Origin of the sequence: Tropicimonas aquimaris, from assembly GCF_042676185.1 — a bacterium.
Lineage (GTDB): Bacteria > Pseudomonadota > Alphaproteobacteria > Rhodobacterales > Rhodobacteraceae > Tropicimonas > Tropicimonas aquimaris.
In genome coordinates this window covers 110311-164034 of the sequence record NZ_JBHTJT010000007.1, presented here as the reverse complement: position 1 = coordinate 164034, position 53724 = coordinate 110311, and the positions used below count along the sequence as shown (strand labels likewise).

63 protein-coding genes (2 of these 63 cut by a window edge) are annotated in these 53724 nt (G+C 67.6%); 39 read left to right on the top strand and 24 right to left on the bottom strand.

Translation table 11 applies throughout. The features are described 5' to 3' along the window. The 4 genes in view from ACFQ2S_RS04505 to ACFQ2S_RS04490 are tightly spaced (each overlapping or abutting the next) and all read right to left on the bottom strand, a layout consistent with a single transcriptional unit that may run on beyond the window. Positions 1-1534 carry the 5' portion of a hypothetical protein gene (locus ACFQ2S_RS04505; RefSeq protein ID WP_386073062.1) on the bottom strand. It extends 554 nt beyond the left edge of the window, so 1534 of the gene's 2088 nt are visible here — the first part of the coding sequence; the start codon lies at positions 1532-1534; its stop codon lies beyond the left edge, outside the window. Further along, positions 1531-4299 (bottom strand): DUF4159 domain-containing protein, encoded by a 2769-nt coding sequence (locus ACFQ2S_RS04500; protein WP_386073061.1) that lies wholly within the window; start codon positions 4297-4299, stop codon positions 1531-1533. Before ACFQ2S_RS04500 ends, ACFQ2S_RS04505 begins: the two co-directional genes overlap by 4 nt. After that, on the bottom strand, positions 4299-5204 hold the full coding sequence (locus ACFQ2S_RS04495) for a DUF58 domain-containing protein (protein WP_386073059.1): 906 nt from the start codon (positions 5202-5204) through the stop codon (positions 4299-4301). The genes ACFQ2S_RS04500 and ACFQ2S_RS04495 overlap by 1 nt, the downstream gene beginning before the upstream one ends. Further along, the gene (locus ACFQ2S_RS04490; protein ID WP_386073057.1) at positions 5201-6208 is read right to left on the bottom strand and encodes an AAA family ATPase; all 1008 of its coding nucleotides are present in this window, start codon (positions 6206-6208) and stop codon (positions 5201-5203) included. The genes ACFQ2S_RS04495 and ACFQ2S_RS04490 overlap by 4 nt, the downstream gene beginning before the upstream one ends. A gap of 59 nt (positions 6209-6267) precedes the next feature. On the opposite strand from ACFQ2S_RS04490, the gene ACFQ2S_RS04485 reads away from it, so the two are divergent. Both ACFQ2S_RS04485 and ACFQ2S_RS04480 read left to right on the top strand, forming a co-directional pair. Then, on the top strand, positions 6268-6870 hold the full coding sequence (locus tag ACFQ2S_RS04485) for a DUF1285 domain-containing protein (RefSeq protein WP_386073055.1): 603 nt from the start codon (positions 6268-6270) through the stop codon (positions 6868-6870). Between the two features lie 112 nt (positions 6871-6982). Beyond that, the gene (locus ACFQ2S_RS04480; RefSeq protein WP_386073054.1) at positions 6983-7222 is read left to right on the top strand and encodes a DUF2798 domain-containing protein; all 240 of its coding nucleotides are present in this window, start codon (positions 6983-6985) and stop codon (positions 7220-7222) included. Between the two features lie 112 nt (positions 7223-7334). Here the strand turns inward: ACFQ2S_RS04480 and ACFQ2S_RS04475 are convergent, their stop codons facing one another. Beyond that, positions 7335-8138 carry a crotonase/enoyl-CoA hydratase family protein gene (locus ACFQ2S_RS04475; RefSeq protein WP_386073052.1) on the bottom strand — a complete coding sequence of 268 codons (804 nt, stop codon included), beginning with the start codon at positions 8136-8138 and terminating at the stop codon, positions 7335-7337. Positions 8139-8567: 429 nt separating this feature from the next. On the opposite strand from ACFQ2S_RS04475, the gene ACFQ2S_RS24790 reads away from it, so the two are divergent. Then, positions 8568-9053: a CBU_0592 family membrane protein gene (locus ACFQ2S_RS24790; RefSeq protein WP_449369411.1), complete on the top strand. Its 486-nt coding sequence runs from the start codon at positions 8568-8570 to the stop codon at positions 9051-9053. Here the strand turns inward: ACFQ2S_RS24790 and polA are convergent. Further along, on the bottom strand, positions 8941-11736 hold the full coding sequence (gene polA / locus ACFQ2S_RS04470) for a DNA polymerase I (protein WP_386073050.1): 2796 nt from the start codon (positions 11734-11736) through the stop codon (positions 8941-8943). The genes ACFQ2S_RS24790 and polA overlap by 113 nt on opposite strands. 161 nt (positions 11737-11897) lie before the next feature. Here polA and ACFQ2S_RS04465 point away from each other — a divergent pair, with 161 nt between their 5' ends. Beyond that, positions 11898-12836, top strand: a complete 939-nt coding sequence (locus ACFQ2S_RS04465) for a calcium/sodium antiporter (RefSeq protein WP_386073048.1) — start codon at positions 11898-11900, stop codon at positions 12834-12836. Between the two features lie 9 nt (positions 12837-12845). Here ACFQ2S_RS04465 and ACFQ2S_RS04460 read toward each other — a convergent pair whose 3' ends face one another. Next, positions 12846-13022, bottom strand: a complete 177-nt coding sequence (locus ACFQ2S_RS04460) for a zinc-finger domain-containing protein (RefSeq protein WP_386073630.1) — start codon at positions 13020-13022, stop codon at positions 12846-12848. A 121-nt stretch (positions 13023-13143) separates the two neighbouring features. On the opposite strand from ACFQ2S_RS04460, the gene ACFQ2S_RS04455 reads away from it, so the two are divergent. Both ACFQ2S_RS04455 and ACFQ2S_RS04450 read left to right on the top strand, forming a co-directional pair. Then, on the top strand, positions 13144-14088 hold the full coding sequence (locus ACFQ2S_RS04455; RefSeq protein ID WP_386073046.1) for an ABC transporter ATP-binding protein: 945 nt from the start codon (positions 13144-13146) through the stop codon (positions 14086-14088). Continuing rightward, positions 14089-15129 carry an ATP-binding protein gene (locus tag ACFQ2S_RS04450; RefSeq protein ID WP_386073044.1) on the top strand — a complete coding sequence of 347 codons (1041 nt, stop codon included), beginning with the start codon at positions 14089-14091 and terminating at the stop codon, positions 15127-15129. It abuts the gene before it with no gap. An 89-nt stretch (positions 15130-15218) separates the two neighbouring features. Here the strand turns inward: ACFQ2S_RS04450 and ACFQ2S_RS04445 are convergent, their stop codons facing one another. Then, positions 15219-15602 (bottom strand): HIT domain-containing protein, encoded by a 384-nt coding sequence (locus tag ACFQ2S_RS04445; protein ID WP_386073042.1) that lies wholly within the window; start codon positions 15600-15602, stop codon positions 15219-15221. Positions 15603-15623: 21 nt separating this feature from the next. Next, entirely contained in the window at positions 15624-17201 is a 1578-nt protein-coding gene (locus ACFQ2S_RS04440; protein ID WP_386073040.1) for a DUF5928 domain-containing protein, read from the bottom strand. Positions 17202-17339: 138 nt separating this feature from the next. Between ACFQ2S_RS04440 and ACFQ2S_RS04435 the strand changes: the two genes are divergently transcribed. Then, positions 17340-18158: a sulfotransferase family protein gene (locus ACFQ2S_RS04435; protein ID WP_386073038.1), complete on the top strand. Its 819-nt coding sequence runs from the start codon at positions 17340-17342 to the stop codon at positions 18156-18158. A 238-nt stretch (positions 18159-18396) separates the two neighbouring features. Here ACFQ2S_RS04435 and ACFQ2S_RS04430 read toward each other — a convergent pair whose 3' ends face one another. The 3 genes from ACFQ2S_RS04430 to nth form a co-directional block, all read right to left on the bottom strand. Further along, complete coding sequence (locus ACFQ2S_RS04430) at positions 18397-18621, bottom strand: helix-turn-helix domain-containing protein (protein ID WP_386073037.1); 225 nt, start codon at positions 18619-18621, stop codon at positions 18397-18399. Positions 18622-18746: 125 nt separating this feature from the next. Then, complete coding sequence (locus tag ACFQ2S_RS04425; protein WP_386073035.1) at positions 18747-19739, bottom strand: adenosine kinase; 993 nt, start codon at positions 19737-19739, stop codon at positions 18747-18749. After that, the gene (gene nth / locus ACFQ2S_RS04420; protein ID WP_386073033.1) at positions 19736-20377 is read right to left on the bottom strand and encodes an endonuclease III; all 642 of its coding nucleotides are present in this window, start codon (positions 20375-20377) and stop codon (positions 19736-19738) included. The genes ACFQ2S_RS04425 and nth overlap by 4 nt, the downstream gene beginning before the upstream one ends. 125 nt (positions 20378-20502) lie before the next feature. On the opposite strand from nth, the gene ACFQ2S_RS04415 reads away from it, so the two are divergent. The 4 genes from ACFQ2S_RS04415 to ACFQ2S_RS04400 all read left to right on the top strand — a co-directional run bounded on the left by ACFQ2S_RS04415 (position 20503) and on the right by ACFQ2S_RS04400 (position 23385). Next, positions 20503-21351: a bifunctional helix-turn-helix domain-containing protein/methylated-DNA--[protein]-cysteine S-methyltransferase gene (locus ACFQ2S_RS04415; protein ID WP_386073031.1), complete on the top strand. Its 849-nt coding sequence runs from the start codon at positions 20503-20505 to the stop codon at positions 21349-21351. Between the two features lie 126 nt (positions 21352-21477). Continuing rightward, a complete protein-coding gene (locus tag ACFQ2S_RS04410; protein WP_386073029.1) occupies positions 21478-22131 on the top strand; it encodes an OmpA family protein in 654 nt (217 codons plus the stop codon). A gap of 101 nt (positions 22132-22232) precedes the next feature. Further along, positions 22233-23000 (top strand): FadR/GntR family transcriptional regulator, encoded by a 768-nt coding sequence (locus ACFQ2S_RS04405; RefSeq protein ID WP_386073027.1) that lies wholly within the window; start codon positions 22233-22235, stop codon positions 22998-23000. 97 nt (positions 23001-23097) lie between these two features. Continuing rightward, entirely contained in the window at positions 23098-23385 is a 288-nt protein-coding gene (locus tag ACFQ2S_RS04400; protein WP_386073025.1) for a hypothetical protein, read from the top strand. A 263-nt stretch (positions 23386-23648) separates the two neighbouring features. On the opposite strand, the gene ACFQ2S_RS04395 is transcribed toward ACFQ2S_RS04400, so the two are convergent. From ACFQ2S_RS04395 to ACFQ2S_RS04370, 6 genes are all read right to left on the bottom strand, one after another. Then, positions 23649-24209 carry a F0F1 ATP synthase subunit B gene (locus ACFQ2S_RS04395; protein WP_386073023.1) on the bottom strand — a complete coding sequence of 187 codons (561 nt, stop codon included), beginning with the start codon at positions 24207-24209 and terminating at the stop codon, positions 23649-23651. Beyond that, positions 24209-24793, bottom strand: coding sequence for a F0F1 ATP synthase subunit B' (locus ACFQ2S_RS04390; RefSeq protein ID WP_386073021.1), 585 nt, complete (start codon positions 24791-24793; stop codon positions 24209-24211). Before ACFQ2S_RS04390 ends, ACFQ2S_RS04395 begins: the two co-directional genes overlap by 1 nt. 84 nt (positions 24794-24877) lie before the next feature. Then, on the bottom strand, positions 24878-25114 hold the full coding sequence (locus ACFQ2S_RS04385) for a F0F1 ATP synthase subunit C (RefSeq protein WP_089230816.1): 237 nt from the start codon (positions 25112-25114) through the stop codon (positions 24878-24880). Between the two features lie 69 nt (positions 25115-25183). After that, positions 25184-25933, bottom strand: a complete 750-nt coding sequence (locus ACFQ2S_RS04380; protein ID WP_386073019.1) for a F0F1 ATP synthase subunit A — start codon at positions 25931-25933, stop codon at positions 25184-25186. Between the two features lie 3 nt (positions 25934-25936). Then, positions 25937-26266, bottom strand: coding sequence for an AtpZ/AtpI family protein (locus tag ACFQ2S_RS04375; protein WP_386073017.1), 330 nt, complete (start codon positions 26264-26266; stop codon positions 25937-25939). 236 nt (positions 26267-26502) lie between these two features. Further along, positions 26503-27393, bottom strand: coding sequence for a DMT family transporter (locus tag ACFQ2S_RS04370; protein WP_386073015.1), 891 nt, complete (start codon positions 27391-27393; stop codon positions 26503-26505). A gap of 247 nt (positions 27394-27640) precedes the next feature. On the opposite strand from ACFQ2S_RS04370, the gene ACFQ2S_RS04365 reads away from it, so the two are divergent. The 3 genes from ACFQ2S_RS04365 to ACFQ2S_RS04355 all read left to right on the top strand — a co-directional run bounded on the left by ACFQ2S_RS04365 (position 27641) and on the right by ACFQ2S_RS04355 (position 28775). After that, positions 27641-27832 carry an RSP_7527 family protein gene (locus ACFQ2S_RS04365; RefSeq protein WP_386073013.1) on the top strand — a complete coding sequence of 64 codons (192 nt, stop codon included), beginning with the start codon at positions 27641-27643 and terminating at the stop codon, positions 27830-27832. 298 nt (positions 27833-28130) lie between these two features. Next, the gene (locus ACFQ2S_RS04360; RefSeq protein WP_386073011.1) at positions 28131-28328 is read left to right on the top strand and encodes a hypothetical protein; all 198 of its coding nucleotides are present in this window, start codon (positions 28131-28133) and stop codon (positions 28326-28328) included. A gap of 81 nt (positions 28329-28409) precedes the next feature. Beyond that, on the top strand, positions 28410-28775 hold the full coding sequence (locus ACFQ2S_RS04355; RefSeq protein ID WP_386073010.1) for an ArsR/SmtB family transcription factor: 366 nt from the start codon (positions 28410-28412) through the stop codon (positions 28773-28775). A gap of 9 nt (positions 28776-28784) precedes the next feature. Here the strand turns inward: ACFQ2S_RS04355 and ACFQ2S_RS04350 are convergent, their stop codons facing one another. Next, positions 28785-29693, bottom strand: a complete 909-nt coding sequence (locus tag ACFQ2S_RS04350; RefSeq protein WP_386073009.1) for a DMT family transporter — start codon at positions 29691-29693, stop codon at positions 28785-28787. After that, entirely contained in the window at positions 29678-30562 is an 885-nt protein-coding gene (locus tag ACFQ2S_RS04345; RefSeq protein WP_386073008.1) for a LysR family transcriptional regulator, read from the bottom strand. The genes ACFQ2S_RS04350 and ACFQ2S_RS04345 overlap by 16 nt, the downstream gene beginning before the upstream one ends. A 214-nt stretch (positions 30563-30776) precedes the next feature. On the opposite strand from ACFQ2S_RS04345, the gene ACFQ2S_RS04340 reads away from it, so the two are divergent. Both ACFQ2S_RS04340 and ACFQ2S_RS04335 read left to right on the top strand, forming a co-directional pair. Continuing rightward, on the top strand, positions 30777-31649 hold the full coding sequence (locus tag ACFQ2S_RS04340; RefSeq protein WP_386073007.1) for a hypothetical protein: 873 nt from the start codon (positions 30777-30779) through the stop codon (positions 31647-31649). 185 nt (positions 31650-31834) lie between these two features. After that, positions 31835-32425: an FMN-dependent NADH-azoreductase gene (locus ACFQ2S_RS04335; RefSeq protein WP_386073005.1), complete on the top strand. Its 591-nt coding sequence runs from the start codon at positions 31835-31837 to the stop codon at positions 32423-32425. Positions 32426-32434: 9 nt separating this feature from the next. On the opposite strand, the gene ACFQ2S_RS04330 is transcribed toward ACFQ2S_RS04335, so the two are convergent. Then, a complete protein-coding gene (locus ACFQ2S_RS04330) occupies positions 32435-33121 on the bottom strand; it encodes a lysozyme inhibitor LprI family protein (RefSeq protein WP_386073003.1) in 687 nt (228 codons plus the stop codon). A 285-nt stretch (positions 33122-33406) separates the two neighbouring features. On the opposite strand from ACFQ2S_RS04330, the gene ffh reads away from it, so the two are divergent. The 11 genes from ffh (at position 33407) to trmD (ending at position 40927) form a co-directional block, all read left to right on the top strand. Continuing rightward, the gene (ffh, locus tag ACFQ2S_RS04325) at positions 33407-34912 is read left to right on the top strand and encodes a signal recognition particle protein (protein ID WP_386073002.1); all 1506 of its coding nucleotides are present in this window, start codon (positions 33407-33409) and stop codon (positions 34910-34912) included. 4 nt (positions 34913-34916) lie between these two features. After that, positions 34917-35453, top strand: coding sequence for a GNAT family N-acetyltransferase (locus ACFQ2S_RS04320; protein WP_386073001.1), 537 nt, complete (start codon positions 34917-34919; stop codon positions 35451-35453). A 100-nt stretch (positions 35454-35553) separates the two neighbouring features. Beyond that, positions 35554-36636: a GNAT family N-acetyltransferase gene (locus ACFQ2S_RS04315; RefSeq protein WP_386072999.1), complete on the top strand. Its 1083-nt coding sequence runs from the start codon at positions 35554-35556 to the stop codon at positions 36634-36636. Beyond that, positions 36633-37181 carry a GNAT family N-acetyltransferase gene (locus tag ACFQ2S_RS04310; protein WP_386072998.1) on the top strand — a complete coding sequence of 183 codons (549 nt, stop codon included), beginning with the start codon at positions 36633-36635 and terminating at the stop codon, positions 37179-37181. The genes ACFQ2S_RS04315 and ACFQ2S_RS04310 overlap by 4 nt, the downstream gene beginning before the upstream one ends. Beyond that, on the top strand, positions 37181-37786 hold the full coding sequence (locus ACFQ2S_RS04305; protein ID WP_386072996.1) for a GNAT family N-acetyltransferase: 606 nt from the start codon (positions 37181-37183) through the stop codon (positions 37784-37786). Before ACFQ2S_RS04310 ends, ACFQ2S_RS04305 begins: the two co-directional genes overlap by 1 nt. Then, a complete protein-coding gene (locus ACFQ2S_RS04300; RefSeq protein WP_089230802.1) occupies positions 37773-38075 on the top strand; it encodes a chorismate mutase in 303 nt (100 codons plus the stop codon). Before ACFQ2S_RS04305 ends, ACFQ2S_RS04300 begins: the two co-directional genes overlap by 14 nt. 46 nt (positions 38076-38121) lie before the next feature. Beyond that, the gene (rpsP, locus tag ACFQ2S_RS04295; RefSeq protein WP_386072994.1) at positions 38122-38520 is read left to right on the top strand and encodes a 30S ribosomal protein S16; all 399 of its coding nucleotides are present in this window, start codon (positions 38122-38124) and stop codon (positions 38518-38520) included. Between the two features lie 24 nt (positions 38521-38544). Then, positions 38545-38697 carry a hypothetical protein gene (locus tag ACFQ2S_RS04290; RefSeq protein WP_176442737.1) on the top strand — a complete coding sequence of 51 codons (153 nt, stop codon included), beginning with the start codon at positions 38545-38547 and terminating at the stop codon, positions 38695-38697. Beyond that, positions 38690-39193, top strand: coding sequence for a ribosome maturation factor RimM (gene rimM, locus ACFQ2S_RS04285; RefSeq protein ID WP_386072992.1), 504 nt, complete (start codon positions 38690-38692; stop codon positions 39191-39193). The genes ACFQ2S_RS04290 and rimM overlap by 8 nt, the downstream gene beginning before the upstream one ends. Beyond that, the gene (locus ACFQ2S_RS04280; protein ID WP_386072990.1) at positions 39193-40125 is read left to right on the top strand and encodes a hypothetical protein; all 933 of its coding nucleotides are present in this window, start codon (positions 39193-39195) and stop codon (positions 40123-40125) included. Before rimM ends, ACFQ2S_RS04280 begins: the two co-directional genes overlap by 1 nt. Further along, positions 40118-40927: a tRNA (guanosine(37)-N1)-methyltransferase TrmD gene (gene trmD / locus ACFQ2S_RS04275; protein WP_386072988.1), complete on the top strand. Its 810-nt coding sequence runs from the start codon at positions 40118-40120 to the stop codon at positions 40925-40927. The genes ACFQ2S_RS04280 and trmD overlap by 8 nt, the downstream gene beginning before the upstream one ends. Before the next feature lie 30 nt (positions 40928-40957). On the opposite strand, the gene ACFQ2S_RS04270 is transcribed toward trmD, so the two are convergent. Further along, entirely contained in the window at positions 40958-42457 is a 1500-nt protein-coding gene (locus tag ACFQ2S_RS04270) for a pilus assembly protein TadG-related protein (protein ID WP_386072986.1), read from the bottom strand. Between the two features lie 19 nt (positions 42458-42476). After that, entirely contained in the window at positions 42477-42887 is a 411-nt protein-coding gene (locus tag ACFQ2S_RS04265; protein WP_386072984.1) for a TadE/TadG family type IV pilus assembly protein, read from the bottom strand. Between the two features lie 477 nt (positions 42888-43364). Between ACFQ2S_RS04265 and rplS the strand changes: the two genes are divergently transcribed. The 9 genes from rplS to ACFQ2S_RS04220 all read left to right on the top strand — a co-directional run bounded on the left by rplS (position 43365) and on the right by ACFQ2S_RS04220 (position 51090). Continuing rightward, positions 43365-43736: a 50S ribosomal protein L19 gene (rplS, locus tag ACFQ2S_RS04260; protein WP_386072983.1), complete on the top strand. Its 372-nt coding sequence runs from the start codon at positions 43365-43367 to the stop codon at positions 43734-43736. An 11-nt stretch (positions 43737-43747) separates the two neighbouring features. After that, positions 43748-43969, top strand: coding sequence for a 50S ribosomal protein L31 (gene rpmE, locus ACFQ2S_RS04255; protein ID WP_386072981.1), 222 nt, complete (start codon positions 43748-43750; stop codon positions 43967-43969). Between the two features lie 227 nt (positions 43970-44196). Then, positions 44197-45240, top strand: a complete 1044-nt coding sequence (locus ACFQ2S_RS04250) for a M42 family metallopeptidase (RefSeq protein ID WP_386072979.1) — start codon at positions 44197-44199, stop codon at positions 45238-45240. 198 nt (positions 45241-45438) lie between these two features. After that, positions 45439-45648 (top strand): hypothetical protein, encoded by a 210-nt coding sequence (locus ACFQ2S_RS04245; RefSeq protein ID WP_386072977.1) that lies wholly within the window; start codon positions 45439-45441, stop codon positions 45646-45648. Next, positions 45648-46541, top strand: a complete 894-nt coding sequence (locus ACFQ2S_RS04240; protein ID WP_386072976.1) for a 5-bromo-4-chloroindolyl phosphate hydrolysis family protein — start codon at positions 45648-45650, stop codon at positions 46539-46541. Before ACFQ2S_RS04245 ends, ACFQ2S_RS04240 begins: the two co-directional genes overlap by 1 nt. Before the next feature lie 25 nt (positions 46542-46566). Continuing rightward, positions 46567-47766: a toxic anion resistance protein gene (locus tag ACFQ2S_RS04235; RefSeq protein ID WP_386072974.1), complete on the top strand. Its 1200-nt coding sequence runs from the start codon at positions 46567-46569 to the stop codon at positions 47764-47766. 41 nt (positions 47767-47807) lie between these two features. Next, positions 47808-48734 carry a DUF2927 domain-containing protein gene (locus ACFQ2S_RS04230; RefSeq protein WP_386073629.1) on the top strand — a complete coding sequence of 309 codons (927 nt, stop codon included), beginning with the start codon at positions 47808-47810 and terminating at the stop codon, positions 48732-48734. A 27-nt stretch (positions 48735-48761) separates the two neighbouring features. After that, complete coding sequence (locus ACFQ2S_RS04225) at positions 48762-49901, top strand: SPFH domain-containing protein (protein ID WP_386072972.1); 1140 nt, start codon at positions 48762-48764, stop codon at positions 49899-49901. A gap of 13 nt (positions 49902-49914) precedes the next feature. Next, positions 49915-51090 carry a TFIIB-type zinc finger domain-containing protein gene (locus ACFQ2S_RS04220; RefSeq protein ID WP_386072970.1) on the top strand — a complete coding sequence of 392 codons (1176 nt, stop codon included), beginning with the start codon at positions 49915-49917 and terminating at the stop codon, positions 51088-51090. Positions 51091-51096: 6 nt separating this feature from the next. On the opposite strand, the gene ACFQ2S_RS04215 is transcribed toward ACFQ2S_RS04220, so the two are convergent. Beyond that, complete coding sequence (locus tag ACFQ2S_RS04215; RefSeq protein WP_386072969.1) at positions 51097-51513, bottom strand: Hsp20/alpha crystallin family protein; 417 nt, start codon at positions 51511-51513, stop codon at positions 51097-51099. A 155-nt stretch (positions 51514-51668) separates the two neighbouring features. On the opposite strand from ACFQ2S_RS04215, the gene ACFQ2S_RS04210 reads away from it, so the two are divergent. From ACFQ2S_RS04210 to ACFQ2S_RS04200, 3 genes are all read left to right on the top strand, one after another. Continuing rightward, a complete protein-coding gene (locus tag ACFQ2S_RS04210; RefSeq protein ID WP_386072968.1) occupies positions 51669-52601 on the top strand; it encodes a carbohydrate kinase family protein in 933 nt (310 codons plus the stop codon). Next, on the top strand, positions 52598-53050 hold the full coding sequence (gene dtd / locus ACFQ2S_RS04205; protein ID WP_386072967.1) for a D-aminoacyl-tRNA deacylase: 453 nt from the start codon (positions 52598-52600) through the stop codon (positions 53048-53050). Before ACFQ2S_RS04210 ends, dtd begins: the two co-directional genes overlap by 4 nt. A 135-nt stretch (positions 53051-53185) precedes the next feature. Further along, positions 53186-53724, top strand: partial view of a circularly permuted type 2 ATP-grasp protein gene (locus tag ACFQ2S_RS04200; RefSeq protein ID WP_386072966.1) — the start only. It continues 889 nt past the right edge of the window; the window shows 539 of its 1428 coding nt (coding positions 1-539); the start codon lies at positions 53186-53188; the stop codon falls past the right edge of the window.

Here is a 53724-nt window from a genome sequence, read left to right as displayed (position 1 = left end):
GCAACAGTTCGAGCTGCGGGCCGCCCCCCTCGAAGCCGCGCGACCAGAGCCAGGCGTGATCGGAGGCGAGCAAGGCCACCCTGCCCTCGCCGACCCGGTCGAGGATCAGCAGCGGGCGGTCGTCGGGGCCGCTCATCACGGTCTGGCCGCTCTCGGGCAGCAGGTCGACGAGCCGGAACCAGCGGCCCCAGCCGGGGCCTTCGGCGCCGTCCTCGGGCGGCGGGGCGAGCGCCTCGAGCCCTTCGGTGACGGGGTGTTTGTGGCCGGTCTCGGTGATCTGCGGGCGGTAGCCCTGTTCGAGCACGCGGGCGGTCGGTTCGCCGGGCAGGATCTCGGACAGGGGCGAGCGGTAGATGCTCTCGGCCCCGGCGAAATCGGGCCCCGCGGCGACCAGCACGGCGCCGCCGCGCTCGACATAGGAGACGACGTTCTCGAGGTAGAGCATCGGCAGGATGCCGCGGCGCTTGTAGCGGTCGAAGATGATCAGGTCGAACTCGTCGACCTTTTCGAGGAACAGCTCGCGGGTCGGGAAGGCGATCAGCGAGAGCTCGGTCACCGGCACGCCATCCTGCTTCTCGGGCGGACGCAGGATGGTGAAGTGGACCAGATCGACCGAGCTGTCGGATTTCAGCAGGTTGCGCCAGGTGCGCTCGCCGGCATGGGGTTCGCCGGAGACCAGCAGCACCCGCAGCCGGTCGCGCACGCCGTTGATCTGCACCACGGCAGCGTTGTTGCGCTCGGTCAGCTCGCCCTCGGTGGCGGCGACCTCGATCTGGACCACGTTCATGCCGCCGTGGGGCAGCGTCAGCGGCAGTTCGAGATCCTGGCCCACCGGCACGGTGAAGGGCATCGGCTCACCGCCGTCGATGGCGATGGCGATCCGGGCGAGGCCGGACTGCGCGACCTCTTCCGGCACCGCGCCGCTGTCCTCGATCCGCAGGGTGAGCGTGAGCTGTTCTCCGACGATGGCGAAGGAGGGCGCGTTGCGGACCATCAGCCGGCGGTCCCAGTCGGTGTCGTGGCCGGTCAGCAGCAGGTGCAGCGGCGCCGGCAGGTCGGGCGCGCGCTCGACATCGTGGACCTGGCCGTCGCTCACCAGGATCGCGCCGGCGATGCGGCCGCGGGGCTCCTCGGCCAGCAGCTCGGAGAGCGCGGTCATCGCCAGCGAACCGGCGTTGTCGGCGCCGTCGCGCAAGGTGACGGTGCGCAGCTCGGTGTCGGGCAGGGCCGCGACGGCGGCGGTGATGCGCTCCACGGCGGCGTCGGTCTGCTCGGCACGGTCGGCGATCTGCTGGCTGGCGGTGCGGTCGACCACCAGCAGCACGATGTCGGTGAGCGGTGCGCGGTCCTCGACCTGGAAGGACGGGTTGGCGATGGCGACAAGCAGCGCCGCGGCGGCGAGCGCCCGGAGCCACCAGCCGCGCAGGCCGCGCCAGAGGCCGAGCGCCAGGAAGGCGAGCGACAGCGCGCAGGCGGCCCAGACGGCGGGCCAGGGCAGGAGCGGGTCGAAGAGGATGTCGGATGCGCCGTTCATTGGCCGAGCCTGTCGAGCAGTGCGGGCACGTGGACCTGGTCGGATTTGTAGTTGCCGGTCAGCACATGCATCACGAGGTTGACGCCGAAGCGCAGGGCAAGCTCGCGCTGCCGCTCACCGGCGAAGCCGCGGCCCACCGGGTAGAGCGGCATGCCCGAGGCGTCCACCGCCCAGGCCGAGGCCCAGTCGTTGCCGCCGATCACCACCGGGGTCACGCCGTCGTTGAGGTTGCGGAAGGGCATGCCCTCGACCTTCTCGGCGTCGGCCGGCGCGGCCTCGACCCAGACATCGCGGGAGGTGTAGCGGCCGGGGAAGTCCTGCAGCAGGTAGAAGGTGCGGGTGAGCACGTGGTCCTGCGGCAGCGGCTCCAGCGGCGGAATGTCGAGCGGGCCGGCGAGCTGCTGCAGCTTGCGCCCGGTGGGTGTGGCCGAGCCGAAGCCGCCGATATCGCCGTCGCGGGTGTCGAACAGGATCATGCCGCCCGAGCGCAGGTAGCGGTTGAGCCGGGAATAGGCCTCGGCGGAGGGGATCGGCTGGCCCTCGGTCACCGGCCAGTAGAGGAACGGGTAGAAAGCGAGTTCGTCGGTCTCGAGATTGACCGCCATCGGCTGCGCGGGTTCGACCGAGGTGCGGGTGTAGAGCGCTTCTCCGAGCCCGGTGAGCCCGGCCTGCGCGAGGCGGTCGATGCTCTGGTCGCCGGTCACAACGTGGGCGAGCACGACCTCGGTCGTGGCCAGCAGGGCGCGGGCCTCGTCGGCCTCCTGCGCGCTGGCCGGGGGCGCGGGGGCCATGAGCGCCAGCGCCAGCAGCGCGACCGCTCCGCCCTGCCCGCCGCGCAACCGTCCGGACAGCCAGAGCGAGGCGACGAGGTCGGCCGCGAGCAGGAGCAGCGCCAGCGCCAGGACCGGGCCGGCAAGGCGGGTCTCGCGGGCGATGGCAAGGCCCTCGACCGGGATGCGGGCCGGCCATGCGGCGGGCTCGAGCACGTCGTCGGCGGCGAGCACGTTGAGCGCGATGCGGCGGTCGCCGCCGGTGTAGAGGCCCGGCGGCATGTCGGGGCCGAAGGCGCGGGAGGCGAGGCGTTCGCCGGGCACGCCGGGCAACGTCTCGGCCGGCTGCAGCTCGCCGAAGCCGTCGAGCACCGCGTCGGCGGTCCAGGTGGTGCCGGCGAGATCCTCGGCCGAGGGGCTGGCCTGGCGGGTGGAGACGGCGAGACGTTCGAGCATCTGCACGAAGAGGCCGGAGAGCGGCAGGGTCGACCATTCGGCATTGGCGGTGACGTGGAACAGCACCACCTGCCCCGCCCCGATCCCGCGGCGGGTGACCAGCGGCGTGCCGTCGGCCAGCGCGGCGATCACCCGCTCGCCGAGTTCCGGGTCCGGCTGGGCCATGACCTGCGATTGAACGGTGACCTCTTGCGGCACCTCCAGCCCGTAGAAGGGCGAGCCCTCCGCGAAGGGGCGCAGGGTGCGCGGCTCGCCCCAGCTCATGGCGCCGCCGACGCTGCGGCCGCCTTCGCGCAGGCGCACCGGCATCAGCGGGTCGAGCTCGGTACGGCTGACCTCGGAGGATGCGAGCCGCGGGCCGGCGAAGCGCACCAGCAGGCCGCCCTCCTCGACCCATTCGGTCAGCGCCGCCTGCTCGGCCGGGGCGAGCTGGGCGACATCGGCGAGGATGATGGCGTCGGGATTGGCCGGCAGGATGTCGGTCAACCCGCCGTGCAGCAGCTCGGCGGTGGGGGCCAGCGCCTGTTCGAGGTAGTGCAGCGGCGAGAGCAGTTCCAGCCCCTCGCGGTCGTCACGCCCGGCGATCAGCGCGACCTCGCGGCGGCGCAGGCTGTCGTCGGTGAGGCTGACGGCGGCGGCGGAGCGATGGCCGGCGATCTCGAACCGGGTCACCCGGTTGCGCAGCTCGTGCGGCAGGGCCAGCGCGGTCTCGGCGCCGGCCGCGCCGGGCTCGAAGGTCAGCGTGGCGGCCGCGAGCGCGCGCTCGGTGCCGGCGGGGTCGAGGCCGATGGCGGAGACGGCGACATCCGCCTCGCTGGCGGTGATCGCGCGCAGGCCCGAGAGCTTCACCTCGCCGTCCTCGTAGAGCACCGGGGCGAGGCCGAGCGCCGGGCGGCCGCCCTCGATCACCCGGACGTCGCCGCGCGCCTCCAGCGCCTCCAGCAGCGGAGCGCGGCTGCCGCGGGCCAGCCCGTCGGAGAGCCAGACGGTGTCGAACCGCGCTTCGCCGAGGCCCGTGAGCCAGGCTTCCTGCGCCTCGGGGTCGGGCTGCCAGGGCTGCGGCGCGAGGCCGGCGATGCGGCTGACCCAGCGGTCGGCGGAGAGGAACTCGGGCGGGCCTGGCGGCAGGTCGGTCAGCTGCACCAGCGCCACCGGACGGCCGGAGCGCCCGGCCTCCTCGAAGAGCGCGGCGAGCCGCTCCTGCCGGCGCGACCAGTCCGGCGCGTCGGCCCAGGTGGCATCGACCACCGCGAGCAGCGGGCCGCTGCCCGTCTCCTCGACCTGCGGGTTCAGCACCGGGCCGGCGAAGCCGACGATCACCGCGGCGGCGGCCAGCATCCGGAGCAGCAGCAGCCACCAGGGCGTGCGGTCGGTCTGGGTCTCGTCGTCGGTCAGGCCGAGCAGCAGCGCCACGCCGGGAAAGCGGCGGCGGATCGGCGCCGGCGGCACCGCCCGCAGGATGATCCAGAGGACCGGCAGCGCGATCAGCCCCAGCAGCAGCAGGGGCGCGGTGAATCCGATGGGGCCGAGCATCCACATCAGCGGGAGCGCTCCAGGGCAGCGTAGAGCCAGAGCAGCGCCGATTGCGCGCTGTCTCCGGTGTGATGGCAATCGTAGAGCCAGCCGGTGACGCGGGCCAGATGTTCCAGCCGGTCCTTGCGCTCGGCGAGGCGCTGCAGGTAGCGCTCCTTGAGCTCGCCGGCCTTCAGGGTTTCGTGGCTGAGGGTGCCGCCCATGCTCTCGAAGATGGTGCGGCCGTCAAACGGGAACGTCTCCTCGACCGGATCGAGGATCTGGAAGAGCGCGCCGCGCACGCCGCGGTCGGCGGCCTTGGCGAGCGCGGCCTCGACACCGGCGATATCGCCCATGAAATCGGAGAGAAAGACCGCGCGGGCATGGGCCGGAAGGCCCGGCGTCTCGGGCGTGCCGTAGTCGTCGGCGGACAGCTCGCCGGTCAGCGCCTCGGCGAGCCGCACGAGCTGGAGCTGTCCGCCGCGCGGCGGCGCGCCGGTGTTCGCCAGCCCGACCCGCTCGCCCGCGCGCACCAGCAGCACCGAGAGCGCCAGCGCCAGCAGCCGGGCGCGGTCGGACTTGGCGGCGCGGTTGCGGTCGCCGGAGAAGCCCATGGAGCGCGAGCCGTCGACCCAGATCACCACGCTCTGCGCGGCCTGCCATTCTTTCTGGCGGATGAAATGCACGTCCGAGCGGGCCGAGCGGCGCCAGTCGATCTCGCGGGCCTCGTCGCCCTGCGAAAGCGGACGGTATTGCCAGAACTCGTCGCCCATGCCGGAGCGCCGCCGGCCGTGCGAGCCGAGCAGCACCGTGGAGGCGAGGTGCTCGGCCTGCGCCAGCAACGGCGGCAGCGCGGCGGCGAGCCCCTCGGCCCGGGTCCGAAGCTGCGGGCCGGCCTGCGCGGACTGAGCTGAGGCGGGAGGCTGGCTCACGCCGCGGCCTCGCTCCGGCTCACCTGCGCCGCCACTTCATGGATCAGGTCGCCGAGGTTCTCGCCGCGGGCGCGGGCGGCGAAGGTCAGCGCCATGCGGTGCAGCAGCACCGGCTCGGCCATCTGCACCACGTCTTCGGTCGAGGGCGCGAGGCGGCCGTCGAGCAGGGCGCGGGCGCGCACCGTGAGCATCAGCGCCTGCGCGGCGCGCGGCCCCGGGCCCCAGCTCACGTTCCGCGCGACGGCCTCGGGTACGCCGGGCTCGCCGGGTCGGAAGGCGCGCACGAGGTCGAGGATCAGCTCCACAACCTTCTCGCCCACCGGCATCCGCCGCAGAACGACCTGCGCGGCCAGAAGCTCCTCGGGGGTAAAGACGGCGTGGGCCTTGTCCTCCTCGATGCCGGTGGTGGCGAGCAGGATGTCATGCTCGGTCTTGCGGTCCGGGTAGGGCACGTCGATCTGCACCAGGAAGCGGTCGAGCTGGGCCTCGGGCAGCGGATAGGTGCCCTCCTGCTCGATCGGGTTCTGGGTCGCCAGAACGTGGAACGGGCTGCCGAGCGGGCGATGTTCGCCGGCGATGGTGACTTCCTTTTCCTGCATCGCCTGCAGCAGCGCCGACTGGGTCCGGGGGCTGGCGCGGTTGATCTCGTCGGCCATCAGGAGCTGGCAGAAGATCGGCCCCTCGATGAAGCGGAAGTCGCGCCGGCCGCTCTCGCCGGTCTCGAGCACCTCGGAGCCGAGGATGTCGGCGGGCATGAGGTCGGGCGTGAACTGGATCCGGTTCGTGCCGAGCCCCATCACCGTTCCGAGCGTATCGACCAGCCGGGTCTTGCCGAGGCCGGGCAGACCGATCAGCAGCCCGTGCCCGCCACACAGCAGCGCCGACAGCACCAGGTCCACCACCCGTTCCTGCCCGATGAACCGCCGGGTGATCGAGGCTCGGGCCTCGGCCAACTTGTGCCCGAGGGCTTCGATTTCGGCGACGAGTTCGGTAGGATCGGACATGACGGAAACCTCGGGCTTTTCTCTCGGGACCAGTAAGGCAGATATTCCGGACGGAACAAATGACAAAAACGGGATCGGGGACAGGGCGGGCCACCGCCACGGCCGAAAGCCTTGCGGCCGCTGCGGGAAAGGCCGCGAAAAGCGGCGGTCTGCCGCCGGTGCACCTGTGGGATCCGCCTTTCTGCGGCGATCTGGACATGGAAATCCGGCGCGACGGCACCTGGTTCTACAACGGAACGCCGATCGGCAGGGCGCCGCTGGTGCGACTCTTTTCGACGATCCTGCGCAAGGACGGAGACGCCTATTTTCTGGTCACACCGGTGGAGAAGGTCGGGATCCGCGTCGAGGACGCGCCCTTCGTGGCGGTCGACGCCAACGCCGCCGGCGACGGCGACAGCCAGGTGATCAGCTTCACCACGAACGTGGGCGACAGTGTGACCGCGGGGCCGGAGCACCCGATCCGGGTCGAGCGCGATCCCGCCACCGGCGAGCCGGCACCCTATGTGCTGGTGCGGGTCAATCTCGAGGCGCTGATCGACCGGAAGACCTTCTACCGGCTGGTCGACCTCGGCGTGCGACATCCGCACAAGGGCGAGGAATGGTTCGGCCTATGGTCTGGCGGCGTGTTCTTTCCGATGATTCCCGCGGCCGAACTGCCCTGATCCGGCAAGAGCCCGCATGGTCCCGGCAAGGGTGCACAGCGGGCCTGCGCGGATGCGGCTTCCCGGACGCGCGGTTTCGGCGTAACGGTCGGGCGGAGCAAACGAGGCCCGAATGATTCCCGCACGTTACGAACATTACCTGTTCTCGCTCGTCCTTTCGGGGATGATGTCGCTGATCGTCTCCGGCGTGTCGACGCTGCGCGCCATCGGACTGGTACAGGGCTTCCTGCCGATCTGGCTGTCGAGCTGGATCGCCGCCTGGGCGATCGCCTTTCCGGTGGTGATCTTCGTGGCCCCGCTGGCGCGGCGGATCGTGCACCGGATGGTAAGACCCGCGCCGCGCCCGGAATAGCTCCGAAGGTTGCGCAGGGGCGGAGAGGCTCCCGCGCGTCGTCACGGCATCGAAGATGCCGCTCCTCCCCTTGGGCCGGGCCGCGCGCAGGCGCGCGGCTGCCCGGCAGTCTTCATTGATAGGACGGGCGGCGGTTCTGCAGGTTGGCCATCACCGCCTCGAGCTGGTTGGGGGTGCCCATCAGACCGGCCTGCAACTCGGCCTCCAGCCGCAGCTCCTGCTCGGCATCGCCCTGGTACATCCGGTCGACCAGCCGCTTGGCGGCGCGCAGCGCATCGGGCGAGCGGGTAGCCAGCGCCTCAGCGAAAGCGCGCGCCTCGGTCAGCGGGTCGTCCGACAGTCGCGTCACCAGCCCAATGCCCTGCGCCTCTGCGCCCGTGAGCACCCGCGCCGTCATCACCAGTTCCTTGGCGCGGTCCGCGCGCAGCAGCCGGGGCAGGCTCTGCGAGATGCCCATGTCGGGGATCAGACCCCACTTGCCCTCCATGATCGACAGCCGGCTGTCGGGCCGCGCGATGCGGAAATCGGCGCCCAGCGCGATCTGCAGCCCGGCCCCGAGACAGACGCCGTCCAGCGCCGCGATGACCGGCGCAGGAACCTCCGACCAGATGGTCGCCGGAAGCTGGAACCGGTTGGCGGCGGAGCCGTCGGGCGGCGCCAGCATCTCGGCCTTCACGGCATCGAGCTTGCCCGCCATCGCAGCGAGGACCCCGGTGTCGAGACCGGCGGAGAAATCCCCGCCCTCGCCCGCGAGGATCACCGCCCGCACGCCGGGCGCCGCGGCCAGCTCTCGGCCGACCTCGACCAGTCGGTCGAGCATTTCCAGCGTCAGGGCGTTCTTCTTGTCGGGTCTGGCCAGCCAGACCTCGGCCACCGGCCCTGACGGGCCGACAACACGAACGTGGTGTTGGGACATTTATCTCTCCTCCGGGTTCCGCCGAGGAAACGCCACGCTTGCCCCGCACGTCAAGCATGACCGAGGGTCGCGGGCCTGGTGGCGCGGAGTTCGGCGTTGCGGCGCGGCTGTACCGGTTGCGAGCCGGCCCGCGGAACGTGGGAAAAAGCCCCGAAGGTCTGGAATTCCATACCTGCCGCGATGCAAGGTTTACGTTAGGTTAGAGCATGTGAATTGACGAAGATGACACTCTCCTGACCGGCCAACGCCCGAAATTCATGCGGGCAGGATCGGAAGCCCACAGCCCGGGCCTCTCCGGAGGCCCGACATACGAGACGGACCCGACCCACCGGTCGAGACCGCCGGAAAGGTATTGCGACGACGCGCTCATTCCCGGGCCCCGACCCATCGTTTCGGGCGAGGCCAGACATCGATTATCGGACGACCATTATGATTGACCATTTTTCCCTGCCCGCCCATGTGCCGCTCCTTTTGCAGATCTGCGGCGTCATCGGTTCCGTCATTTACGTTGGCGGCTTCGCCCTGGTGCAATGCGAGCATGTCTGCGGCAATGGAACGGGCTATGCCGTTTCCAAGATCATTGCCGCGATGCTCGTCCTTTTGAGCCTGATCGACGCGTTTAACCTCGGCTCATTCCTGATCCAGATCGGGTTCATCACCTTCGGGTACTGGGGGCTGACCCGGCGACGGCCCGGCACGGCCGAGATAGCTGCCGCAGAGAGCGACGCGGTCGCGGGGGAGACCGAAGCGGGGCGCGCGCCCTTGCCGGTCGCGACGCCGCGCCGGGCGGGCACGCCTGGCGTCAGTGAGCTTCGGCCCAGTTTGCCCCCTGCCCTGCATCGACGACCAGCGGCACATCGAGCTTCACCGCCGGCTCGGATGCGCTTTCCATCACCGTCCGAACCCGTTCAATGACTTGATCCACCGCGCCTTCGTCCACCTCGAAGATCAGTTCGTCGTGGACCTGAAGCAGCATCGTCGCGGGCAGCCCGGCGATGGCGTCCTCCATCCGGATCATGGCCCGGCGGATCACGTCGGCGGCCGTCCCCTGGATCGGCGCGTTGATCGCTGCGCGCTTGGCGAAGCCCGCGCCCGGCCCCTTGGCGTTGATCTCCGGCGTGTGGATCTTGCGGCCGAACAGGGTCTGGACGTAGCCGTGCTCCTTCGCGAAGGCGACGGTGCCGTCCATGTAGTCTCGGATGCCTGGAAAGCGTTCGAAGTAGCGGTCGATGAAGCCCTGCGCCTCCGCCCGCGGAATGCGCAGGTTGCGCGCGAGCCCGAAGCCGGAGATGCCGTAGATCACCCCGAAGTTGATCGCCTTGGCCTGGCGGCGAATGTCGGGCGTCATCTGCTCCATCGGCACGTCGAACATCTCGGACGCGGTCATGGCGTGGATGTCCTGCCCCTCGCGGAAGGCCTGCTTCAGCGCGTCGATCCCGGCGACATGGGCGAGGATGCGCAGTTCGATCTGGGAATAGTCGAGGCTGACCAGCACCCGGCCCGGCTCTGCCACGAAAGCCTCGCGGATGCGCCGGCCCTCCTCGGAGCGGACGGGGATGTTCTGCAGGTTCGGATCGGTCGAGGCGAGCCGGCCGGTGTTGGCGCCGGACTGGATGTAGGAGGTGTGGACCCGCCCGGTGTCGGGATTGATGTGGTCCTGAAGCGCGTCGGTATAGGTCGACTTGAGCTTCGAGAGCTGCCGCCAGTCGAGCACGCGGGCGGGCAGTTCATGCTCTGTGGCGAGGTCCTCCAGCACGTCGGCGGGGGTGGAATACTTGCCGGTCTTGCCCTTCTTGCCGCCTTCGAGGCCCATCTTCTCGAACAGGATCTCGCCGACCTGGCTCGGTGAGCCGACGTTGAAGCTCTCGCCGGCAAGCTCGTGGATCTCCGCCTCCAGCGCCGCCATCTTCTGGGCGAAGGCGTTGGACATGCGGCTCAGCGTGTCGCGGTCGACCTTGACGCCGGCCATCTCCATCCGCGCCAGCACCGGCACCAGCGGCCGTTCCAGCGTCTCGTAGACGGTGGTGACCCGGGCCCGGTGGAGCTGCGGCCGGAAGGTTTCCCACAGGCGCAGGGTGATATCGGCATCCTCGGCGGCGTATTTCGCGGCCGTGGCGATCTCCACCTTGTCGAAGGTGATCTGGCTCTTGCCGGAGCCGATGAGTTCCTTGATCGGGATCGGCACGTGGCCGAGGTAGCGCTCCGACAGCGCGTCCATGCCGTGGCCGTGCAGGCCCGCGTGCATGGCGTAGGACATCAGCATGGTATCGTCGAAGGGCGCCACGTGGATGCCGTGGCGGGCAAGGATCTTGGCGTCGTATTTCATGTTCTGGCCGATCTTGAGGACGGCCTCGTCCTCCAGCACCGGCTTGAGCAGCGCCAGCGCCTCGTCCATCGGCATCTGCCCTTCGGCCAGCGCCTCGTCGGCGAAGAGCCCGTCGCCGCCTCCGGCCTTGTGGGCGAGCGGGACGTAGGCCGCCTGCCCGGCCTCGACGCTCAGGCAGATCCCCACCAGCCCGGCGGTCATCTCGTCGAGCCCGGTGGTCTCGGTGTCCACGGCGACATGGCCGCGGGCGTTGATCCGGTCGATCCAGACCTGCAGCGCGGCGGCGTCGCGGACGATCTCGTAGGCGTCATGGTCGAAGGGCCTGGCCTCCGGTGCCTCGGCCGTCTCGGCGGCGGGCGCGGTCTCGGTGATCGCCGGGGCCTCGACGCCGAGCTGGTCGGCGATGCGCTTGGAGAGGGTGCGGAATTCCATCTCGGCGAGAAAGCCCAGCAGCGTCTCCGGGTCGGGTTCCCTGACCTCGAGATCGTCGAGCGTGAAGCCCAGCGGCGTGTTGCAGTCGAGCTGAACCAGCCGCTTCGACAGCTCGATCTGGTCGCGTTTCTCGATCAGGGTCTGGCGACGCTTGGGCTGCTTGATCTCCTCGGCGCGGTCGAGCAGAGATTCGAGATCTCCATATTCCTGAATGAGTTGCGCGGCGGTCTTGATGCCGATTCCGGGGGCGCCGGGCACGTTGTCGACCGAGTCGCCGGCCAGCGCCTGCACGTCGACCACCCGGTCGGGGCCGACGCCGAACTTCTCCTCGACCTGCTCGATCCCGATGCGCCGGTTCTTCATCGCGTCGAGCATCTCCACCCCGTCGCCAACGAGCTGCATCAGGTCCTTGTCCGAGCTGATGATGGTCACCCGGCCGCCGGCGTCGCGGGCCTGGCAGGCGAGTGTGGCGATGATGTCGTCGGCCTCGAATCCCTCGATCTCCTCGCAGGCCACGTTGAAGGCGCGGGTCGCCTCTCGGGTCAGCGGGAACTGCGGCACCAGGTCTTCCGGCGCCGGCGGGCGGTTGGCCTTGTAGAGGTCGTAGATCTCGTTGCGGAAGGACTTGCCCGAATAGTCGAAGATTACCGCCGCATGGGTCGGCGCGTCGGGGCCAGTGTTGCCCTCGATATAGCGGTGCAGCATGTTGCAGAAGCCCGCCACGGCACCGATCGGCAGACCGTCGGACTTGCGCGTCAGCGGCGGCAGGGCGTGATAGGCGCGGAAAATGAAGGCCGAGCCGTCGATCAGGTGCAGGTGATGTCCCTTGCCGAATGCCATTGCTGCGCGCTCCCTCGTGACTGCCCGACAGACCTACCTCGGCTTTCCGCGACGGTCCAGCGGAAGGCACTTGCGGAGCGGCGATGGCGCGCCCATCTGAGCGGTGCCGCACCCGGGGGCCCGACGGGCGGCACGCAACAACCGGGCCCTCGGACAGACAGATGGATCTACTTCTCGTCGCGGCCGGCCTTGCCGCGCTCTTCTTCGGTGGCGACCGGCTGGTTTCCGGCGCCGTGGCCCTTGCCGGACGCGCGGGCCTGCCGCCGCTGGTGATCGGGCTGACCATCGTCGGCTTCGGCACCTCGATGCCGGAGCTGGTGACCAGCGTGCAGGCCGCCCTGCAGGATGCGCCCGGCATCGCGGTCGGCAACGTCGTGGGCTCCAACATCGCCAACATCCTGCTGATCCTCGGCGCGGCGGCGCTGGTGGCGCCGATAGCCGTGGCGCCTGATGCCCTTCGGCGGGACGGCACGGCGCTCGCCGTCGTCACCCTGCTGGCCGCGGCGCTTCTGCTGCCCGGCAGCCTCGGGCGCGCCGGTGGCGCCCTGCTGGTAGCGGGGCTCGGCGCCTACCTGCTGCTGGCGCTGCGGGGCGCGAGAGCCGAACCGGAGCCTGCCTATCCGGTCGAGATGGAGCTGGCGCCGCAGACGATGTCGCGCGCGGCGCTGGAGTTCGGCTTCGGCCTGCTGCTGACGCTGGCCGGCGCGCACCTGCTGGTGCGCGGGGCGGTATCGCTGGCCGCCGGGCTCGGTGTGCCGGACGCGGTCATCGGGCTCAGCATCGTTGCCATCGGCACCTCGCTGCCCGAGCTGGTGACCTCGGTCACCGCGGCGCGGCGCGGCCATTCCGATGTCGCCCTCGGCAACGTGATCGGCAGCAACATCTTCAACCTGCTGGGCATTCTCGGCACGACCGCACTGGTGCGGCCGATCGCAGGGCTGCGCCCCGAATCCGTGATCGACCTCGGCGTGATGATCGGCGCCACCGCGATTCTGCTGCTCGTCGCCTTCACCGGGCGCAAGGTCACGCGCACCGAGGGCGCGGTGCTCTGCGGCCTGTATGCGGCCTATCTCGGCTGGCTGGCGGTGCAGACGCTCTGACCCGCCGGGTCAGTGCGCCTTGGCGTCCCTGGCCAGCACGAATTTCTTGTCGCAATAGGGGCACTCGACCTCGCCGTTCTCGCCAAGGCTGAGCCAGACCCGCGGATGGCCCAGCGCGCCTTCGCCGCCGTCGCAGGCGACGCGGTTCGTAGTGACCACTTCGGTTTCGGGCGGCTCGGGAATCACGCTCATGAACAAGGCTCCTGCGGAACTTTCGGGCGGCCGGCTTGTCGCGCCGGCCGGCGCGTCTTAGGTTCCCGGCATCATAGGGAACGCCCGGTCGCGGGCAAGTGCCGGAGCGCCACATATGAGCCAGTTCGCCATCGAGATCGAGGGTCTCACCAAGACCTACGCCGGCCAGCGTGGCGTGGCCCCCAAGACGGCGCTCGACGGGGTGGACCTCAAGGTGCCGCAGGGCAGCATCTTCGGCCTGCTGGGGCCGAACGGCGCGGGCAAGTCGACGCTGATCAACATCCTCGCCGGGCTGGTCCGCAAATCCGCCGGCACGGTGCGAATCTGGGGATTCGACCAGGACGTGAACCCGCGCCAGAGCCGGGCGGCCATCGGGGTCATGCCGCAGGAGCTGAACATGGACCCGTTCTTCACGCCGCGCGCCTCGCTCGACGTGCAGGCCGGGCTCTACGGCGTACCAAAGGCGCAGCGCCGGACCGACGAGATCCTCGCGATGATCGGGCTGAGCGACAAGGCCGATGCCTATTCGCGCACCCTGTCCGGCGGGATGCGGCGGCGGCTGCTGCTGGGCAAGGCGCTGGTGCATGGCCCGCAGGTGCTGGTGCTCGACGAACCCACCGCCGGCGTCGACATCGAATTGCGCCAGATGCTGTGGCAGAACGTGCGGCGGCTGAATGCCGAAGGCATGACGATCATCCTGACCACCCACTACCTCGAAGAGGCCGAAGAGATGTGCGACGAGATCGCCATCATCCACCAGGGCCGCAAGATCGCCCATGACAAGACCTCCCGCCTGATCGGCCGGCTTGACGCAAAGACGCTCGTGATCCAGCCCGCCGAGCCCGCGCCAGAGGCCCTGCCCCTGCCCGAGGGTGTCGAGCTGGATCGCCGCGCCGACGGGGCGCTGGCGCTCTCCTATCGTCGGGGCCGGACCTCGGCCGAGGATGTGCTCGACGCGGTGCGCGCCGCCGGCATCCGCATCCAGGACGTCGCCACCGAGGAGCCGAACCTTGAGGACGTGTTCCTCGCGCTGACCCGCAGCGAGACCGAGGCGGCCTGAATGCGGCTCGCTCCGCTCGACGCCGCCCGGGCCGGCGCCGTCCCCTACCTGCGCGCCCTGTCTGAAGCCGCCGAGGCGCTCGGCGGGCGGCTCGAGCTGGAGACGGAGCATGCCTTCATCGGCCGCTACACTCCGCCCGGCCGCTCGCCGCGCCCGATCTTGGGCCGGTCCCTCGGGCTCAATGCCGATGCCCCCGCCGCGCTGGCCGGGGACAAGGATTACACCGCGCGCTGGCTGGCCGCCGCAGGGCTACCCACACCCGAGGGGCTGCTGATCTTCTCGCCCGCATTCCGCGGCCGGATGGCGCTCAAGAACGCCGCCGTGGCCGAACACCTGCCCGGCCTGGAGGCCGCGCGGGCCTTCGCGGCGGCCCATGGCTTCCCGGTGGTGCTCAAGCCCAATGATGGTGCGCAGGGGCGTGGGGTCCGGGTCGCCGCCGATGCCGAGGAGCTTGAGCAGGACATCGCCGCCGGCTGGGCCGAGGACGACAGGCTCCGCCTCGAGGCGCATGTGCGCGGGCGCGATTACCGCCTTCTGGTGCTGGAGGACCGCGTGCCGATCGCCTACGAACGGCTGCCGCTGTCGATCACCGGCGACGGACGGCGCAATGTCTCCGCGCTGATCGCCGACACGCTCGCCAGGATCGCCGCGAGCCACCGCGGCGCCAAGGTCGCCGCCGACGATTCTCGCCTGCTGCGCCGCCTCGCCGCCGAAGGGCTGGAGGGGGCGAGCATCCTAGCCGAGGGCCGGTGCCTGCCACTCCTGTCCAGCGCCAACCTCTCCACGGGTGGCCGGCTCCGCGACTTGAGCGGACAGCTTCCCGAGGCGGCCGAAGCTCTCGCCGTCGCCGCCGTGCAGAGTCTCGGCCTGACCTTCGCCGGGGTCGACATCCTTGCCCCCGATCTCGAAGCCGGTACGGAAGGTGCGGTGATCCTCGAGGTCAACGCCTCTCCGGGGCTCGACTTCTACGCCGCCGAGGGCCCCGAGCACTTCGCCCGCACCCGGGACGTGCTGCACGCCGCGCTGTCGCGCCTCGGCTGAGCCGGGCGCCCATCGCCCGAAGGGCTCAGGAGGAATGCGCCGCAGGCGCGCAATCTGACAACCGGCCCGCCTTCAATGTAGGACAAGCCCTATTCGGCCGGTGCCAGCATCCGGCCGAGCATCCGTCCTCCCAGAATGTGCACATGCAGATGCGGCACCTCCTGCACGCCGTGGACACCCGCATTGGCGATCAGCCGGCAGCCGTCGCCCGCCGCGTCGGCCTGCACACCGAGCATCTTGCAGATCTTGCCGACCGCGCGGGTGAAATCGAGGATCTCCGCGTCGGAAGCGTCGAGCGCGAAATGGTCGTAGCAGACATAATGGCCTTTCGGGATCACCAGCACATGCACCGGCGCCTGTGGCGCGATGTCATGGAAGGCCAGCGAATGCTCGGTCTCCAGCACCGTCCTGTTGGGGATCTCCCCGCGCAGGATCTTCGCGAAAACGTTCTGGTCGTCATAGACATAGGCCATGGGAGCCCCCCTTCGATCTGGTCAATCCGCAAACAGGTCCTCGGCAGAGGCGATCTCGCGTGCCGTTTCCATCGATATAGACAGGAATTGCGCCAGCCGCATCGCGTTCTCGTCCACCGAGGCGCTTTGCCGTATCCGCAGGTGGCGCGAGAAGCCCGCCGCCTGCATCCTCTCGGCCTCGTGACGGATCGAGTTGCGCACCGCCGGCAACACCTGCTCCATCGCCTCCCGCGGCGCCGACTGGCCCAGCAGCCCGACCCGGCGGGCGTGTCCGAGCAGATAATCGTCATCGAAATCGCAGTCGATCTCGAGGATGCGGGTGGTCGAGGGGTCGGCGTCGAAATCCTGCATCATGTCGAGCATCGCCGGATCGAGGCAGAGCGCCAGCCGCTGTGTGTCCAGCGTGCCGAACAGCATGTTGACCAGCACGCGCCGGTGCCGCATCCGCTTTTCCAGCCCCCGCTCGATGCCGCCGAGATCCGGCAGCGGCGTGCTCTCCTCGTTGAACAGGTATTCGATGCCCGGCAGGCCGGTTTGGTGCCGGATCAGCCCGAGCAGCCGCTTGGCGACGTGCCATTTCTTGCAGACCACGAGCAGCAGTTCCTTGTCGCGTCCGAGGCTGCCCTCGCTCTCCCAGAACCGCGGGGCGAAGCGCTGCCCTTCCCGCCCCCGTCCGGTGAGGAAGGCGAAGAGGTTCCGCCCCTCGTCGGAGATCTCGAAGCTCCGGCCGGTCTCGGCATAGAGCCGCCCCAGCCGCTGCCGCAACTCCGTGGCCTCCGGGCTGATCTTGCGGGCAAAGAGCGCGTCCTGCCGGAGCAGCAGGTCGTAATGGTCATTGTAGAAGGTCACCGGCATTCCGTAGTCGGTGAACATTAGGAAGGTCAGGGTGCGCGAGCGGATCTCCTCGCGGCGCACGAGGTGGCGCACGAGGGTCTGGAAAAAGGTCTCGTCCGGGATCCAGGTGGTGGAGAAGAAGCGCAGCACGTCGGGCCGCTCGGTACAGAAGGCCAGAACCGCCTCGATGGTCGACCGGCGCAGGCACCACCATTGTGAGCCGATCATCACCTGCAGATCCGGGGGCACCTCCCGGGTCAGCCCAAGACGCTTCTGCAGTTCCAGCGAGGCATAGAAGAGCCGCTTGCGCTTGCGCTCGTTGAACAGGTGGCGATAGATCAGCCGCTCCTCCCGGAAGCCTGTCTTGATCCAGCCACCGTCGTGAAAGTCGACGGATTCGATGTAGTCCACGTCCTCGGCGGCAAGAAAGGCATGGGCGTATTCCGCCGACTTGACCGGCAGGCAATCCCCCGAGAGCATGTAGAAATGGCTGGCTTGCGGAAAGGCCGCGACGGCCGCGCGGACGGCCTCGAGCGTCGCGGCCACCAGCGACCATTCTCCCCATCCGCACTTGAAGCGCCGCGCGGCGAAGGTGACATTGGGATTGTCGTCGAGCTCCGTTCGGATCGCCGCATCGAGCGCGCGTGGCGCCCGCGCGTCGAAATGGATCGAGACGCAATCGCCCGCCGCCGTGAGCCGCCGCGCCTGCGCGACAACCGCGTCGGGGTCCTTGTGACAGAGCAGGATATAGGCGATCTGGACCATTGGGTTCTAGTTCGTTGTAGTTCTGTCGCTGGTTCAAGGGGATATCTTGATCGGCGATTGAATTGACAGGGTTTGTTTGCTTTTTTGTGCGCATTTCCGCGCCGAGCGCGGACCGGCGCGAGGGGAAGGACGCACGCGATGGGATTTCCCGGGATCTGGATGACCGAGAGCGAGAGCATGGTCTATCGCGTGGTGCCGAAATGCGCCTGCTCCACGATCGGGCAGATCATGTATTTCTCCGATCACGGCCGCTTCTACGAGGGCGACATCCACGACGCGCAGGAGGGGCTGCACAAATGGGCCCGCGAGGAGAGCCAGGGTCCGATCGAGGCCAACGTGCAAGCGCATCGCTCTCTCGCATTCACCTGCGTGCGCAACCCCTACGCGCGGATCCTGTCGTCGTTCTTCGACAAGATCTGCGGCATCCAGCGCAACGGCCGTAGGTATCGCGGCAACCTGGTGCCGCTGCTGATCCAGAAGTACGGGATCGAGGTGGGCGACCCGGAGCGCGGCTTCGAGTTCGACCAGGTGCGCAGCTTCCGCCGGTTCCTGCTGTTCGCCCGCGACACCATCCGTTACCGCCGCCCGATGGATCCCGACATCCACTGGTCGGCCATGTCCGGCCACATCTCCACCTTCATCTGCAACGGCGGCCGCTACGACCGGATCTTCTGGACCGAGCGGTTCAACGACGGAATGCAGTCGGTGCTCGACTCGGTGGAAACACCGCACCCGGTGGTGCTGTCTGAGATCCCGAGGTTCAACGAGAGCGAGGGGCACGGACCGAAGCGCGCCCACCCAGTGAGCGCCTATTTCGACGACCTGTCGATGCATCTGGTCTACGAGATCTACAAGCAGGATTTCGAGCTGTTCCGGTATGATTTCGACAATCCCGACAACAAGATGCCGACTGGCGAGATCGACCTCGACGAGGTCCACGCCAAGCTCGGCGACTGAGCGATGCCCAAGCGCCGGCCAGCGGCCGGCGCCAACCCCAACGCCCGGCAAGCGCGTCAGCGCGCAGACCCGGGGGGCGGGAGGCTCCCGCCGCTCGTTGCGGCATCGGGGATGCCGCTCCTCCTGTTGGGCCGGGCCGCGCGTTCCGCGCGGTGCGATCTTTCGGCCGAAAGATCGTGCCTCCGGCGGGGATACTTTCGGACAGGTGAAGACGCGGGCCGGCACACGCCCGGGCGGGTCAGTCCTTGCCCTTGGAGTCGAGACGGACAGTGAGTTCGTAGCCACCGTCGGTTTCGCGCCAGGTCGCCCCGTGCCTGGCAAGGGCGCGTTCCAGCGCACGGACTGTGGAATACCCTGCCCCGGCGCCCCCTTCGAGGCGCTTGAGGGTCTGGACATGGACACCGGCCGCGGCGGCCAGTTCCTTCTGCTTCAATCCAGCGGCACGACGTGCGCGGGATATCACCTCGCCAATCTTCATTGCGGCCGAATGGCACCTCAAGGTGCGAAAATCAATCGCAAAGCCCGATAACGCTACGCAAGGTACAGGATATGTTTCCTCGCGCCCGCCCGTCGCGGCGGGTGCCCGCGTCAGACGAGGCCGGCCTGGCGAAACAGGTCGTAGGTATCGGTCTCGGGGCGCGGGCCCATGTGGCCGATCACCTCGCCGGCGCAGATCACGCCCATGCGCCCGCAGGTTTCAAGGTCGCGCCCGGTGCTGAGGCCGTAGAGGAAGCCCGCTGCGAACTGGTCGCCCGCGCCCGTGGCATCGACCGGGGTCACCCGGTGGACCGGCACTTCGACCCGCTCCTCGCCGCGGATCAGGATCACGTCGTCCCCCGACCGGGTGCAGACCACGAGCCCGCAATCGGCCGCGGCGTGGGCCAGGGCGGCCTCGAGGTCCTCGGTCTGGTAGAGCGAGGTCCATTCGTGGACGTTGCCGATGACATAATCCATCTGCTCGGCCACCAGCCTGCGGAAGTCGTCGCGATGGCGGTCGACGCAGAACGGGTCGGATAGCGCGATGCCCGCCTGCCCGCCCGCGGCCTTGCAGAGCTGCGCCGCCTTGAGGAAGGCGTCCTTGCCCTTGTCCTTGTCGAAGAGATAGCCCTCGAGGAACAGGGTCTCGGCGCCGGAGGCGACCGTGTCGGGCACGTCGTCGGGCCCCAGCTCGGCTGAGATTCCGAGGTAGGTGTTCATCGACCGCTCGCCGTCGGGCGAGACGAAGATCATCGAGCGCGAGGTCGGCAGTTCGCCGTCCGGCACCGGCGCGTTGACGAAATCGGTGCCGCCGGCGGCCAGCGCATCGGCGTAATAGCGGCCAAGCGCGTCGTCGTGCACGCGCCCCATGAAGGCGGTCTTCAGCCCGAGATGCCCGAGCCCCGCGAGCGTGTTGGCCACCGAGCCGCCCGGCGCCTGCTTGCGGTCGTTCATCGCGGCATAGAGGATCTCGGCCCGCTCGCGCTCCACGAGCTGCATGATCCCCTTCCCGATGCCCATGATGTCGAGGAAGCTGTCGTCGGAATGCGCCAGCACGTCGACGATGGCGTTGCCGATACCGGCGACCTTGTAACTCGGGCTCATTCGACACCTTCCTTCGGGCAGAGATCGGCGATCACGCAGACCGCGCAATTGGGCTTTCGGGCCTTGCATACGTAGCGGCCGTGCAGGATCAACCAGTGATGCGCGTGGCGGGCGAAATCGGCCGGGACGTTGTCCTCGATGGCGCGTTCCACGGCGATCACGTCCTTGCCGGGCGCGATCCCGGTCCGGTTGGCGACGCGGAAGATGTGGGTGTCGACGGCCTGGGTCGGCATCCCCCACCACATGTTCAGCACCACGTTGGCCGTCTTGCGGCCCACCCCAGGCAGGCTTTCCAGCGCGGCGCGGGAATTGGGCACCTCGCCGCCGAACTCCTCCACGAGGATGCGGGAGAGCTTCATCACGTTCTTCGCCTTGTTGCGGAACAGCCCGATGGTCTTGATGTGCTCTATCAGGGCCTCCTCGCCCAGTTCCAGCATCTGCTGCGGGGTCGAGACTTTCTCGAAGAGCGGCCGTGTGGCGCGGTTCACGCCCTTGTCGGTCGCCTGCGCCGAGAGCGCGACGGCCACCAGCAGCGTGTAGGCATTGGTGTGCTCCAGCTCGCCCTTCGGTTCGGGCTCGCTCTCGCGAAACCGTTCGAAGACCTGCCGCATCGCGGAATAGGGAAGTTGCCGGACCATCTGAGCCTCCGCTGCCACCGCACCGGTTTAGCCCGATCGACGGCAGATGCAACGCAAGGCGCAGGAAACGGGTCGCGCACGGCGTCGGGGCGGCCTAGGTTTCGGTCCAGCGGGAAGGAACCGAGATGAACGTCCCTAGCAACAACTACCATTTCCAGGTCATGCGCCGGGCGCTCGACGAGATCGACGCGGCGGCGGAGGCCGGCGAGGCGCTGTCGCTCGAAGCACTGGCTGCGCGGATGCAGATGAGCCCCGCGCATTTCCAGCGGCTGTTCAGCAGCTGGGTCGGGGTTTCGCCCAAGCGTTATCAGCAATACCTAGCACTCGGACAGGCCAAGGCCATGCTGCGCGAGCGGTTCACCACACTGGAGGCGGCGGACGCGGTGGGGCTGTCGGGCAGCAGCCGGCTGCACGACATGTTCCTGCGGTGGGAGGCGATGACGCCCGGGGAATATGCCAAGAGCGGCGCGGGGCTGGAGATCTTCTGGGGCTGGTTCGAGAGCCCCTTCGGCCCGGCGCTGGTGATGGCGACCGAAAAGGGGATCTGCGGCATTGGCTTTGCCGCCGAGACCGGCGCGGAGGCGGCCATGGAGGACATGCTCTCGCGCTGGCCCGAGGCCAGCTTTACCGAGGACCCGATGGCGATCCGCCCCTGGGTGCAGGCGGCCTTTGGCGAGACGACCGGCGAGGCTCGGCTGTTCCTGATCGGCGCGCCGTTCCAGATCAAGGTCTGGGAAGCGCTGCTGGCGATCCCCACGGGCCATGTGACCACCTATTCCGAAATCGCGGACGCCATCGGCAACCCGCGGGCGGTTCGCGCGGTCGGCACGGCGGTGGGACGCAACCCGATCTCCTGGCTAATCCCCTGCCACCGGGCGATCCGCAAGTCCGGCGCGCTTGGCGGCTACCACTGGGGGCTGCCGGTCAAGCGCGCACTGCTGGCGTGGGAGTCGGCGCGGGCCGACGCCCGCTGACCGGAACGTCTGCCGCGCCGCGACCCGGTGCGCGAATCCTCGCTCTCTCGGCGATAAATGGCTGCAATTGCAGGTCGCGTGGCATAGAATCGGGCCAGACAAAAAAACCAACGCGAGGCAAAGAGCATGATCCCCCTCCGTCTGACGGCCGTGGCCCTGTGCGGCACGCTGGCCCTGACCGCCTGTACCGATCCCGCACAACTCAATCCCGATGCCAACTACACCCAGCAGGGCGCGCTCACCGGGGGCCTCCTCGGCGCCGCGACCGGGCTCGCCGTTGGCGGCGGCGGCGTGAAGAACGCGGTGGTCGGCGCGGCGATCGGCGCCGGGGCCGGCGCGCTGGCCGGCAACCAGCTCGACAAGCAGGCCGCGGCGCTGCGCCAGTCGATCGGCAACCCGAACATCATCATCAACCGCCAGGGCGACGTGCTGGTCGTGACCATGCCGCAGGACATCCTGTTCGACATCGACAGCACCGAGGTCCGACCGGCGCTTGCCGGCGACCTGGCCGCGCTGGCCGCGAACCTCAACCAGTATCCGGACACCACCGCCGAGATCGTCGGGCACACCGACAACACCGGCGAGGCGCAATACAACCAGGACCTCTCGGTGCGCCGTGCGCAGGCCGTGGCCGGGATCGTAATGGCCAAAGGTGTTCCCGCCTACCGGGTAAGCTCGATCGGCCGCGGCGAGGATGCGCCGGTTGCCTCCAACCTCACCGAAGAGGGCCGCGCGCAGAACCGCCGCGTGGACATCCTGATCCGGCCCACCGGCGCCTGAAATCCGGACTGACAACCGCGCCCCGCGCCGCCGCGCGGGGCCGCTTGCCGTTGCCGGCGAAAGGTGGTCAATTTACCTGACCAATTTCCGCAGGCCGGCTCATGCCCTTCACACCCGTCGATTCCGAGAAACTCAGCCAGGCGGTGGTCCGGCAGATCGAGCTGCTGATCCTGCGCGGCGTGCTGCGGCCGGGCGAGCGCCTGCCGGCGGAGCGTGACCTGGCTGAACGGCTCGCGGTCTCGCGCCCGTCCCTGCGCGAGGCGCTGTCGGAGCTGGAGGAGCGCGGCCTGATCCTGCGCCGCGCCAGTGCGGGGATCTTTGTGGCCGACGTGCTGGGGCCGGCCTTCTCGGAGCCGCTGATCCGGCTGTTCTCGGCCCATGACGAGGCGGTCTTCGACTTCATCGCCTTTCGCCGGGACATCGAAGGGCTGGCCGCCGAACGCGCCGCCCGGCTCGGCTCCGATACCGACCTCGCGGTCATCGCCGAGATCTTCCGCCAGATGGAAACCGCCCACGAGAGCCGCTCCGGAAGCGAGGAAGCGCGGCTCGACGCCGAGTTTCACATGGCGATCATCGAGGCCGGACACAACCTCGTGACGCTTCACATGATGCGGGCGATGTACCAGCTGCTGCAGGAGGGCGTCTTCTTCAACCGCAAGGCGATGTTCCGGCAGCGAACCACCCGCGTCGCCCTGCTGGACCAGCACCGCGCCATTCACGATGCCATCCGCCAGCGCGATCCGGCCGCCGCGCGCAACGCGGTCGAGGCCCATCTCGACTATGTCCAGCAGGCGATGCTGGACCAGCGGCGGGCCGACCATCACGAGATGGTCGCGCGGCAGCGGTTGCAGCACGCCAGCAACTCCTGAGTTCCTCGGGATATTCCCCGACGGTTGTGTTAGGCTGTTTCAAGGGCAGTGAAGCCGGCGCAGATCGGAGCGACAACCGAAACGGGAGGACACCGACATGTATGCACGCATCACACCCTACAAGCTGAAGCCCGGCTCGCGCGAAGCGGCGACGAAGATCGTCTACGAGTTGAAGCCACGGATCATGGCCCTACCGGGGATGCAGAGGTTCACCAACGTGCTGGCGGCGGACGGCAGCGGCTATGTCGTGGCGCTGACCACCGAGCCGGAGATGACACCGGAGGTGCAGGAAAAGGTGAAGGCGCTCTGGGGCGCGCTCGGCGAGCACCTGGAAGCGATCCCCGCCGCAACCTCCTGCGAGGTCATCGTCGACTGGGCGACCTGAGACGGCCCTGACCCGGCGGCGCGGGGCTCAGGCGAGCCTGCCCCGCGGATTCTCCACCAACCGCGCCGCCAACAGTGTCATGCTTGTCGAAGACACGTGCGGCACCCGGCGCCCTCCTGGATGGACGCAGGCCGGAAGTACTCATTGGCCGTCGGGTTTCCGAACCGCCGGCAACCAATGAAAAAGGCTCCGGAATGTATCCGGAGCCTTTTGGGTCTTGAGAAAAGGAGAGACCGTCACGCTGTGGCACGCCGTAAAGCGCCTCAGTGCAGCTTGGCCTCGACGACCTTGATACTCTCGTCGATCATGGCGGTGGCATCGGCATCGGACATGCCCTTGGCCAAAACGTCGGCCGCCGCGGCGACTGCAACGCTGATCGCGGTATCGCGGACTTCCTTCACGGCACTCGCCTCGGCCGAAGCGATCTGGTCCTCTGCGGCCTGAAGCCGGCGGGCGATCGACTTTTCGAGATCGATCTTGGCCTGCTTGGCGGCGGCGTTGGCATCGGCCTTGGCCTGGGTGACGATCAGTTCCGCCTGCTCAGCCACGTCCTTCTGCTTGCGCTCGAACTCGGCCAGGATGGTCTGGGCCTCCTCGCGCAGGGCGCGAGCCTCGTCCAGCTCGGAGCGGATGGTCTCGGCGCGGTTGTCGAGCATCTTGCCGAGCATCCCGGGAACCTTGAAGTAGACAAGGATCCCGATGAACACGAGGAAGGCGATCAACACCACGAAGTTGGTGTTGGCCAGCGAGAAGAAGGGACCGGAGGCCGCGAAGGCCGGCGCGGCAGCACCGGCGAGGGCGACGGTCAGGGCAAACTTGCGCATCATGCGCCTCCCTTCAGACGGGCGTCCACCGAGGCGGCGACGGCGGCCGCATCGACCGGTCGACCGAGCGCCGAGACGATTTCGCCCGCGGTTTCCTTGGCGACGGCCTCGACGGCGCTCATCGCGCTGTCGCGGATCTCGGCGATCCGGGCCTGCGATTCAGTGGTCTTGGCGGCGATCTCGGCATCGGCCTTGTCGGTGGCGATGTCGAGTTCCTCCTTGATCGAGGCGCGGGCCTCGGCGGCGATCTTCTGCGCCTCGCTGCGGGCCTCGGCGAGCGCCTTCTGGTAGGCCTTCTCCGCCTCCACGGCCTTGAGCTTCAGCTCTTCGGCAGCGGCGATGTCATTCGTGATGGTGCCCCGGCGTTCGGCCAGCACGCTCGCTATACGCGGCAGGGCGACCTTGGACAGGACATAGTAGATCGCGAGAATGGTCACGATCAGCCAGAAAATCTGGTTCGGGAACGTCGAGAAGTCCAGCTGCGGCATGCCGGCGCCTTCCGCTGCATGCGCAGCGTCGGCGGCCCCGTGCGCGGCGTCCGTCGCGTGTTCCATAGCTGTGGTAGCTTCGCTCTCGCCTGCCATGCGTTCCTCCTGGATCTGAAAGTTCACCAAGGGGGCCGAGCGGGTCGGCCCGCCCCCCTGGCGGCAAGGATCTCGGAAGAGGTCTTAGACGGCGAACATCAGCAGAAGCGCGACCAGGAACGAGAAGATGCCCAGGGCTTCCGCAAACGCGATACCGATGAAGAGAGTGGCGGTCTGACCGGCAGCGGCGGTCGGGTTGCGCAGCGCGCCCGCCAGGAAGTTGCCGGCAACGTGGCCCACGCCGATGGCGGCCGCGCCCGAACCGATGCCTGCGAGGCCGGCACCGATGAATTGACCCATGCTTGCGATATCGCCTTCCATTTTCGTATCTCCTTGCGATTGGAAGTGAAGTTTCGTGGTGTGTCGGGTGTCCTGCGTCCGGCTGGCCCGTCAGTGCGACGGATGCAGCGCGTCCTTGAGGTAAACGCAGGTCAGAATGGTGAAGACGTAGGCCTGAACGAAGGCCACCAGCAGCTCCAGCCCGTACATGGCAGTAATCGCCAGGATCGAGAAGGGCGCCACGGCGAGGATCGCGGCGAATCCTGCGAAGACCTTGATCACGGCGTGACCGGCCATCAGGTTGCCGGCAAGACGAATGGAGTGGCTGACCGGGCGGACGAAATACGAGATCAGCTCGATGATCGCCAGGATCGGCCGCAATGCCAGCGGCGCCGACTTGACCCAGAACAGCTCCAGGAACTTGGCGCCGTTCTTGACGAAGCCCACGACGGTCACGGTGATGAACACCGCCAGCGCCAGCACGGCCGTCACGGCGACGTGGCTGGTGGTGGTGAAGGACATCGGCAGCAGGCCAAGGATGTTGGCCGTGGCGATGAACATGAACAGCGTCATGATGTAGGGGAAGAACTTGAGCGCGTCCTTGCCGGCCACGTCCTCGACCATCTTGTAGACGAAGCCATAGGCAAGCTCGGCGATGGATTGGCCGCGGGACGGGATGATCGCCCGACCGCGGGACCCCACGACCAGAAGCAGGATAACGACCAGAACGGTCAGCGCCATCCAGAGGGTGACGTTGGTGGGCGTGTACCAGTGCACCGTGTCGCCCCCGAACAGGGGTTTAACCACGAACTGATCCATCGGATGGATCTGGATGCCGCCGCCGTGCGCTTCGTCTGCCACGCTTCAGTCCCTCTCGTCCTTGGCGGCCTCGGCCACCTGCTTCTTTTGGATATCGGTGGCGGTCCGCATCATCACGCGCACACCGGCCACGAAACCCAGCAATATGAACAGCACCAGCATGATGGGCTTCGTGCCAAGCAGCGCGTCCAGCCCCAGTCCGATACCAAGGCCGAGCACGATGCCGGCCACAAGCTCTGTCACCATCCGCCAGGCAGTGTTCGCCTGGGAATACTTGTCGGAGGCCATCGAGCCGCTCTTGTCGTCTCCGCCCTTGGCGCGTGCGATCTTCTCGTCGAGCTGCCTGAGCCGCTCGTTGTCGCCGTGGTTCGCCAATGCGGGCAGTCCTCCAACAGTTGCGGCGGACACTAGGCAATCCGGACGCCCTGAGTCAATCCGCGATTCTGCGTCTGCGAAGGCGGTTATTTCGTTGATTAAAAATAATATTTTTCGGAGGCACGAATCCGCGCCCTGCCCTGCGCTCAGGAATCCGACGGATTGGCAAATTCAACCATTCGGTTGATGATCTTCCGGGACCGCGGTGCGGGCGCGCGCAGGGAGGGCCTGCCCGGCTACGCGGCAGCCCGCCGGAAACGTCTCAGGACGCGGCCGTCGATCGCCAGCAGACCGAGGAAGATCATCGCCATGCCGAGCAGGTGCGAGGGTGCGATGGTGTCGCCGAGCACGAGGTGGCCGAGCAGGACGGCGGAAACCGGCGCGATGAAGGTGACGGTGGACGCGTTGGTCGCGCCGATCCGCGGCACGATGGCGTAGAGCACGATGAAAGCCAACCCGGTGAGCACCACGCCCAGCCCCAAGACCGAGAGCCAGCCTGAGGCCGTCGCGATGCGCGGCACGCCTTCGACCGCCAGCATCACCGGTGCAATGGCAAGCGCGCCGGAGGTCAGCGCCATCGCCGCGATCACCGCGGGGTCGATCCCCTTGAGGCGACGCAGGTAGTTCATCGCGATCGCGTAGCAGACCGGCGCCAGCAGGGTAAAGAGGATGGCCCAGACCTCGTTTTCTGCCCCACCCCGGAGTGCGGGCAGGGTCAGCACGACGATCCCGGCAAAGCCGAAGAGGATGCCAAGCGACTTGGCCGCTGTCGCCCGCTCGCCTCCCGGCCAGAAATGCGAGACGATCACGACCATGATGGGCATCATCGCGTTGACAATACCGGCAACGCCGCTGGTGATGTATTGCTGCGCGAACGGGTAGACCGCGAAGGGAATGGCGTAGTTCACCACGCCCAGCACCAGTGCCTGTCCGGCCAGCACCGCCCCCCAGGGCACACGCTTGCCGCTGGCGAGGACCCAGGCCCAGCAGGTCGCCGCGCCGAGCGCGATGCGCAGGAACGAGACCGACAGCGGCCCGACCTCGCGGAGCAGCACGGCGTTGAAGATGAACGCCGCGCCCCACCCAATTCCCAGCACGACAACGATGAGCCAATCCCTGATCGACATGCCGGACTTCCTTCGACTTCTCTTGTGCCCGGCCTCCATGCCATCCCGCGCCACAGCGCGCTATCCGTTTCCTGCGCAATTGTCGGGCGGTTTCCGACGGCCAACGCCCGATCACGCAGCGCGGCATGTTGTCGCCATGCGCTTGCTGCAATGCGGCATTGATGGCGCCGGCGGTTTCGCCGTTAGCGATAACGACTTACCTTGATCTCGGAGGTGGAAAAGACGCGAACAGTGAAAGGTTTGAAACATGAAACGCTCTGAAATGACCAGCTTTGAACTTCTGCAACTCGATCCGGCCGAACCGGTGGATTTCCTCGAGGTCGAACGCCGCGCTCACAAGCTGCGCGCCGAAGCCGTTGCCGAAACCGCATCGGCCCTGGGCCGCGCTTTTGCGCGCCTGTTCAGCCGCAGCGCCGGCGCAAGCGAAGCTTCGCTCTGATTTACGACACCGGCGGCGGGGCGCCTGACGCCCTGCCGCGGTTCCGCCCTGCGCCCTGAAGCGCGGCGCCCCCTGGCCTCCGGGCCACGCATCTGGCCAGCGACATCGGTCGGCTCCCCCCTCTCTCCAGATATTGTCGAGACCGAAACCCGGCGCGCGGCCCCCGGTGCGAGTCGGCCGATCTGCCATGCACGCAAGGCAAGACGGCCTTGCCAAGGTTGCGGGTGGTGCAACCACCGCCGGAGACATAGCTCCCTGCCCGCAACAGAGCATACGCGAACAACAGGACGCACAGGCAATGAACCGCTTCGACAAGCGCAGCCCCCGGGCTGCTTTCTCCGCTCCGACACGGGAGATGGACCACACCGAGCTGCATCTCCATGCATCTCAATACCGGGCAAAGGTGCTCGGGGAACTGGGTCGGGAGCTGTGCAACCGCATCGCCGCCGTCCTGAACCCCGGCGGGTATTTCGCGCTCCCCAATCCCCTCACCTAACGATCTCGCGGACGCAGGCCCCGTGTGACGGGCGCCCGCGTCCCCTTCCCCGCCCCTCGGCAAGCGCGTAGACTTCGGCACATGCAGCCTTCGCTCGATGCCATCTTTGCCGCGCTGTCGGACCCGACCCGTCGGCAGATCCTGTCGATGCTGCTCGAGGACGATATGGCCGTGACCGACGTCGCGCATCCGTTCGAGATGTCGCTGGCGGCGATTTCCAAGCACCTCACGATCCTTACCCGCGCCGGGCTGATCAGCCAGGAAAAGCGCGGTCGGGTGAAATGGTGCAAGCTGGAGCCTGACGCGCTGCGCGACGCCTCGGTCTGGATGCAGGGGTTCGGGCAGTTCGAGCCGGTCAACCTCGACGCCTTCGAGCGTTTCCTCGAGATCGAGCTGGGCGAAGAGCGGGAGCTTTCGGAAAGCACTCCGGCCGACCGGATCGCCTGAGACCGGGCTTCAATCCCCTTCGACGAGCAGCACCAGCGCCAGCACGGTGAGCCCCACGCCCGCCATGACCAGCAGCGGGGGCATCGGCTGCCCGAGCGCGACCTCCCATCCGATCACCCATGTCGGCACCAGGTAGGTGTAGGCCATCACCTTGGAGGCCGGCAGCCGCATCGCGGCATACTGGACCAGCACGAAGGTCACCGCCGCACCGATGGTCGCGACATATATCAGCGTGATCCAGACGATCGCGGGTAGCGCCGCCCAGTCGGTCGCCATGATGTCGGTCCAGCCATAGACAAACAGCAGCAGGCAGGAGGCGAGCAGCGTGCCGAAGGTGAACACGACCGGCGGCTCGCCCCGGTTGAGGCGCGGCACCATCGGGGTATAGGCCGCGTGGGCGACGCAGCCCCAGAAGAAAATCTCCTCGCCGCGGCCGATCTCGAACGCCAGCAATGCGCCGATATCGGCGCGGAAGATGACCCAGAGCGCCCCTGCCGCCCCGATTGCCAGCGCCAGGGCGATCCGCCCGGTCATCCGCTGGCGCTCCAGCATCCAGCCGAACCCGGCGGCGATCAGCGGGGTCAGGGTGAAGACGGCGGCCGAGGACACCGGCGGGGCCGTCTTGAGCCCCTCGAACATGGTCACGAAGTAGATCGAGAACAGCCCACCGAGCACGAGGTAGCGCCACGGCGCCCGGAAGGCGGAGCGCGGCAGGCCGGTTGTGGCCAGCGCGGCAACCGCAATCAGCGCCGCGGCGATGGCGAAGCGCGCCGCGTTCAGTGCGGTTGGCGCGATCTCATCGGCCGCAAGCGCTCCCAGGCTGAAGGACCCGGCAACCAGCGCCGAGAACAGGAGCATCGCCAGGTGGCCGCGGCGGCCCTCGCCCTGAACCCGGACACCGCTTATCGAACGTCCCAATCTCCGGCCTTCTTCTTGAGGAAGTCCACCAGGGTCTGGACCTTGGCCGTTCGGTGCAGGTCCACATGGGTCACCAGCCAGATTCGGCTGACCCATTCTTCCCGCGGCGGCATCATCTCCACCAGGGTGTCGTCGCCGCGCGCTTCCTGCACTGGCATGAATCCGATGCCGGCGCCGGCACGAATCCCGTCGAGCATCACCCGGTGCTGCGAGGTGCGGAACTGGATCCTGTCATGGGGAATGGTCTCGAACATCCAACGGAAGAACGGCGCCCGCGTCGCGGGCTCGTCGGGCCCGACAAAGCGATGCCCGTTCCACGCGCCCTCGGCCAGCATCCCGAAGCGTTCCACATAGTCGCGCGATGCATAGAGTGCGTGGTGTTCTTCGGCAAAGGCCTGGACGATGTTGTCGGGCTGATCCGGCTTGGCCCCGGCACGGATCGCCAGGTGCGCTTCGCCGTATTCCAGCTTGAACAGGCGGTGATCGGTCAGGAACCGCACCCGGATCTCGGGGTGGAGATCCATGAACTCTACCAGCATCGGCGCCAGCCGCGAGGACAGGACAGGCAGCGAAGTCACGATCACCTCGCCCGCCACCTCCGAGCCGCGCCCGCGAATGCGGCCGACGAGTTGGGTGAACTGGTCGTCCGTCGCGCTGGCGACCTGCAGAAGATCCAGCCCCGCCTCGGTCGGCGTATAGCCGCGCGCGTGTCGCTGGAACAGCTTGGTCCCCAGCCGCGCCTCCAGGGAATCGACATGCCGGATCACGGTCGCGTGGTGCACGCCAAGCGCTTCAGCCGCGCCGGAGACGGTGCCGAGCTTTGCCACGTGAAAGGATGTCCTGATCTCGTCCCAGGTCTCTACCGTCATGAACTCGAACCTGTACCTTAAAATTGACGCTCCAATGTGCATATCCGAACAGATTGCACCAGAGCAGAAAAGTCATTTTTCCATGACCCCCCGCGTATGGCTGGGAAAAACGACCCTCGGAGGTCGTGCTGCAAAATAATTTGGCCCCAGCGACGGAACCTCCGGCAATCGACGTATCTAAGGCATAGGTTTCGAAAACCAGGATGGAACAGCCATGAAACGCACCGCCTTTACCGCATTCGCCGCCGCCCTGATCACGGCCCCGGCATTCGCCCAGCAGGCACCGCAGCAGATGCCGGCTCCGGGCGAGAACTTCCTCACCACCTGGGATCTCGACGAGGATGGCCAGGTCACACTCGAGGAGATCCAGATCCGTCGCACCGATATCTTTGCCGGCTTCGACGGGGACGAGAACGGCGTGCTGAGCGCCGAGGAGTTCGACGTCCTTGACGCCGCCCGGATGGACGGGATGCAGCGGCCCGAGGGGCGCGGGCAACAGCTCGGACGCGGAGAGCAGCCGTTGCGCCGTGAAGCGCTCGACACGAATGCCGACGGCAGCATCACGGCAGAGGAATATGCCGCAGGGGCCGAGGCCTGGCTTCGGGTCATGGATGGCAACGGAGACGGCGTGCTGACCATCGACGATTTCGGCCGGGGTGCGGCGCGGGCCGGCATGGGTCAAGGCCAGGGGCGCGGCAATAGTCAAGGCATGGGCCAGGGCCAAAGGCAGGGGCAGTTTGCCGGCCAAAGTATGGGGCAAGGCAATGGCCAATTCGCCGGCCAGGGGAATGGCCAGGGCCGCGAGATGATGCAGGGGCACGGTGGGCAGCGGATGGCCCGGGACGACATGCAGCGCGACGGAAAGTGGCGTGACGACATGGGCCGCGGCGGCCGCGACCGTGACGGCAAGGGCCAGCGTCAGGCCGACCGGCCGGCCGCTTCCGGCGCCTTCCCGACCGCGGACGGCGGGCTCTGGATCGTGGATTCCCGGACCGGCGACATCCTGTTCTGCCGTTCTTCGGTCGACAGCGGTGCGCCGGCCGGATTCACGCCGGTTTGCGTCGAGGCGAAGATCCAGCCGGAATAAGGCGCCGCGCACAAGGAGATACTACGGGAGGGCCGTCCGGGAGACCGCGACCGCCCTCCCAGCTTTATGCGCATTTTCGCACATTAAATTGACTATTGTCGAAGATTGATCGCACAATCGAACAGACACATCTTCCTCGAGACGAAACGAACATCATCCTCATCCTGCTCGAAGGAAGACCCGACATGACCAAGAAATCCATCCTCCGTATCGACACCTCCGCCCGCCGCCAGGGCTCCGTCAGCCGAGATCTCGCCGACGCGGTGATCGCCCGCTTCCCGGAAGCGGAAGTCGTGACCCGCGACCTCGCCGCCGATCCGCTGCCGCATATCGACGAAGGCTTCGTCACCGTCACCAAGGGCTCGGCTCAGGACACGCTGAGCGACAAGCAGCGCGCGATGCTGGCGCTCTCCGACACGCTGATCGACGAACTGCAAGCCGCCGACACGATCGTTATCGGGCTCCCGGTCTACAACTTCGGCGTGCCCTCCGGCCTGAAAGCCTGGATCGATCTGATCGCCCGCGCCGGGGTGACCTTCCGCTATACCGAGGCCGGCCCCGAGGGACTTCTGACGGGCAAGCGCGCGATCATCGTGATGGCTTCTGGCGGCACCGAGGCCGGCTCGCCCGTCGACTTCGCCACCCCCTACCTGCGTCACGTGCTGGGCTTTGTCGGGATCACCGAAGTGGAGCTGATCCACGCCGACAAGCTGGCCTTCGACGCCGAAGCCACGATTGCGGGCGCGCGCGAGCAGGTCGCCGGCATCGCCGCCTGACCGGGGCTGTCAGCAGCCCCCCGTCTCCGCGGCCGTCGTCCATCCGGGCGTGAGGGGCCGGCGGTCGGAGATCTGAAAGACATGCGTGCCGAACATGGCGCGCATGCCGCAGAAATTGCGGCACCCGGCCTCGACCCCGGCGGTGAAGACGAGCATCCCGCCCTGCTGGACCAGCCGGAAGGTACACCCGCCGGAGATGGCGGCATAGCCGTCTCCGGTCCGGGCCGCCCGGACCTTTCCCGTTCCGCAGCTGTGCCCCCCGCCCTGAAAGCTGAGCATGTCGAAATCCACGACGTTGCCGTGATCCTCCACCAGCATCATGTCGTCCCCGGCACAATAGGTGCCGCTCAGGCCCTTCGACGCGGGCGCGACGGCAGCCTCCGACGCCTGCAGCACCAGAAGCCGGTTGCGCATCTGCGCCTCGAGGCAGGCCGCGTCGGCCCCGCAGCTGTCACGCACCCCGATCCAGGCGATCTGGTCGCGCCGGACCGCCTCCGCCTGCGCCGAGGATACACCGCTGCGTGCGGCCCCGTAGCTGTCGGCCAATTGCCGATCCAGTTGCGACAGCACCGGCGAGGCGCAGATCGCCTTTTCCGGCGCCGTCGACGCCCTGGCGCAGTCGAAGCTCGGCTGGGCCGACGCGGGCCCCGCGAGGAAAAGGGCGGCAAGTGTTGCGCTGAGGCGTGTCCATCGCATGGCGGCACCTTATGAAATGGGTTTCCTGGAAATGATCTCGCCGTGGAAAATACCACGCCCCCGGCAACCGGGCAAACCCGGCGAAGGCCCTTCCGGGCTTGACTCACGGGAGTCACGGGCCTAGAGACCCGGCCAATACCCGGAAGTGCGAACTTCCGGTCCTTCGTCTTGTCGGGGGATCGCCACCAGTCAGCGCGTTGCGCCCACTGGTGCGTTTGTCGTTTGGAAACCGGCTCCCTACATCGGAGCCACGTGCAGCAACAGAGGCCGCAGGAGGGCCGGGGCATGTTTGAAAATCTGTCAGAACGCCTCGGCGGAGTCTTCGACCGGCTGACCAAGCAGGGCGCGCTTTCCGAGGACGACGTCCGCATCGCCCTGCGAGAGGTCCGCGTGGCGCTGCTCGAGGCCGACGTCTCGCTGCCCGTGGCGCGCTCATTCATCAAGGCCGTCGAGGGCAAGGCGACCGGACAAGCCGTAACCAAATCGGTCACCCCCGGTCAGCAGGTGGTCAAGATCGTCCATGACGAGCTGGTCCATTTCCTCGCCGGCGACAACGAGACCCCGGGCGATCTGAAGGTCGACAGCCCGCCCGCGCCGATCCTGATGGTCGGCCTGCAGGGCTCGGGCAAGACGACCACCACCGCCAAGCTCGCCAAGCGGCTGACCGAGAAGAACGGCAAGCGGGTGCTGATGGCCTCGCTCGACGTCAACCGCCCCGCTGCCATGGAGCAGCTGCAGATCCTCGGTGCCCAGGTTGGCGTCGACACGCTGCCGATCATCAAGGGCCAGAAGCCGGTCGAGATCGCAAGGCGGGCCAAGCAGCAAGCGACGCTGGGCGGCTACGATGTCTACATGCTCGACACCGCCGGGCGCCTGTCCATCGACGACGAGCTGATGGCCGAGGTCGAGGCGGTCCGCGACGTGACCAGCCCGCGGGAGACGCTGCTGGTGGTCGACGGCCTGACCGGCCAGGACGCCGTGCACACGGCGGAGAATTTCGACCAGCGCATCGGCATCTCCGGCGTCGTGCTGACCCGGATGGACGGCGACGGCCGCGGCGGCGCGGCGCTTTCGATGCGCTTCGTCACCGGCCAGCCGATCAAGTTCGTGGGTCTCGGCGAGAAGATGGACGCGCTCGAGGAATTCCACCCCGAGCGGATCGCCGGCCGGATCCTCGGCATGGGCGACATCGTCTCGCTCGTCGAGAAGGCGCAGGAGACGCTCGAGATCGAGCAGGCCGAGCGCATGATGAAGCGCTTCCAGAAGGGTCAGTTCAACATGAACGACCTGAAGGCCCAGCTCGAGCAGATGCTCAAGATGGGCGGCATGGAAGGTGTCATGGGCATGATGCCCGGCATGGCCAAGATGAAGAACCAGGTCGCCGAGGCCGGGTTCGACGACAGCATCCTCAAGCGCCAGATCGCGCTGATCCAGTCGATGACCAAGAAGGAGCGCGCCGCGCCGCAGATCCTGCAGGCCTCGCGCAAGAAACGTATCGCCAAGGGCGCTGGCCTCGAGGTGAGCGAGCTGAACAAGCTTCTCAAGATGCACCGGCAGATGTCGGACATGATGAAGAAGATGGGCAAGAAGGGTCTGCTCAAGCAGGCCATGGGCTCGATGTTCGGCAAGGGCGGCGGCATGCCCAAGGACCTTGCCGACATGAACCCCGCCGATGTCGAGAAGGCCGCCAAGGCGCTCGGCCGCATGCCCGGTGCGGGCGGCGGCCTGTCCGGCCTCGGCGGCGGAATGCAACTGCCGCCCGGCCTCGCCGGCTTCGGAAAGAAGAAGTAAGCCCATGCGCAGCCCCGTTCTCGAGACCGACCGCCTGTTCCTCCGCCGCCCGAGCGCATCCGACATCGGCAGCCTGCTGGCGCGTCTGCGCACGGATGCCCCGCGCCTCGCGACCGCGCCGCTCAGCGGAGCGCGGGCGCTAGCGCAGACCGTGCCGATCGTCTGCCACTGGGATCTCTGCGGTCTGGGGCTGTTTGCCGTGGTCACCAAGGGCTGTGACGAGCCGATCGGGCTCGCTGGCCCCTGGCATCCGACCGGCTGGCCGGAGCCCGAGCTGGGCTGGCTGTTCTGGGACACGCCCGATGCCGACACGCTGGCCCCCGAGGCGCTGCGTGCGGCGCGGGATTTCGCGGTGCGCGGCGTCGGCTGGCGCGAGGTCGTGAGCCTCGTCGCCCCCGAGGATCGCCGCTCCGCCGCCCTGCTGCGCGGCGTCGGCGCGATCGCCGACCCGTTCAGTGACGGCCCCTCCGAGGCGCTTACCTTCCGGCATCCGGTCCGCATCATGGCCGCCCGCCCGGCGACGGGACGCCGCGCCGCGTGAAACACCAGCCGCATATCCTCCTTGCCAGCCCCCATGGCCGGGCAAGCGCGTTGTCGACCGACGCGCCGCTCCGCCGTGCCGTGGCGCCGGGAGATGCGGCATGATCGAGCGGCTGGAAACCGAACGGCTGGTCCTGCGCCGGCCGACGCCGGCCGACATGGCCGCCTACCAGGACTATTACGCTTCGGACTGGCGGGCTACGCATGGTCCGGTGGCCCGGGACCGCCAGTCGCGCGGACGGTTCGAGGCGATCCTGGCCCATTGGCAGCAGAAAGGCTTCGGCCGCTTCGTTGTCGAACTCAAGGGCCAGCCCGGCGGGATCGGGCTGGTGGGGCCGCATTTCCCCGACAGCTTCATCGAGCAGGAGATCACCTGGCAACTCTGGCGCGCGGACGTGGCAGGCTACGGCTATGCCTATGAGGCCGGCATCGCCACGCGCCGCCACGCCTTCGAGACGCTCGGCTGGGCCACTGCGGTCACCTATATCCATCCGGAGAATCGCAGCGCGATCCGGCTGGCGCTGCGCATGGGCGCGACGCTCGATCCGGAGGCAGTCTGCCCGGCTTCGATCGGTCCGCACGACGTCTATCGCCACCCTGCCCCCGCCGGTGCGGCCCGCCTCGTGCGCACGCCCACCCGCCGTCGGCGCCGGAGCCAGCAGGCGCCGACCCTGCACACGCCCCGCACCGTGCTGCGCCCCTACCAGGTCGAGGATTTTGACGCCTACGCCGCGTTTCTTGCCTCGCCCCGCGCCGCAAGCCTGCACGGCCCCTATTCCCGCGCCGAGGCGTGGACCTGGTTTACCAACGAGATCGCGCAATGGCATCTGCACGGCTTCGGCGGGCTGATGATCGAAGTGGACGGCCGGCTGGCCGGCCGCGTCGCGGTGACGCTCGGCCCCGACCAGGCGGAGCCCGATCTCGGCTGGGCGCTGTTCGATGGCTACGAGGGCAAGGGCTATGCCGCAGAGGCGGCGCTGGCGCTGCGCGAACACGTATTCTCCCACGCCAGCGTTGTGGGCCTCGTCAGCTTTCTGCAAGCCAACAACGCGGCCTCGATCGGCGTGGCCGAGCGGCTCGGCTGCACGCCGGACACCGGAGTGCTGCGCCCCGAAGGGATCGACTGCCTGGTCTACCGCCACCCGTCAGCCGACAACGACGGCAGCCCGGAGGCCTACGCATGACGCCGGCCGGCCTGACCTTCACCATTCCGACGCTCGAGACCGAGCGGCTAGTCCTGCGCCTGCCGCGGGTCGCCGACTATCCGGATTTCGAGGCCTTCATGCACTCCGACCGCTCGCGCTTCGTCGGCGGCCCGCAGACGGACCGCTGGCAGAGCTGGCGTGCATTCGCGCATCTGACCTCTATGTGGCTGCTGCGCGGCTACGGGATCTTTGCGATGGAACGGCGCGACACCGGCGCGGTCATCGGCAGCGTCGGCCCCTGGGAGCCGATCACTTGGCCGGAGCGGGAGCTTTCCTGGTCGATCTGGTCGGCAGCGGACGAGGGCCGTGGATATGTCACCGAGGCGATGCGCGCTGTGCATGCCTGGGTCTTCGACGGGCTTGGCTGGGACACCTGCGTCTCCTATGTCGATCCGGAGAACCACCGCTCGGCGGCGGTCGCGCAGCGCCTCGGCGCCGTGCTCGACCCGGACGCGCCGCGCCCGGCCGAACCGCTCGACGACGCGCCGCTGCAGATCTGGCGCCACCGCAGGGGGACCGCCTGATGGGACATCGCGACATCCCCGTGCTGCAGACGGAACGGCTGATCCTGCGCGGGCCGGAGCCGGGGGATTACCCGAACTTCAAGGCCACCTTCGCCTCCTACCGCTCGCGGTTTATGGGCGGACCGCTCAATGCCTACGAGACCTGGATGCTCTATGCCGCCGAGATCGGCCATTGGGAGATCCGCGGCTTCGGCATGTGGATGATCCACTCCAGGGAGACCGACGCGACGCTCGGCATGGCCGGCGGCTGGTTCCCGCCCAAGTGGCCGGAGCGCGAGATCGCCTGGTTCATCTGGCCCGAGGTCACCGGCCGCGGCTACGCGCTGGAGGCCACGCATGCCGCGCGCCGCTATTTCTACCAGAAGGCCGGCTGGGAGACCGCCGTCTCCTATCTCGACCCGAAGGATCTCGACTCGATCCGTCTTGCCGAGCGGCTGGGCGCGACCAAGGACAAGGACGCGCCGTCGGTCGACGGCAACGACGTCGTCTATCGCCACCCCTCGCCGGCCCGCCTGCGGGACGGGCAGCTGCGCGACGGCATCGAGATGGAGATCCGCTCCTATTGCGACCCGCTGTTCAAGCCGAAGGGATATGCCATTGACTGACGCAACCGAACGCGCCGCCGAGGTGCTCAAGGAGCACCGCGAGAGCATCGACCGGCTGGACGCGATCCTCGTCTACACGCTCGCCGAGCGTTTTGCCCATACGCAGGCCGTGGGCCGGCTCAAGGCCGCGCACGACCTGCCCCCGTCCGATCCCGCGCGCGAGGCGCAGCAGATCGAACGGCTCGAAAACCTGGCGGACCGGGCCGGCCTGGACCCCGACTTCGCCAAGGCTTTTCTGAATTTCATCATTCAGGAAGTCATCCGACATCACAAGAAACACCAGGAATGACAGCCGGCCAACCGGCTGAAACCATGCCATTAAAGGAGAAAACACAATGGCCATGAAAATTCGTCTCGCCCGCGGCGGCTCCAAGAAGCGTCCCTTCTACGCCATCGTCGCCGCCGACTCGCGCATGCCGCGCGACGGCCGCTTCATCGAGAAGCTGGGCACCTACAACCCGCTCCTGCCGAAGGACTCGGAAGAGCGCGTGAAGATGGACATGGAGCGCGTTCAGTACTGGCTCGGCCAGGGCGCTCAGCCGACCGACCGGATCGCCCGCATGCTCGAAGCTGCCGGCGTCAAGGAAAAGGCCGAGCGCAACAACCCGAACAAGGCCAAGCCGGGCAAGAAGGCAACCGAGCGCGCCGAAGAGAAAGCCGCCAAGGCCGCTGCCGCCGAGGAATCTGCGAATGCCGAAGCCGAGGCGCCCGCCGAGGAAGCCGCTGCCGAGTGATCGGCAGCCTGAGGCGCGGCGGGCATGATCCGGTTGATATTCTGGGCCACGCTCTTCGGGGCTGGCTTCTGGTTCGGCATCAAGGTGCACGGGAACGTCATGGACGACCGCTGCCTTGATGCCGGCGGCCGGATCGGTGCCCTCGGCCTCTGCGAGGGAGTGGCAGCTGATGGCTGATCGCGTTTGCGTCGGCGCCATCGCCGGCGCCTTCGGCGTCAAGGGGGAGGTGCGGCTCAAGAGCTTCTGCGCCGTCCCCGAGGATATCGCCGCCTATGGCGCGCTGTTCACCGAGGACGGCGCGCGCTTCTTCACGGTCGAGATCACCCGGCCGGTCAAGAACGGGCTGGCGGTGCACCTTTCGGGCGTCGCCAGCAAGGAACAGGCGGACGCGCTGAAAGGCATCCGCCTGTTTGCCGACCGCAGCCGCATGCCGGCGCTGCCGGAGGACGAGTTCTACCATGCCGACCTGATCGGCCTGGAAGTGCGCGACACCGGCGGCACCCTGCTCGGCACGGTCCGCGCGGTGCAGGAGTACGGCGCCGGCGACATGCTCGAGATCCACGGCCCCGGCCTCAAGTCGACGGTCCTGCTACCCTTCACGCGAGAGGCCGTCCCCACGGTTGACATCGCTTCGGGCCGCATCGTCGTCGACCCGCCCGAGGGGCTTTTCTGATGAACCGCTGGGGCCTCGGGCTCTCCGGGGCCCTGTTCTATGCCGCACCGATCGGGGCCGGCGCGACGGGCGCGTCCTATTTCGCCGTGCTGCCCTTTGCCGGGCTGTTCCTGCTCTGGGTGCTGATCATGCGCGTGGAGCCGTTCCGAGACGGGCTGGCGATGCTGGTGCCGACGTTGATGGTCCACCTCGCGCTCGCCTCTCTCTGCATCGGCTTCGGACACATGATGCGGGCCTTGCTGGGCATCGAGGCCACCACCGGGCTCCTGCCGTGGCTGGTGATGGGGCTCGGCGGGCTGGCGCTCGGCCGCGTGCTCTGGCAGCCGCGAAAGGAAGCGGAGGCGGAAGCCTTTGCCGAGGCCGCTCTCAGGAAACTCAACGAATTCGCCGATGAGGCCGAGGAGATCCTCGACAGGCCGCCGGACCTGCCACTCAGCCACCCGACCGGCGCGGAGGCGGCGGCGCTGGCCGTGGCCTATGGCGCGCTCGACGCGATGCCGGCCGACGCCCCGGAAGAGGCGGCGCTGTCGGCGGTCGTCATGCCACTGGAAGCGGAGGTGCGCGCGCCGATTCTGCTGGAGGCCTTTCTCAACCGCGCCGAGCGCACCGGCACCCGGCGCGACCGCCACGCGGCGCTGCTGCTGGCGGCCGACGGCGGGCTCGCCTGGCGGCAGCTGGGTGAGGGCCGCATGGCGCAGGCCTTCGACCAGATCGTCGCCGCGGCCGACACCGTGACGCTGGCGCATTTCCTGCGCCTCGCCAGCGCGTTGCTGGACGGATTCCCGACCACCCGCAACGACCTGCCGCAGGTTTCCCGCCTGCTCGACATCGCGGCGCAGATCGAGCCGGGGCATCCCGAGCTGTCGGACGCGCTGGTGCATCTCGCCAACAGGATCGAAGACATCGACCGGGATCTGAACACCAATGACTGACACACCGAAATCCCATGGCCGCCTGTCGATCTCGGCGAGCCTGATCCCGCGCGACCTGATGACGCCCACGCCGCGGATCAAGGGCGCCTGGACCGCGAAGATAGTCACGCTCTTCCCCGACGCCTTCCCGGGCGTGCTGGGCGAGTCGCTCACCGGAAAGGCGTTGCAGGACGGGCTCTGGGCGCTCGAGACGCTGGACCTGCGGCTCTTCGGCGAGGGACGGCACCGCAACGTGGACGACACGCCAACCGGCGGCGGCGCCGGCATGGTCCTGCGCCCCGATGTTGTGGCCCGCGCGCTCGACGAGGCCGCAAAGGGCACGAACCCGGACCGCGCCCGCTGGCCGCTGGTCTATCTTAGCCCGCGCGGGCGCCGGTTCAGCCAGGCCAAGGCGCGGCAATGGGCCGGGGCGGAGGGGCTGACGTTGCTCTGCGGCCGGTTCGAGGGGGTCGACCAGCGGGTGATCGACGCCTACGGGATCGAGGAGGTCTCGCTGGGGGATTTCGTCCTGACCGGCGGCGAGATCGCCGCGCAGGCGATGATCGACGCCACCGTGCGGCTGCTGCCCGGCGTGCTGGGGAACCAGGCCTCGACCGAGGAGGAGAGCTTCTCCGACGGATTGCTGGAGCATCCGCAGTTCACCCGGCCCAACGACTGGCAGGGGCGCGCGGTGCCGGAAGTGCTGCTCTCCGGGCATCACGCGAAAATCGCGGAATGGCGGCGGGAGCAGGCCAAGGCGCTGACGCGCGCGCGGCGGCCCGATCTTTGGGATGCCTGGGTCGCACGTCACGGCGAGGGGTAGAGCCTCCTCTCCGCCGCGGCGCGCGATGGATCAGTTAGTGATGACGTGGCGGATGACGCCGATCTGAGCGGCAAGAGAATCCTTGTCGTCACCGCAGGCATACCAGTTGCCCTGTGCGGAAATGTGCATGTCGCCGCCGACATAGAAGCTTGTGCCCAGTTTCGTGGCTTGGGTCGAGGTGCCGGACGCCAGATGAGCATCGCCGACGATGTAGAAATCGACGTTGTTGGTTTCCATGCCGGCCGGAACGGACAGGTCGCCCTTGGTCATCACGACGACCTTCTCGGTCGAGGGGCAGGTCATCTCGCCGGAGCCGATCCGGGCCTTCGAGCTGGCGCTGATCGACTGGTTGGAAGTCGAGGTGGTGGCGATGATCGAGTTCTGGATGTAGGACGCGTCGCCAAACTTAACCTGGCAATCGGTGACGATGGCGACGTCGGTGATGCTCGACCCGCTGGTTGTCTCGAAGTCGAGCGTCTTCACGTTGCCATTGGAGGAGCCGGAATTGCTCTTCTTCCCCTTGCCGCTCGAAGAGCTCGATGGGCTCGGCGAGATGGCGCCGTAAGTGCTGAGCGGCGAGGAGCAGTAGACGGCGTAGATCAGGCCGCTGGGAACCGTGGCCATGGATTCGAAATCGCCGCCCGAAATCGAGATGATCGAACCCTTCTTGATCTTGGCAGTGTTGTATTCGAGATCCGCCAAAGGACTCAGATCCGAGACCTCGCCGACGTTGGCGAGGAAATCGTCCGTCGGGCTGGTGTCGTAGCCGGTGCCGAGCAGCGAATAGACGACGGTGTCGACATGCGTCTCGACATCCTCGAGTTGCATGTTGGCCTCGAACAGCGCGGCCTGGACACCCGGGTTATGGCTGTCGGTGCAATGGCTGCAGTTCGCCGTGTCCGGCATTCCGATGGCCGATCCGGGCAGGAAGTTGTTGTGGTTGGACATCTCCACGACGTCCTTGGAATAGATGCAGAAGCCCGCACCGATCTCGGATGTCGAGGTCATCTTGATCTCGCCATGGGCGAAGATCCCGTCGTTGGCGTTGCACTCCCCCGCCTCATCCATGACGGCGGCGCTGGTGGTCGCGATGTTCCAGGAACTCAGGCCGATCAGCTTGAGCAGGAAGGTCGGCACCGCGTTTCCGAGGGTGGTATTCTGTTGCAGCGTGACCGCGACGGCGTTGTCCGCGGCGGTGTTGCTCGGGGCGATCGAGCCATTCTGGTAGTGGCCGATGGTAATGGTGTTCGACGCCGTCCCGATCGTGTTGCCGAAGACGGTCTGCGGCATGTTGGTCTCGACGCTGGAGGCGACGGCCGAGCGGATCTCGTCATCGCTGCCACCACCGATCAGTTCGATCAGCCCGGCGTGCGAAGCAATGTCCGCGGTCGCCTGAAGGTGCTCGCGGGCCCGCATGGCATTGGTGCCATCCACCGCCAGGCCGGCGACGATTGTGCAGGTAAGGAAGATGAACAGGCTCCAGATGCCGGCGGCACCGTCTTCGTCCCAAAACAATTGGCGAGCACTCACGACAGGAAATCCTTTTGGATCAGACCGGCTCGAGTTCGTAAACGACTGTTGCGGTCAGTTGGGAGTTCTGCAGGAAGGACAGGAAACCGAATTTCGCCATCGCGCTGATCGGCGCGTTGATGGTGACGGACACGTCGGAATTGCCCTTCTCGACCTCGACCTGCGCCGCAGCATTGCTCAGCTCGGCGATTCGGGCCACGGCGTAGCTCTCGGCCGAATCCTCGGTCATGCCGTGACGTGACACGATCCGGGCGGTGTCGCGGGCGACGCTGTAATAGTTGGCCTGGTCCACATAGACCCGGCTGAGATCCACCACACCGGAGACCATCGCCACGAAAAGCGGGACCATGACCACAAACTCGATGGCCATCATGCCATCCTCGCGGCGGCGGAAATGGCGGAGTGCAGTGGAGATCGCGCGAATTTTCATCTTCTTGCTCCCGAGGATTCACCAATTAACATTTGTATTTGATGACACTACCTGAGAGCGAATTCGTGGCGTCGGCGTGGAATTTACGTAGGGTTCGGCATAGGAAGGACACCATTCCGCCCAAGTTCCCTTTGGTCACAGGCCACGGTTTTGTCCGGTTTCATGCCCTGGAACCCCTTTCGGCCCTTTCTTCAAACCGCGCCCTGCGGGTTGCAATGGAAACCCGCTTGCCCTAGACACCGCCCATCCTGAGCGGGAAACCGACTCGGGTGGTTTCGTTATATGGCATCGGACCAACGGGCGGGCCTTCTTCGGCCCCAACCTGCCGCTGACCGGAATGCGACCATTCAAGGAATGACGACCTGACCTCCGGCGGGCGCTGTGCGGCAAGCACGGACGGACCCGATGAAGACCAGGAGCTCCGGGGCGCGAGAAACACTTTGCGGGTCCACCGCAAGCAGTCAGAGGAGCGTTCAGATGGACCTGATCGCAGAACTGGAGGCCGAACAGATCGCCTCCCTTGGGAACGAGATTCCCGATTTCAAGGCCGGCGACACCATTCGTGTCGGCTACAAGGTGACCGAAGGGTCGCGCTCGCGGGTGCAGAACTACGAAGGTGTCTGCATCTCCCGCAAGAACGGCACCGGGATCGCCGGCTCGTTCACGGTGCGCAAGATCTCCTTCGGCGAGGGCGTCGAGCGGGTGTTCCCGCTGCACTCGACCAATATCGAAAGCATCACCGTCGTCCGTCGCGGCCGCGTTCGCCGCGCGAAGCTGTATTACCTGCGCTCCCGCCGCGGCAAGTCTGCCCGGATCGCGGAAGACAGCACCTACAAACCCAAGGGCTGAGGAGCGCCGCGATGAAAAAGGATCTGCATCCCGACTACCACGCCATCGACGTCAAGATGACCGATGGCACCGTGGTGAGCATGAAATCGACCTGGGGCAAGGAAGGCGACCAGCTGTCGCTCGACATCGACCCCTCTTCGCACCCTGCCTGGACCGGCGGCTCGCAGAAGCTGATGGACACCGGCGGGCGCGTGTCGAAGTTCAAGAAGAAATACGAAGGCCTGGGCTTCTGAACCAAAGGCTTACGGACAGTGCAGAACGCCGCTCCCACGGGGGCGGCGTTTTTCGTTGCGGGACGCGGTGAAAGGGGGCTGCCTGCCCCCGCGCCGGCCGGACGCTGTCCGCCCCTCCCCGAGGATATCCTCGGACAGGTGAAGAAGGCGCCGCTTCGCGGTTGAATGTCTGGCGCGGCCGGCACTAGGGTCGCGGGCAAACAGGATTGTCGAGGCGGGATATCATCATGAACACCGAATTGCTGAAACGGCTGTGCGAGACCCCGGGCGTGCCCGGCCACGAGGAGCGGGTGCGGGACCTGATCCTGTCCGAGCTCGAGGGGCTGTTCGATCACGTCGAAGTGGATCCGATGGGCTCGCTGCTGTGCCGCCGCGACGCGCGCGGCGGGGCAGAGACGCCGCAGAAGGTCATGCTGCTCTGCCACATGGACGAGATCGGCTTCATGGTCAGCCATGTCACCGAGAAGGGTTTCCTGCATCTTCAACCGGTTGGCGGCTTCGATCCGCGCACGCTGTTCGCGCGCCGGGTGCTGGTGTGCACCGAAGACGGCGACCTCAAGGGGGTGATGAACCCGGCCGGGCCTGGCGTGCACATCACCAAGCAGGAAGATCGCAAGAAGGTGCCGGAGGTGCACGAGTTCATCGTCGACACCGGCCTCGGCGAAGCGGCGCGCGAGCGTGTGAAGATCGGCGACATGGTGGTGATGGACGAGCCCTTCCTCGAGATGGGCGAGAAGTTCGTCTCCAAGGCGCTCGACAACCGGGTCGCCTGCTGGCTGGGGATCGAGGCGATCCGCGGGCTCGGCGATGCGGCGCATGCGTCCGAGATCCACGTGGCCTTCACCACCCAGGAGGAGGTCGGACTGCGCGGGGCGCGCACCGCCGCCTTCCGTGTCCAGCCCGACATCGGCCTCGGGATCGACACCACGCTGGCCTGCGACACGCCCGGCGTGCCGGAGCAGGACCGGACGACCGAGCAGGGCAAGGGCTTCGGCCTGCACGTGCGCGACAGCTCGTTCATCGCCGACAAGGCGCTGGTAGCAGAGATGGACGCCCTCGCGACAGCCGAAGGCATCCCCTTCCAGCGCACCATGCTGCGCGCTGGCGGCCAGGACGGCGCGGCCGCCCAGCAGGCCGCGGCCGGGGCGCGGGCGGTCGGTATCGTGGTCGGCACCCGCTACATCCACACCGTGACCGAGATGATCGACCGCAGGGATCTCGCCGCCGCGCGTGACATCCTCGTGGCCTATCTTTCCAAGGCAAAGGCCTGACCGGGCGGGATGGCGCGCAGGTCGCGCGTTCCGCGCGCGGAACGCGCGCGGCCCAGCCCAACGGGAAGAGGCGCATCCTCGATGCGCCGACGACGGGCGGGAGCCCCCGGCCGGAATTGCCGTGGCTTTCCTTGACGCTGGCCCGGTTCACATCCATGTCGTATAAACGTGAACAGGTGGGTCGAAGGGGGCAACCACATGCGAATCCTCATGTCTCTCGCTTTGGCGTTGGTCGTCATGATCGCATTGGTGGTCGGGATCGCGCTGGCCGGGGCCGCGCTCGCCGGATCGGCGGGAAAGGCGTTTGACCAGGGCCCCATGGCAAGCGGGCTGGTGCCGCGGATCGCCTTCATCCTGCTATGGGTGCTCATCTTCGGCGTCTCCCTCGGCATGATCGGAGGCATGTGATGGCCCAGCGATACGGCGGCAAGTACTCACCGGACGCAGGGACCACCGGCAACGGCGCATCGTCCGCGCCGTCCCGTCCCACCACCGCGCAAAGAGCCCGGGGCGCCGCGCGCGTCAATCTGCTCTATCTCGCGCCGATCCCGCTGCTTTTCTCCGCATTCGGCCATGGCCCGGCCGGCATGGCGCTGGACCTGGCGGCCGCGGCGGTGCTCGTGTTCTCCGTCTTCACCCTGTCGGAGGGCCTCAAGGCCGAGGCCGCCTATGACGCCCGCAAGGTCGCGCGCCGCCCGGCCCTGCCCCGCAAGATCATCGCCGCCGTGCTGACCGGCTTCGGCCTCGTGCTGGCGCTGATGGCTGGCGACGGCGGCAACCTCGGGCAGGCGCTGCTCTACGGGGCGATCGCCGTCGTGCTGCATCTGACCGCTTTCGGCATCGATCCGCTGGCGAACAAGAACGTCGACGGCGTGGACAGTTTCCAGCAGGACCGCGTCGCCCGCGTCGTCGACGAGGCCGAGGAACAGCTCGCCCGCATGGGCGCCGCGATCCAGCGCGCCGGCGACCGTGGGCTGGAGCGCCGGGTCGAAGGTTTCCAGGCCACCGCCCGCCACATGTGCCGCACCGTCGAGGAAGATCCGCGCGACCTGACCGCTGCGCGCAAGTTCCTCGTCGTCTACCTGCAGGGCGCGGCCGAGGCGACGATCAAGTTCGCGGACATCTACGCCCGCAACCGCGACCAGCAGGCCAAGGCGAACTACGTCGCCCTGCTGGACGATCTCGAGCGCAACTTCAGCGCCAAGACCGAAACGCTGATGGTCTCCGACCGAACGGCGCTCGACGTCGAGATCGAAGTGCTGCGCGACCGGTTGCAGCGCGAAGGCGTGAGAATGGATTGAAACGGAATTTTGAGGAGGCACCGACATGTCGCAGGAAGTTCAGAAGAAAGCCGCCGAAGTGCTGACGCAGGTGGAAGAGGTTACATCCGTGATACTGCCAGAGCCGGCACCCGCTGCCGACATCGTGCCTCTAGAGGCCGCCGACGCGCCGGTCTCGGCCGAGATCCGCAAGCGGATGCAAGAGATCGACATGAGCGACACGAATTCGATCGTGTCCTTCGGTTCTGCCGCCCAGGCCGAACTGCAGGAGATCTCGCAGGCGATGCTCGCCGACGTCAAGAACAAGGACGTGGGCCCCGCCGGAGACAGCCTGCGCGACATCGTGAGCACGATACGAGGTTTCTCGGTTTCCGAGCTGGACGTGCGCCGCGAGCGCACCTGGTGGGAGAAGCTCCTCGGTCGCACCGCGCCCTTCGCCAACTTTGTCGCCCGCTACGAGGACGTGCAGGGCCAGATCGACCGGATCACCGACAACCTTCTTGGCCATGAGCACAAGCTGCTGAAGGACATCAAGTCGCTCGACCTGCTTTACGACAAGACCCTCAATTTCTACGACGAGCTGGCGCTCTACATCGCCGCTGGCGAGGCCAAGTTGCAGGAGATGGACAGTTCGGTCATCCCGGCCAAGGAGGCCGAGGTCTCGGCGGCGCCGGAGGCCGATCAGGTGATGAAGGCGCAGGAGCTACGCGACATCCGCGCCGCCCGCGACGATCTGGAGCGCCGGGTGCACGACCTGAAGCTGACGCGCCAGGTGACGATGCAGTCGCTGCCGTCGATCCGGCTGGTGCAGGAAAACGACAAGTCGCTGGTGACAAAGATCAATTCCACGCTGGTCAACACCGTGCCGCTGTGGGAGACGCAACTGGCGCAGGCCGTGACAATCCAACGGTCTGCCGAGGCCGCGACCGCGGTGCGCGAGGCCAACGACCTGACCAACGAGCTGCTGACCGCCAACGCCAAGAACCTGCGTGAGACCAACAAGGTCGTGCGCGAGGAAATGGAGCGCGGAGTCTTCGACATCGAGGCGGTGAAGCAGGCCAATGCGGACCTGATCGCCACCATCAACGAGAGCCTCGCCATCGCCGACGAGGGCAAGGCGCGCCGCGCGGCCGCGGAGGAAGAGCTGATCAAGATGGAACACGAACTGCGCGACACGCTGGCCTCTGCAAAGGCCCGCAAGACCGGTCTGGGCGACACCGCCTCGACCGCGGTCCCGGCAGGTTGATCTTGCGGAGCGGGGCGGCAGCACGGAACGGCCTGCTGGCGATGTCGCTGGCATTGCTTGCAGCCTGCGAGGCGACAGCGCCGAGCGGGCCCGTTCCCGCTCCGCCGCCCCGTCCCGAAGCCACGGCGACCACGGGCGACCTGTCGGCCTCCACCCGGTCGCGCGCATCCTACGATCTCGAACAGCATTACGCCCGGGTGCAGGCAGACCTCCTGGCTCAGGGCTTGCTGCGCACCGACGGTGGCGGGCCGGACACGCCCTTCGCGGCGCATACACTGGCCAAGAACTTCATCCGCATCGCGCTTTACGACGAATATGTCTCCCGCGCCGGCACCCTTGTGGCGGAGCAGACGGAAAGCCAGCTTCGCCGTTGGGAAACCCCGGTGCGGATGCAGATGGTGTTCGGAGAGACCATTTCGCCGGATCAGCGCAGCAAGGACACCGCGTCGCTGCAATCCTATGCGCGGCGGCTCGCCATTGCGTCCGGGCACCCGGTCTCCGTCACCTCCGGCAACAACGCCAATTTCCACGTGCTGATGCTGCATGAGGATGAGCGCCGCAATTACGGCCCGCAACTGCGGGCCATGATCCCGGGGATCGGGGAGACCGCGGTGCGCACGGTGGAGGATATGCAGCGAGACACCTTCTGCCTCGTCTTCGCCTTCTCGCAGGGCAGCAACCCGGCCTATACCCGCGCGGTCGCCGTCATCAGGGCCGAACATCCCGACCTTCTGCGGCTCTCCTGCATCCACGAGGAGCTGGCGCAGGGCATGGGGCTGGCCAACGATAGCCCCGCCGCCAGGCCCTCGATCTTCAACGACGACGAGGAGTTCGCCCTGCTGACCCGGCATGACGAGCTTCTGCTGCGCATATTGTACGACCGCCGTCTCAGCACCGGCATGGACGCCGCCACCGCCCGACCGATCGTGACCGAGATCGCCAACGAGCTTCTCGGCGGCGAGAGTTGACAGAATTCATCTAGGAGGAGCGCCACGATGGGCATCTTCGATTTTCTTTCCGGCCAGTTCATCGACGTCATTCACTGGACTGACGACACCCGCGACACGCTGGTCTGGCGGTTCGAGCGCGAGGGGCACGAGATCAAATACGGCGCCAAGCTGACGGTGCGCGAGGGCCAGGCAGCCGTGTTCGTGCACGAGGGGCAGCTCGCCGACGTGTTCACCCCCGGTCTCTACCTGCTCGAGACCAACAACATGCCGATCCTGACCACGCTCCAGCACTGGGATCATGGGTTCAAGTCGCCCTTCAAGTCGGAGATCTACTTCGTCAACACGACCCGCTTCACCGATCTGAAGTGGGGCACCAAGAACCCGGTGATGCTGCGCGACCCGGAATTCGGCCCGACCCGCATCCGGGCCTTCGGCACCTATTCGATCCGAGTCACCGACCCGGCGAAGTTCATGACCGAGATCGTCGGCACCGACGGCGAGTTCACCACGGACGAGATCACCTTCCAGATCCGCAACATCATCGTGCAGGAAAGCAGCCGGGTGATGGCGGGCTCCGGCATTCCGGTGCTCGACATGGCCGCCAACACCGCCGACATGGGCAAGCTGATCGCCGCCAAGGTCTCCGAGGTGCTGGCGGATTACGGCATGATGATGCCCGAGTTCTACATCGAAAACATCTCGCTGCCGCCGGCGGTGGAAGAGGCGCTCGACAAGCGCACATCGATGGGGCTGGCGGGCGATCTCGGCAAGTTCACCCAGTATTCCGCCGCCGAGGCGATGACCTCCGCGGCCCGCAACCCGGCCGGTGGCGGCATGGCAGCAGGGCTCGGCGCCGGCATGGGCATGGCCATGGGCGCGCAGATGGCGAACCCTGGCTACGCTCAGGGTCCTTGGGGCGCCGCCCCACAGTCACGAGGCGGCCCGGCCGCGGTGCATCCGGCACCGCCGCCGCCTGTCGAACATGTCTGGCACATCGCCAAGGCAGGCCAGACCTCCGGCCCGTTCTCCAAGGCGGACATGGGCCGCATGGCGGGCGCCGGCGAGCTGACCCGCGAGAGCCTGGTCTGGACGCCCGGGCAGGATGGCTGGAAACCGGCCGAGGACGTGCAGGAGCTGGCGCAGCTCTTCACCATCCTGCCTCCGCCCCCGCCGCCGGGCGCCTGAACCGGAGGCAAAAGTGTCCGACACGCTCTGGACAGACGACGACGCGGCCGGCTCGGCCACTGAAGCCGTGGCCGAGCAGCACCGCTTTCCCTGCCCCGCCTGCGGGGCGGACCTGCGCTTCTCGGCCGACCGGGGCAGCCTCGTCTGCGACCATTGCGGGCATGTGGAGCATGTGAGTGCGGGCGGTCGCGGCGAATGGGCCGAGGCGTTGCAGGAGCTCGACTACGAGCGCGCCCTGCGCCGCGAACTGCCCGCCGGCGAAATCGTCTCTGCCCGCACCGCCCATTGCGAAAGCTGCGGCGCGAGTTTCGAGATGGGCGAGGCGGAACAGGCGACGGAATGCCCGTTCTGCGCCTCTCCCGTGGTCACCGACACCGGAATCCAGCGGCATCTCAAGCCCACCGCCGTCCTACCCTTCGCCCTGACAGAGGAGACCGCCCGCAAGGCGATGTCCGACTGGCTCGGCCGGCTCTGGTTCGCGCCCGGCGGGCTCAAGGACTACGCCCGCAAGGGACGGCGGATGAAGGGAATCTACGTCCCCTTCTGGACCTACGATTCCCGCACCCGCACCGAGTACCGGGGGCGGCGGGGCGACGATTACTACGTCAACGAGACCCGCGTCGTAAACGGAAAGCGCCAGAACGTGCGGGTGCGAAAGACCCGCTGGCGGGCGGTGCAGGGCCGCGTGGCGCGGGATTTCGACGATGTTCTTGTGCTGGCCGCCGACAGCCTGCCCCGACAATATGTCGATGCGCTCGACCCGTGGGATCTGGCCAAGCTCGTGCCCTTCCGGCCCGATTACCTCGCCGGCTACATCGCAGAGGCCTATACCGTCGACCTGGAACCCGGGTTCGGCTATGCGCAGCGCAAGATGGACGCGGTAATCGCCGCCGACATTCGCCGCGACATCGGCGGCGATCACCAGCAGATCACCAAAGCCCACACCCGGCACGGCAACGTGACCTTCAAGCACATCCTGCTGCCGGTCTGGCTCGCCGCCTATCGCTTCCGCGGCAAATCCTATCGCTTTGTGGTGAATGCGCGCACCGGCGAGGTGAAGGGCGAACGGCCCTACTCGGCCTGGAAGATTGCGATCACTGTCCTTGCCGCGCTCATCGCTGCGGCACTGCTGCTCTACCTCGGGCAGGAGCAGGGCGGTTTCAGCACCACCCTGCCCCAGGGGTTCTGACCCAACCTACCCGGCGTTGATCTTCACCCGCTTGGACGGATCGACCGAGGGCGTCCGCTTCGGCACCGTGATCGTCAGCACGCCGTCTTTCAATTTGGCGTCCACAGCCGCGCCGTCGGCATCGGGTGGCAGGCGGAACGAACGGCTGAACGAGCCGTACTGGCGCTCGCTGAAGAACCAGGTCTCGCCCTTCTCCTCGCGCGAGGTGCGTTTCTCGCCGGTCAGAGTGACCACGCCCTCCTCCACGCTCAGGTCAATGTCCTTTTCCTCCACGCCGGGCAGTTCCACGGCGATCCGGTAGGCGTTCTCGGCGCCGGACGCTTCGGCAGCCGGGGCGACCCACTCGGACACCCGTTCGCCGAAGCCGCGGAACGGCTCGTAGAGGCTCGGCCAGAAGCCGCTGGTGTGGGATTTCTCGACCATTTCCTCCTCCTAAGACTGCGATTCCCCAACGGCTGGATCATACCACCCGTGCCCCCCGCCCGCCTTGACCTGACGCAGGATCGGCGGCGGCTGTGGACCTTTTCCGAGGACGGCGCTAGGAGATGAAAACGGTAATCCGGGATGGGAGGGACACGATGATCCTGTGCGCTGGCGAGGCCCTGATCGACATGCTGCCACGCGTGTCCACCGCATCGGAGCCCTGTTTTTCTCCCGTCGCGGGCGGGGCGGTTTTCAACACTGCGATCGCGCTCGGTCGCCTCGGCGCGCCGTCGCGCTTCTTCACCGGGCTTTCGACCGACCTTTTCGGTGTCCGGCTCGAGGCCGCGCTGCAGGCGAGCCAAGTGGATTACGCGCTCTGCGCCCGCTCCGACCGGCCGACCACGCTGGCCTTTGTCGAACTGACCGAGGGCCACGCGAAATACGCCTTCTACGACGAGAACACCGCGGGACGAATGATCACCCCCGCCGACCTGCCGGCGCCCGAAGCGCTCAACGGGGTCGAGGCGCTGTTCTTCGGCGGCATCTCCCTCGTGGTGGAGCCCTGCGCCTCGACCTACGAGGCGCTTGCGCTGCGCGAGAGCGGCAAACGGCTGGTAATGCTCGACCCCAACATCCGCCCCGGCTTCATCAAGGACGAGGCCGCCTACCGCGCCCGGATCGACCGGATGATCGCCGCCGCCGACGTGGTAAAGGTCTCAGACGAGGATCTGCACTGGCTCGCGGGCGACGGCACGCTGGCCGACCTGGCCGGGCAGTTGCTCGCCAAGGGGCCCAAGGTGATCTGCGTCACCGAGGGGGCCAAGGGCGTGACCGCCTTCATGGAGGGCCGCCAGCACAGCGTGCCGGCCAACCGGGTCGAGGTCGTCGACACCGTGGGTGCTGGCGACACGTTCAACGCGGGCTTCCTCGCCGGTCTCAAGCGGGCCGGCCGGCTGAGCAAGGCAGGGCTGGAGGACATCCCCGAGGCCGATCTGGCCGCGGCGCTCAAGCTCGGAGGCGATGCCGCCGCCGTCACCGTGAGCCGCGCCGGAGCCAACCCGCCCACAGCCGCCGAACTGGGCCTGTGAGGGCGCTGATCCAGCGGGTCACCCGCGCCTCCGTGACGGTCGATGGCGAGGTGATCGGCTCCATCGGCCCCGGGGTCCTGGCGCTGGTCTGCGCGATGCGCGGCGACAGCGAGGCCGAGGCCGAGAAACTCGCGGCCAAGCTCTCCAAGCTGCGGATCTTCGAGGACGACGCCGGCAAGATGAACCGCGCCCTGCCCGACATCGGCGGCGCAGCCCTCGTGGTCAGCCAGTTCACCCTCGCCGCCGACACCAGCCGCGGCAATCGCCCCGGGTTTTCCGAGGCCGCCGACCCCGAAACCGGGCGCCGTCTCTACGAGCATTTCGCCGACCACCTGGCCAGTCTCGGCACCCCCGTCGAACGCGGCCGCTTCGCCGCCGACATGGCCGTGGAACTGGTCACCGACGGCCCGATCACCATCTGGCTCGAAGTCGCCCCATCGACCGCCTGAATATTGTGCAACGGTCCAAAAAACTGTCGCAATACACCACCGGTTCGTGAACACTTCGACAGAAGAGTGCGGACATGAAGCCGCAAAAGAAAACAGCCAGTTGCGGCCGCCAGCGGGCGCAGTCAAGGTGATCGCATGAGCGAGACGGGTACGTTTTTCAACGAATTGCACGGCCCAACGGGGGACCCCCGGCGGCCGTACAAGGAATACAGCAAATGGTTCGAAGGCGAGGATCTCTCTCGGCTTCGCAAGAAGTCCCAGGAGGCGGAGCAGTTCTTCCGCCGCACGGGCATCACATTCAACGTCTACGGGCAGGACGAGGCCGACGAGCGGCTGATTCCGTTCGACATCGTGCCGCGCGTCCTGTCGGCACGCGAATGGGACAAGCTGACCCGCGGCATCGATCAGCGGGTGCGGGCGATCAACGCCTTCCTGCATGACATCTATCACCGGCAGGAGATCCTCCGCGCGGGTCGGATCCCGGTCGAGTTGATCGCCAACAACGACGCCTTCCTGCCGCAGATGATCGGCGTTTCGCCCCCGGGGAACGTCTATACCCACATCGTCGGCACCGATCTCGTGCGCACCGGCGAAGACCAGTTCTACGTTCTGGAGGACAATGCGCGCACGCCCTCGGGGGTCTCCTACATGCTGGAGAACCGCGAGACGATGCT

Bases quoted from the DNA above. Each gene is read 5' to 3' on its own strand.
- ffh (WP_386073002.1), top strand. From the start codon at position 33,407: ATGTTTGAAAATCTGTCAGAACGCCTCGGCGGAGTCTTCGACCGGCTG.
- ACFQ2S_RS04475 (WP_386073052.1), bottom strand. From the start codon at position 8,138: ATGTCCCAACACCACGTTCGTGTTGTCGGCCCGTCAGGGCCGGTGGCC.
- ACFQ2S_RS04385 (WP_089230816.1), bottom strand. From the start codon at position 25,114: ATGGAAGGCGATATCGCAAGCATGGGTCAATTCATCGGTGCCGGCCTC.
- ACFQ2S_RS24790 (WP_449369411.1), top strand. From the start codon at position 8,568: ATGATTGACCATTTTTCCCTGCCCGCCCATGTGCCGCTCCTTTTGCAG.
- ACFQ2S_RS04215 (WP_386072969.1), bottom strand. From the start codon at position 51,513: ATGGTCGAGAAATCCCACACCAGCGGCTTCTGGCCGAGCCTCTACGAG.
- ACFQ2S_RS04395 (WP_386073023.1), bottom strand. From the start codon at position 24,209: ATGCGCAAGTTTGCCCTGACCGTCGCCCTCGCCGGTGCTGCCGCGCCG.
- ACFQ2S_RS04390 (WP_386073021.1), bottom strand. From the start codon at position 24,793: ATGGCAGGCGAGAGCGAAGCTACCACAGCTATGGAACACGCGACGGAC.
- nth (WP_386073033.1), bottom strand. From the start codon at position 20,377: ATGGTCCGGCAACTTCCCTATTCCGCGATGCGGCAGGTCTTCGAACGG.
- ACFQ2S_RS04245 (WP_386072977.1), top strand. From the start codon at position 45,439: ATGCGAATCCTCATGTCTCTCGCTTTGGCGTTGGTCGTCATGATCGCA.
- rimM (WP_386072992.1), top strand. From the start codon at position 38,690: ATGGCTGATCGCGTTTGCGTCGGCGCCATCGCCGGCGCCTTCGGCGTC.
- ACFQ2S_RS04290 (WP_176442737.1), top strand. From the start codon at position 38,545: ATGATCCGGTTGATATTCTGGGCCACGCTCTTCGGGGCTGGCTTCTGG.
- ACFQ2S_RS04360 (WP_386073011.1), top strand. From the start codon at position 28,131: ATGAACCGCTTCGACAAGCGCAGCCCCCGGGCTGCTTTCTCCGCTCCG.
- ACFQ2S_RS04480 (WP_386073054.1), top strand. From the start codon at position 6,983: ATGATTCCCGCACGTTACGAACATTACCTGTTCTCGCTCGTCCTTTCG.
- rplS (WP_386072983.1), top strand. From the start codon at position 43,365: ATGGACCTGATCGCAGAACTGGAGGCCGAACAGATCGCCTCCCTTGGG.
- ACFQ2S_RS04250 (WP_386072979.1), top strand. From the start codon at position 44,197: ATGAACACCGAATTGCTGAAACGGCTGTGCGAGACCCCGGGCGTGCCC.
- polA (WP_386073050.1), bottom strand. From the start codon at position 11,736: ATGGCATTCGGCAAGGGACATCACCTGCACCTGATCGACGGCTCGGCC.
- ACFQ2S_RS04315 (WP_386072999.1), top strand. From the start codon at position 35,554: ATGATCGAGCGGCTGGAAACCGAACGGCTGGTCCTGCGCCGGCCGACG.
- ACFQ2S_RS04500 (WP_386073061.1), bottom strand. From the start codon at position 4,299: ATGTGGATGCTCGGCCCCATCGGATTCACCGCGCCCCTGCTGCTGCTG.
- ACFQ2S_RS04305 (WP_386072996.1), top strand. From the start codon at position 37,181: ATGGGACATCGCGACATCCCCGTGCTGCAGACGGAACGGCTGATCCTG.
- ACFQ2S_RS04425 (WP_386073035.1), bottom strand. From the start codon at position 19,739: ATGAGCCCGAGTTACAAGGTCGCCGGTATCGGCAACGCCATCGTCGAC.
- ACFQ2S_RS04225 (WP_386072972.1), top strand. From the start codon at position 48,762: ATGGGCATCTTCGATTTTCTTTCCGGCCAGTTCATCGACGTCATTCAC.
- ACFQ2S_RS04450 (WP_386073044.1), top strand. From the start codon at position 14,089: ATGCGGCTCGCTCCGCTCGACGCCGCCCGGGCCGGCGCCGTCCCCTAC.
- ACFQ2S_RS04210 (WP_386072968.1), top strand. From the start codon at position 51,669: ATGATCCTGTGCGCTGGCGAGGCCCTGATCGACATGCTGCCACGCGTG.
- ACFQ2S_RS04235 (WP_386072974.1), top strand. From the start codon at position 46,567: ATGTCGCAGGAAGTTCAGAAGAAAGCCGCCGAAGTGCTGACGCAGGTG.
- ACFQ2S_RS04345 (WP_386073008.1), bottom strand. From the start codon at position 30,562: ATGACGGTAGAGACCTGGGACGAGATCAGGACATCCTTTCACGTGGCA.
- ACFQ2S_RS04400 (WP_386073025.1), top strand. From the start codon at position 23,098: ATGTATGCACGCATCACACCCTACAAGCTGAAGCCCGGCTCGCGCGAA.
- ACFQ2S_RS04335 (WP_386073005.1), top strand. From the start codon at position 31,835: ATGACCAAGAAATCCATCCTCCGTATCGACACCTCCGCCCGCCGCCAG.
- ACFQ2S_RS04455 (WP_386073046.1), top strand. From the start codon at position 13,144: ATGAGCCAGTTCGCCATCGAGATCGAGGGTCTCACCAAGACCTACGCC.
- ACFQ2S_RS04405 (WP_386073027.1), top strand. From the start codon at position 22,233: ATGCCCTTCACACCCGTCGATTCCGAGAAACTCAGCCAGGCGGTGGTC.
- ACFQ2S_RS04415 (WP_386073031.1), top strand. From the start codon at position 20,503: ATGAACGTCCCTAGCAACAACTACCATTTCCAGGTCATGCGCCGGGCG.
- ACFQ2S_RS04370 (WP_386073015.1), bottom strand. From the start codon at position 27,393: ATGTCGATCAGGGATTGGCTCATCGTTGTCGTGCTGGGAATTGGGTGG.
- rpmE (WP_386072981.1), top strand. From the start codon at position 43,748: ATGAAAAAGGATCTGCATCCCGACTACCACGCCATCGACGTCAAGATG.
- ACFQ2S_RS04330 (WP_386073003.1), bottom strand. From the start codon at position 33,121: ATGCGATGGACACGCCTCAGCGCAACACTTGCCGCCCTTTTCCTCGCG.
- ACFQ2S_RS04485 (WP_386073055.1), top strand. From the start codon at position 6,268: ATGACAAAAACGGGATCGGGGACAGGGCGGGCCACCGCCACGGCCGAA.
- ACFQ2S_RS04465 (WP_386073048.1), top strand. From the start codon at position 11,898: ATGGATCTACTTCTCGTCGCGGCCGGCCTTGCCGCGCTCTTCTTCGGT.
- ACFQ2S_RS04230 (WP_386073629.1), top strand. From the start codon at position 47,808: ATGTCGCTGGCATTGCTTGCAGCCTGCGAGGCGACAGCGCCGAGCGGG.
- ACFQ2S_RS04340 (WP_386073007.1), top strand. From the start codon at position 30,777: ATGAAACGCACCGCCTTTACCGCATTCGCCGCCGCCCTGATCACGGCC.
- ACFQ2S_RS04265 (WP_386072984.1), bottom strand. From the start codon at position 42,887: ATGAAAATTCGCGCGATCTCCACTGCACTCCGCCATTTCCGCCGCCGC.
- rpsP (WP_386072994.1), top strand. From the start codon at position 38,122: ATGGCCATGAAAATTCGTCTCGCCCGCGGCGGCTCCAAGAAGCGTCCC.
- ACFQ2S_RS04355 (WP_386073010.1), top strand. From the start codon at position 28,410: ATGCAGCCTTCGCTCGATGCCATCTTTGCCGCGCTGTCGGACCCGACC.
- trmD (WP_386072988.1), top strand. From the start codon at position 40,118: ATGACTGACACACCGAAATCCCATGGCCGCCTGTCGATCTCGGCGAGC.
- ACFQ2S_RS04320 (WP_386073001.1), top strand. From the start codon at position 34,917: ATGCGCAGCCCCGTTCTCGAGACCGACCGCCTGTTCCTCCGCCGCCCG.
- ACFQ2S_RS04365 (WP_386073013.1), top strand. From the start codon at position 27,641: ATGAAACGCTCTGAAATGACCAGCTTTGAACTTCTGCAACTCGATCCG.
- ACFQ2S_RS04310 (WP_386072998.1), top strand. From the start codon at position 36,633: ATGACGCCGGCCGGCCTGACCTTCACCATTCCGACGCTCGAGACCGAG.
- ACFQ2S_RS04445 (WP_386073042.1), bottom strand. From the start codon at position 15,602: ATGGCCTATGTCTATGACGACCAGAACGTTTTCGCGAAGATCCTGCGC.
- ACFQ2S_RS04410 (WP_386073029.1), top strand. From the start codon at position 21,478: ATGATCCCCCTCCGTCTGACGGCCGTGGCCCTGTGCGGCACGCTGGCC.
- ACFQ2S_RS04490 (WP_386073057.1), bottom strand. From the start codon at position 6,208: ATGTCCGATCCTACCGAACTCGTCGCCGAAATCGAAGCCCTCGGGCAC.
- ACFQ2S_RS04280 (WP_386072990.1), top strand. From the start codon at position 39,193: ATGAACCGCTGGGGCCTCGGGCTCTCCGGGGCCCTGTTCTATGCCGCA.
- ACFQ2S_RS04440 (WP_386073040.1), bottom strand. From the start codon at position 17,201: ATGGTCCAGATCGCCTATATCCTGCTCTGTCACAAGGACCCCGACGCG.
- ACFQ2S_RS04435 (WP_386073038.1), top strand. From the start codon at position 17,340: ATGGGATTTCCCGGGATCTGGATGACCGAGAGCGAGAGCATGGTCTAT.
- ACFQ2S_RS04300 (WP_089230802.1), top strand. From the start codon at position 37,773: ATGCCATTGACTGACGCAACCGAACGCGCCGCCGAGGTGCTCAAGGAG.
- ACFQ2S_RS04240 (WP_386072976.1), top strand. From the start codon at position 45,648: ATGGCCCAGCGATACGGCGGCAAGTACTCACCGGACGCAGGGACCACC.